General features: G+C 62.1%; 58 protein-coding genes, 1 tRNA gene and 1 pseudogene (1 of these 60 cut by a window edge). 24 read left to right on the forward strand and 36 right to left on the reverse strand.

The features are described from left to right. Positions 1–166: 166 nt before the first annotated feature. Positions 167–1,138, forward strand: a complete 972-nt coding sequence (locus tag AC1D1B_RS25810) for an AbiTii domain-containing protein (protein WP_477335636.1) — start codon at positions 167–169, stop codon at positions 1,136–1,138. Positions 1,139–1,496: 358 nt separating this feature from the next. Here AC1D1B_RS25810 and AC1D1B_RS25815 read toward each other — a convergent pair whose 3' ends face one another. After that, positions 1,497–1,697, reverse strand: a complete 201-nt coding sequence (locus tag AC1D1B_RS25815; RefSeq protein ID WP_477335638.1) for a hypothetical protein — start codon at positions 1,695–1,697, stop codon at positions 1,497–1,499. 18 nt (positions 1,698–1,715) lie between these two features. Here AC1D1B_RS25815 and AC1D1B_RS25820 point away from each other — a divergent pair. The 3 genes and pseudogenes from AC1D1B_RS25820 to AC1D1B_RS25830 all read left to right on the forward strand — a co-directional run. Next, a pseudogene (locus AC1D1B_RS25820) lies at positions 1,716–1,925 on the forward strand (hypothetical protein); the annotation flags it as partial. Beyond that, on the forward strand, positions 1,919–2,107 hold the full coding sequence (locus AC1D1B_RS25825) for a hypothetical protein (protein WP_477335640.1): 189 nt from the start codon (positions 1,919–1,921) through the stop codon (positions 2,105–2,107). The pseudogene AC1D1B_RS25820 and the gene AC1D1B_RS25825, both read left to right, overlap by 7 nt. A 308-nt stretch (positions 2,108–2,415) precedes the next feature. After that, complete coding sequence (locus AC1D1B_RS25830) at positions 2,416–3,294, forward strand: hypothetical protein (protein ID WP_477335642.1); 879 nt, start codon at positions 2,416–2,418, stop codon at positions 3,292–3,294. A gap of 34 nt (positions 3,295–3,328) precedes the next feature. Here AC1D1B_RS25830 and AC1D1B_RS25835 read toward each other — a convergent pair whose 3' ends face one another. Together AC1D1B_RS25835 and AC1D1B_RS25840 are read right to left on the reverse strand one after the other, a co-directional pair. Then, on the reverse strand, positions 3,329–3,877 hold the full coding sequence (locus AC1D1B_RS25835) for a hypothetical protein (RefSeq protein ID WP_477335644.1): 549 nt from the start codon (positions 3,875–3,877) through the stop codon (positions 3,329–3,331). Positions 3,878–4,114: 237 nt separating this feature from the next. Next, positions 4,115–4,204: transfer RNA gene (locus AC1D1B_RS25840), tRNA-Ser, on the reverse strand. Between the two features lie 1,124 nt (positions 4,205–5,328). Here AC1D1B_RS25840 and AC1D1B_RS25845 point away from each other — a divergent pair. The 9 genes from AC1D1B_RS25845 to AC1D1B_RS25885 all read left to right on the forward strand — a co-directional run bounded on the left by AC1D1B_RS25845 (position 5,329) and on the right by AC1D1B_RS25885 (position 14,021). Further along, positions 5,329–5,601: a hypothetical protein gene (locus AC1D1B_RS25845; RefSeq protein WP_477335646.1), complete on the forward strand. Its 273-nt coding sequence runs from the start codon at positions 5,329–5,331 to the stop codon at positions 5,599–5,601. Between the two features lie 20 nt (positions 5,602–5,621). Then, positions 5,622–6,044, forward strand: coding sequence for a hypothetical protein (locus AC1D1B_RS25850; protein ID WP_181056935.1), 423 nt, complete (start codon positions 5,622–5,624; stop codon positions 6,042–6,044). 446 nt (positions 6,045–6,490) lie between these two features. After that, entirely contained in the window at positions 6,491–7,705 is a 1,215-nt protein-coding gene (locus AC1D1B_RS25855) for a septal ring lytic transglycosylase RlpA family protein (RefSeq protein WP_477335648.1), read from the forward strand. Positions 7,706–7,803: 98 nt separating this feature from the next. Beyond that, the gene (locus tag AC1D1B_RS25860) at positions 7,804–8,970 is read left to right on the forward strand and encodes a D-alanyl-D-alanine carboxypeptidase family protein (protein WP_477335650.1); all 1,167 of its coding nucleotides are present in this window, start codon (positions 7,804–7,806) and stop codon (positions 8,968–8,970) included. A gap of 71 nt (positions 8,971–9,041) precedes the next feature. Next, the gene (gene tmk, locus AC1D1B_RS25865; protein WP_477335652.1) at positions 9,042–9,716 is read left to right on the forward strand and encodes a dTMP kinase; all 675 of its coding nucleotides are present in this window, start codon (positions 9,042–9,044) and stop codon (positions 9,714–9,716) included. Continuing rightward, complete coding sequence (locus AC1D1B_RS25870; protein ID WP_477335654.1) at positions 9,713–10,768, forward strand: DNA polymerase III subunit delta'; 1,056 nt, start codon at positions 9,713–9,715, stop codon at positions 10,766–10,768. Before tmk ends, AC1D1B_RS25870 begins: the two co-directional genes overlap by 4 nt. Positions 10,769–10,860: 92 nt before the next feature. Continuing rightward, positions 10,861–12,411 (forward strand): methionine--tRNA ligase, encoded by a 1,551-nt coding sequence (gene metG / locus AC1D1B_RS25875; protein WP_477335656.1) that lies wholly within the window; start codon positions 10,861–10,863, stop codon positions 12,409–12,411. After that, the gene (locus tag AC1D1B_RS25880) at positions 12,411–13,199 is read left to right on the forward strand and encodes a TatD family hydrolase (protein WP_477335657.1); all 789 of its coding nucleotides are present in this window, start codon (positions 12,411–12,413) and stop codon (positions 13,197–13,199) included. Before metG ends, AC1D1B_RS25880 begins: the two co-directional genes overlap by 1 nt. Positions 13,200–13,202: 3 nt before the next feature. Beyond that, entirely contained in the window at positions 13,203–14,021 is an 819-nt protein-coding gene (locus AC1D1B_RS25885) for an MBL fold metallo-hydrolase (protein ID WP_477335659.1), read from the forward strand. 13 nt (positions 14,022–14,034) lie between these two features. Here the strand turns inward: AC1D1B_RS25885 and AC1D1B_RS25890 are convergent, their stop codons facing one another. The 6 genes from AC1D1B_RS25890 to AC1D1B_RS25915 form a co-directional block, all read right to left on the reverse strand. Then, a complete protein-coding gene (locus AC1D1B_RS25890) occupies positions 14,035–14,796 on the reverse strand; it encodes a GNAT family N-acetyltransferase (protein WP_477335661.1) in 762 nt (253 codons plus the stop codon). A 153-nt stretch (positions 14,797–14,949) separates the two neighbouring features. Beyond that, the gene (locus tag AC1D1B_RS25895; protein WP_477335663.1) at positions 14,950–15,699 is read right to left on the reverse strand and encodes a DUF2066 domain-containing protein; all 750 of its coding nucleotides are present in this window, start codon (positions 15,697–15,699) and stop codon (positions 14,950–14,952) included. A gap of 131 nt (positions 15,700–15,830) precedes the next feature. Then, a complete protein-coding gene (locus tag AC1D1B_RS25900; RefSeq protein WP_477335665.1) occupies positions 15,831–16,703 on the reverse strand; it encodes an aldose 1-epimerase family protein in 873 nt (290 codons plus the stop codon). 182 nt (positions 16,704–16,885) lie between these two features. Then, entirely contained in the window at positions 16,886–17,602 is a 717-nt protein-coding gene (locus tag AC1D1B_RS25905) for a Bax inhibitor-1/YccA family protein (RefSeq protein WP_477335667.1), read from the reverse strand. 23 nt (positions 17,603–17,625) lie between these two features. Then, positions 17,626–18,402: an anti-sigma factor family protein gene (locus AC1D1B_RS25910; RefSeq protein WP_477335669.1), complete on the reverse strand. Its 777-nt coding sequence runs from the start codon at positions 18,400–18,402 to the stop codon at positions 17,626–17,628. Next, complete coding sequence (locus AC1D1B_RS25915; RefSeq protein WP_477335791.1) at positions 18,399–18,932, reverse strand: sigma-70 family RNA polymerase sigma factor; 534 nt, start codon at positions 18,930–18,932, stop codon at positions 18,399–18,401. The genes AC1D1B_RS25910 and AC1D1B_RS25915 overlap by 4 nt, the downstream gene beginning before the upstream one ends. 168 nt (positions 18,933–19,100) lie before the next feature. Between AC1D1B_RS25915 and AC1D1B_RS25920 the strand changes: the two genes are divergently transcribed. Next, complete coding sequence (locus tag AC1D1B_RS25920) at positions 19,101–19,538, forward strand: DUF3592 domain-containing protein (RefSeq protein ID WP_477335671.1); 438 nt, start codon at positions 19,101–19,103, stop codon at positions 19,536–19,538. A 110-nt stretch (positions 19,539–19,648) separates the two neighbouring features. Here AC1D1B_RS25920 and phnX read toward each other — a convergent pair whose 3' ends face one another. Then, on the reverse strand, positions 19,649–20,461 hold the full coding sequence (gene phnX / locus AC1D1B_RS25925) for a phosphonoacetaldehyde hydrolase (RefSeq protein WP_477335673.1): 813 nt from the start codon (positions 20,459–20,461) through the stop codon (positions 19,649–19,651). Positions 20,462–20,637: 176 nt separating this feature from the next. Between phnX and AC1D1B_RS25930 the strand changes: the two genes are divergently transcribed. Continuing rightward, positions 20,638–21,822 carry an amino acid aminotransferase gene (locus AC1D1B_RS25930; RefSeq protein WP_477335675.1) on the forward strand — a complete coding sequence of 395 codons (1,185 nt, stop codon included), beginning with the start codon at positions 20,638–20,640 and terminating at the stop codon, positions 21,820–21,822. 22 nt (positions 21,823–21,844) lie between these two features. On the opposite strand, the gene AC1D1B_RS25935 is transcribed toward AC1D1B_RS25930, so the two are convergent. After that, entirely contained in the window at positions 21,845–22,051 is a 207-nt protein-coding gene (locus AC1D1B_RS25935) for a hypothetical protein (protein WP_477335677.1), read from the reverse strand. Between the two features lie 168 nt (positions 22,052–22,219). Between AC1D1B_RS25935 and AC1D1B_RS25940 the strand changes: the two genes are divergently transcribed. Then, positions 22,220–23,494 (forward strand): winged helix-turn-helix domain-containing tetratricopeptide repeat protein, encoded by a 1,275-nt coding sequence (locus AC1D1B_RS25940; protein ID WP_477335679.1) that lies wholly within the window; start codon positions 22,220–22,222, stop codon positions 23,492–23,494. Positions 23,495–23,817: 323 nt separating this feature from the next. Further along, a complete protein-coding gene (gene mazG / locus AC1D1B_RS25945) occupies positions 23,818–24,642 on the forward strand; it encodes a nucleoside triphosphate pyrophosphohydrolase (RefSeq protein WP_477335681.1) in 825 nt (274 codons plus the stop codon). A gap of 6 nt (positions 24,643–24,648) precedes the next feature. On the opposite strand, the gene hflX is transcribed toward mazG, so the two are convergent. The 8 genes from hflX to dusB form a co-directional block, all read right to left on the reverse strand. Next, entirely contained in the window at positions 24,649–26,040 is a 1,392-nt protein-coding gene (gene hflX / locus AC1D1B_RS25950) for a GTPase HflX (RefSeq protein ID WP_477335683.1), read from the reverse strand. After that, positions 26,041–26,286, reverse strand: coding sequence for an RNA chaperone Hfq (gene hfq, locus AC1D1B_RS25955; RefSeq protein WP_006202172.1), 246 nt, complete (start codon positions 26,284–26,286; stop codon positions 26,041–26,043). A gap of 145 nt (positions 26,287–26,431) precedes the next feature. After that, entirely contained in the window at positions 26,432–27,292 is an 861-nt protein-coding gene (locus AC1D1B_RS25960) for a D-amino-acid transaminase (protein WP_477335685.1), read from the reverse strand. 102 nt (positions 27,293–27,394) lie between these two features. Then, positions 27,395–28,756: a nitrogen assimilation response regulator NtrX gene (ntrX, locus tag AC1D1B_RS25965; protein ID WP_181056899.1), complete on the reverse strand. Its 1,362-nt coding sequence runs from the start codon at positions 28,754–28,756 to the stop codon at positions 27,395–27,397. Further along, entirely contained in the window at positions 28,746–31,034 is a 2,289-nt protein-coding gene (locus AC1D1B_RS25970; protein WP_477335687.1) for a sensor histidine kinase NtrY-like, read from the reverse strand. The genes ntrX and AC1D1B_RS25970 overlap by 11 nt, the downstream gene beginning before the upstream one ends. Before the next feature lie 144 nt (positions 31,035–31,178). Further along, a complete protein-coding gene (ntrC, locus tag AC1D1B_RS25975; protein ID WP_181056897.1) occupies positions 31,179–32,636 on the reverse strand; it encodes a nitrogen regulation protein NR(I) in 1,458 nt (485 codons plus the stop codon). Next, positions 32,633–33,778 (reverse strand): two-component system sensor histidine kinase NtrB, encoded by a 1,146-nt coding sequence (locus tag AC1D1B_RS25980; RefSeq protein WP_477267076.1) that lies wholly within the window; start codon positions 33,776–33,778, stop codon positions 32,633–32,635. The genes ntrC and AC1D1B_RS25980 overlap by 4 nt, the downstream gene beginning before the upstream one ends. Continuing rightward, a complete protein-coding gene (dusB, locus tag AC1D1B_RS25985) occupies positions 33,775–34,803 on the reverse strand; it encodes a tRNA dihydrouridine synthase DusB (RefSeq protein WP_477267077.1) in 1,029 nt (342 codons plus the stop codon). Before dusB ends, AC1D1B_RS25980 begins: the two co-directional genes overlap by 4 nt. 139 nt (positions 34,804–34,942) lie before the next feature. Here dusB and AC1D1B_RS25990 point away from each other — a divergent pair, with 139 nt between their 5' ends. Together AC1D1B_RS25990 and AC1D1B_RS25995 are read left to right on the forward strand one after the other, a co-directional pair. Continuing rightward, entirely contained in the window at positions 34,943–36,166 is a 1,224-nt protein-coding gene (locus AC1D1B_RS25990) for a bifunctional 2-C-methyl-D-erythritol 4-phosphate cytidylyltransferase/2-C-methyl-D-erythritol 2,4-cyclodiphosphate synthase (protein WP_477267078.1), read from the forward strand. Beyond that, positions 36,163–36,672, forward strand: coding sequence for a CinA family protein (locus AC1D1B_RS25995; RefSeq protein ID WP_477267079.1), 510 nt, complete (start codon positions 36,163–36,165; stop codon positions 36,670–36,672). The genes AC1D1B_RS25990 and AC1D1B_RS25995 overlap by 4 nt, the downstream gene beginning before the upstream one ends. On the opposite strand, the gene AC1D1B_RS26000 is transcribed toward AC1D1B_RS25995, so the two are convergent. From AC1D1B_RS26000 to AC1D1B_RS26060, 13 genes are all read right to left on the reverse strand, one after another. After that, on the reverse strand, positions 36,648–37,109 hold the full coding sequence (locus AC1D1B_RS26000) for a type II toxin-antitoxin system RatA family toxin (RefSeq protein ID WP_477267080.1): 462 nt from the start codon (positions 37,107–37,109) through the stop codon (positions 36,648–36,650). The two genes, AC1D1B_RS25995 and AC1D1B_RS26000, sit on opposite strands and share 25 nt — an antisense overlap. Before the next feature lie 53 nt (positions 37,110–37,162). Then, positions 37,163–38,140 carry a lipoyl synthase gene (gene lipA, locus AC1D1B_RS26005; RefSeq protein ID WP_477267081.1) on the reverse strand — a complete coding sequence of 326 codons (978 nt, stop codon included), beginning with the start codon at positions 38,138–38,140 and terminating at the stop codon, positions 37,163–37,165. Positions 38,141–38,268: 128 nt separating this feature from the next. Then, positions 38,269–38,526 (reverse strand): GlsB/YeaQ/YmgE family stress response membrane protein, encoded by a 258-nt coding sequence (locus AC1D1B_RS26010; RefSeq protein ID WP_181056890.1) that lies wholly within the window; start codon positions 38,524–38,526, stop codon positions 38,269–38,271. A 102-nt stretch (positions 38,527–38,628) separates the two neighbouring features. Continuing rightward, positions 38,629–40,077 (reverse strand): dihydrolipoyl dehydrogenase, encoded by a 1,449-nt coding sequence (gene lpdA, locus AC1D1B_RS26015; protein WP_181056889.1) that lies wholly within the window; start codon positions 40,075–40,077, stop codon positions 38,629–38,631. 25 nt (positions 40,078–40,102) lie between these two features. Further along, positions 40,103–40,744, reverse strand: a complete 642-nt coding sequence (locus tag AC1D1B_RS26020; protein ID WP_477335689.1) for an SGNH/GDSL hydrolase family protein — start codon at positions 40,742–40,744, stop codon at positions 40,103–40,105. Next, entirely contained in the window at positions 40,741–41,166 is a 426-nt protein-coding gene (locus tag AC1D1B_RS26025; protein WP_477335691.1) for a hypothetical protein, read from the reverse strand. The genes AC1D1B_RS26020 and AC1D1B_RS26025 overlap by 4 nt, the downstream gene beginning before the upstream one ends. Before the next feature lie 14 nt (positions 41,167–41,180). Beyond that, positions 41,181–42,551, reverse strand: coding sequence for a pyruvate dehydrogenase complex dihydrolipoamide acetyltransferase (locus tag AC1D1B_RS26030; RefSeq protein WP_477335693.1), 1,371 nt, complete (start codon positions 42,549–42,551; stop codon positions 41,181–41,183). Positions 42,552–42,572: 21 nt separating this feature from the next. After that, positions 42,573–43,964, reverse strand: a complete 1,392-nt coding sequence (locus tag AC1D1B_RS26035) for a pyruvate dehydrogenase complex E1 component subunit beta (protein WP_477335695.1) — start codon at positions 43,962–43,964, stop codon at positions 42,573–42,575. A 15-nt stretch (positions 43,965–43,979) separates the two neighbouring features. Next, positions 43,980–45,026, reverse strand: a complete 1,047-nt coding sequence (gene pdhA, locus AC1D1B_RS26040) for a pyruvate dehydrogenase (acetyl-transferring) E1 component subunit alpha (RefSeq protein ID WP_477335697.1) — start codon at positions 45,024–45,026, stop codon at positions 43,980–43,982. A 195-nt stretch (positions 45,027–45,221) separates the two neighbouring features. Then, complete coding sequence (locus tag AC1D1B_RS26045; protein WP_352558862.1) at positions 45,222–45,545, reverse strand: FtsB family cell division protein; 324 nt, start codon at positions 45,543–45,545, stop codon at positions 45,222–45,224. 137 nt (positions 45,546–45,682) lie between these two features. Continuing rightward, complete coding sequence (eno, locus tag AC1D1B_RS26050) at positions 45,683–46,957, reverse strand: phosphopyruvate hydratase (protein WP_477267088.1); 1,275 nt, start codon at positions 46,955–46,957, stop codon at positions 45,683–45,685. A gap of 391 nt (positions 46,958–47,348) precedes the next feature. Beyond that, on the reverse strand, positions 47,349–47,714 hold the full coding sequence (locus AC1D1B_RS26055) for a PRC-barrel domain-containing protein (protein ID WP_477335699.1): 366 nt from the start codon (positions 47,712–47,714) through the stop codon (positions 47,349–47,351). A gap of 143 nt (positions 47,715–47,857) precedes the next feature. Next, positions 47,858–48,061 (reverse strand): dodecin family protein, encoded by a 204-nt coding sequence (locus AC1D1B_RS26060; protein WP_112395110.1) that lies wholly within the window; start codon positions 48,059–48,061, stop codon positions 47,858–47,860. Between the two features lie 144 nt (positions 48,062–48,205). Between AC1D1B_RS26060 and AC1D1B_RS26065 the strand changes: the two genes are divergently transcribed. Next, entirely contained in the window at positions 48,206–48,880 is a 675-nt protein-coding gene (locus tag AC1D1B_RS26065) for a hypothetical protein (RefSeq protein ID WP_477335701.1), read from the forward strand. Between the two features lie 52 nt (positions 48,881–48,932). Here the strand turns inward: AC1D1B_RS26065 and kdsA are convergent, their stop codons facing one another. Continuing rightward, positions 48,933–49,793: a 3-deoxy-8-phosphooctulonate synthase gene (gene kdsA / locus AC1D1B_RS26070; RefSeq protein ID WP_477335703.1), complete on the reverse strand. Its 861-nt coding sequence runs from the start codon at positions 49,791–49,793 to the stop codon at positions 48,933–48,935. Next, entirely contained in the window at positions 49,790–50,662 is an 873-nt protein-coding gene (locus tag AC1D1B_RS26075) for a VOC family protein (protein WP_477335705.1), read from the reverse strand. Before AC1D1B_RS26075 ends, kdsA begins: the two co-directional genes overlap by 4 nt. Before the next feature lie 282 nt (positions 50,663–50,944). On the opposite strand from AC1D1B_RS26075, the gene AC1D1B_RS26080 reads away from it, so the two are divergent. Genes AC1D1B_RS26080 through AC1D1B_RS26090 form a run of 3 tightly spaced genes read left to right on the forward strand, consistent with a single transcriptional unit; the run spans position 50,945 to position 54,214 of the window. Continuing rightward, positions 50,945–52,237 (forward strand): glycosyltransferase family 4 protein, encoded by a 1,293-nt coding sequence (locus AC1D1B_RS26080; RefSeq protein ID WP_477335707.1) that lies wholly within the window; start codon positions 50,945–50,947, stop codon positions 52,235–52,237. Beyond that, positions 52,234–53,211 (forward strand): hypothetical protein, encoded by a 978-nt coding sequence (locus tag AC1D1B_RS26085; protein ID WP_477335709.1) that lies wholly within the window; start codon positions 52,234–52,236, stop codon positions 53,209–53,211. The genes AC1D1B_RS26080 and AC1D1B_RS26085 overlap by 4 nt, the downstream gene beginning before the upstream one ends. Then, positions 53,204–54,214: a GNAT family N-acetyltransferase gene (locus AC1D1B_RS26090; RefSeq protein WP_477335711.1), complete on the forward strand. Its 1,011-nt coding sequence runs from the start codon at positions 53,204–53,206 to the stop codon at positions 54,212–54,214. Before AC1D1B_RS26085 ends, AC1D1B_RS26090 begins: the two co-directional genes overlap by 8 nt. Positions 54,215–54,260: 46 nt before the next feature. Here the strand turns inward: AC1D1B_RS26090 and AC1D1B_RS26095 are convergent, their stop codons facing one another. Both AC1D1B_RS26095 and AC1D1B_RS26100 read right to left on the reverse strand, forming a co-directional pair. Then, positions 54,261–54,551 (reverse strand): Dabb family protein, encoded by a 291-nt coding sequence (locus AC1D1B_RS26095; protein WP_477335713.1) that lies wholly within the window; start codon positions 54,549–54,551, stop codon positions 54,261–54,263. 115 nt (positions 54,552–54,666) lie between these two features. Continuing rightward, positions 54,667–54,801 carry a hypothetical protein gene (locus AC1D1B_RS26100; protein ID WP_268926460.1) on the reverse strand — a complete coding sequence of 45 codons (135 nt, stop codon included), beginning with the start codon at positions 54,799–54,801 and terminating at the stop codon, positions 54,667–54,669. A gap of 259 nt (positions 54,802–55,060) precedes the next feature. Between AC1D1B_RS26100 and AC1D1B_RS26105 the strand changes: the two genes are divergently transcribed. Then, a protein-coding gene (locus tag AC1D1B_RS26105; protein WP_477335715.1) for a class I SAM-dependent methyltransferase crosses the window boundary here: on the forward strand, positions 55,061–56,171 show its 5' portion. Its footprint extends 140 nt past the window's final position; only the first 1,111 of its 1,251 coding nucleotides appear in the window; it begins with the start codon at positions 55,061–55,063; its stop codon lies beyond the right edge, outside the window.

Genomic DNA, 56,171 nt, shown 5'->3' on the forward strand with positions numbered 1-56,171 from the left:
TTCAAAAAATCAATACGATAGGGAAATTTGTGGCGGAGGGAGTGGCCGCCGAATAGAAGACGCCAAGCATTTGCTTTGACATCATATTTTTCTCCAGGTGCGACAAAAGTACCCGGCTTTGTACCCGGTCGCAGTTTGACGCGCCCTAAAGCGATGTCGGGCGCGGTTGCGGCTACGTGATCGGCACCATATATCTTACGTTGGGCACTTCGGGGGATTTCCAATTAGCATTCTTCGCGAGATACAGGCTGCGGTGCTCAGCGACAACGCAGACCTCAGCACCATTCTGTTGAAACTGCGGTTTTTGGCGTCGCGGCTCGGGAGCGAGCCGCTTGCGGAATGGGTGAAATACGAGACAGAAGGTTACCCGCCTGATGTTGAAGTGCCTGAGTACAGAATTGTCGAAGTGAGCTACAAGGGTACCTTTTCAGGACCGTTTGGCAGCGGTATCCGCAATGCGCCGATACCGTCCCTCCTGATAGAAAAGCACGCCAGCAAGAACTGGACGCATTACAAGATGCGGGAAAGCATCGCGGCGGTTGAGGACTTAGCAAGCAGGGACACCGGCCAAATTGGGATCGATGCGTCTAATCTAATCCTTGTGCTTCAGGGTAAAGTGTATGAGGGCTACGCTCTCAATTCGATTACGGGAGAAATCTCGACCGTATCCATGAGAGAGATCAAACAGGCTGTTCGCAGCCGTATTCTGGAACTTACAATCGAGCTTGAAAAGCGTGTGCCGGCGGCGGCCGAATTGACACTGGCGAAACCGGCAGGTGAGCTGAGCAGCAGCGCGGCGGTGACTACCCAAATCGTCAATCAGACGGTCTACGGAAACGTCACCCATGTAACAGCGACAGACGGCGCCCAAGTGACACTGTCGATCGCGGCCGGCGACATGGGTTCGCTAACCGCCGCGCTGGTACAGGCCGGACTGCCACGGGGGGCGGCCAGGGAATTCTCTGAGATCGTCGCCGCCGAACCGCCCAAGAGTTTGGACAAGCCGCTTGGAAACAAGGCGCTGGCCTGGATCAAGAAGAACGGCCCGAAAGCGGCGAGTGGAGCATGGAAAATCGGCTCGGATATCTTAACAGACGTGCTCACGGAAGCCGCGATGAAGTTCGCTGGCTTGAAGTAGGCGACCGAAATATCTGAAACCGGGGGACACATGACAAATCAAGGCGGCAGCGCTATGCCCGCGCGGCTGATCGCAGTGGTTATTCTGAGTGTCTGCCACACTCATCAGGCTACTGCGGACGAGGTTAGACTTCTCGGGGCAGGCGCCAGGGCGACCTGTGGACAGTGGCTGGCTGATCGGCAGAGCGGCCAGGACTTGTCTATGGCTAATTGGGGCCTGGGGTTTCTCTCGGCGTCGGCCGCGTTCTCTCGGGAGCTCAACCCGCTTAACGCCGTGGATAGCCAAGCAGTGCTGTACTGGCTCGACAGTTACTGTCGGTCACAGCCGCTGCACAAATTTACGACGGCCTTGAAAGCGTTCATAGCGGTGCACCCAAATTAGCCTGAAGCAGGCATTCGTTCATGGCCTGCATAAGATCATCGTGGCTTTTTAGATCGGCGAGGATATCGCGGATCGAACGCATCTCCACATCGCCATCCTCGTCGCGGCCGAATGGGATTACCGTATCCATATCGATCGCGCCTGAGAATGATTTTAGCGCGCTGGCCTTCGCCGCCACCGGCGAGTTCTAACCGCCGATGATGTCGCCGGGGTGCTTCGTGTCAGCAAGGCATCGCTTGCCCGCTGGCGGGTGCTCGGAACCGGCCCCGGCTACGTCAAGAAACAGGGCCGAGTCCTGTACCGGGCCGAGACAATCGAAAAGTTCGTGACCTCCAAAGAGCGCACCAAAACGCGCGATGATGATCCGGGGTCAAGCGCCAGCGTTGTGAGGAGGGGACCATGCTGAAAAAACCACTCGAACCAGCCGGGCACAAAGAAACGGTCGGCTGGACCGTTGAGTCACGCATCAACAACGATTCCGTGACATGGAAGCGCGCTGATGGGTGCGGCGTAATTTTCAACGCACGTGGATTTTCGAGGGACTCTTACAAGAACCTTCCATGGGTTTCTAAGCCTTATGCGATGTGAACGCCCGAGGACGGTTCGGTCAACTCGGCCGGTGGTCGCCAGCGCACCTTAGCCACGTTTTCCGCCGCAGCCGCTGCGTTGCAGAAGCATCGACCGCCTTGACGGGCGCGGCTTTATCGCCGCACGCTGGCGCGAATGCCAAGCGTTGGGAGATTGCGCGCGCGGACGATACAGGAAGGTGGCAGCACAATGACCTGGATGATAGGCTTGGGGTGCATTCTCATGGCTTGGATTCACTTTGCCGTTGATCCTCTCGATTACCGCCCGGATCCCACTCTGCAAGGAATTGTCTGGCTGGGATTTGGCCTATGGTGCTTCGCGACCGCATGGCAGCAACGCAACTGGCGTCCACCATCGGACAAGGGCTGAGTTTTCAAACTGATCCGATTGAAATTCCTGGTACGCCCAAGGGGGAAACGAACTCCTGTTCCCGCCCCGTGAGAGTGACGATGATCGAATTCTATTTTGACGATAGCGGCACGCATGACAACGGAGCACCCGTGGTGGTGTGGGGTGGAATAGTCGGAAAGGCCGAGAACTTTGAGTATCTCGGCGCTAAATGGCGCGAATTCCTTGCGGAACCCAGTCCAGGACGGACGGCGATACAGACTTTCAGTTTGTCGAAATGCAAGGCGCGTAAGGGGGATTTTGAGCGCTATGACCCCTCGGCGGTAAGCGCAGCGAGAAAGCGATCTCGTCAGGTCATTATCGAATCTGGAGTGTCACCCGTAGCCTATGGTATTGAGAAAGAGGCCTGGCACTATTTGGCGGGGAGAAAGAGCGTCAACGACGCCGGAAGCTCGGCTCGCATCGCATTTGGTCTTTGCGCAAAGGCGGTTCTTAGGGACGCCGAGGGGCGCGGAGAGAAGGTCAAGATGATCTTTGACCTCGGCCAAAGTGCGAATGTTTACGGCATAGCCGCAGAGGCCGCTGAGCTATTTCCCGAGATAGGTAAGCTCGTAGAATTTTCTCCGATAGGGGTTGCGAGTTCGACCGGCCTTCAGGCCGCCGATACTATCGCCCATGAGTTCTACGATTATGCGAAAAGATGGATAGCGGACAGAGGCGCAAAGCCGGGGCCTGAGTTGGCGGAAATAATCGAAGGGGCTGAGGACGCGCGCATGTACATGATGGGAGAGCCAGAAATTTCCGCCATGCTCGACACAATCACTTGCGCTTCGCAATAACCTTCATTGCCTTTTTGAAGCCTCCCAGCCTTCGTCAGACTCCAAACGACTTGGCATCCTCAATTAGCTTGGTCATGTAATCAACGAAAAGCTTTCCGACTTTCAACGGAGTGGGGTCTGCCAACCTAGCCCCAAGGTGCTCTGACGGTGGATCAAAAACGTCTTTATATCTAGAGTCTTTCACTCTAACTAAGGCCAGAGATGGCTTGTCGTACATCTTTGTAGATATTAAATCCTCGTTTGAGGATGTAACTCGAACGTGACCTGAACTATCGGTTCCTACGCTTATTTGAACTCCGTCCAGCTTGAGGGGATCATATGGCTGCCGGACCGTAATTGTCGCCTGTCCAACTTCTAGCCGGACGGTGACGTCTTCGATAGCGTGCTCTTCTGAATTCCGAGCGTGGTGCATGTAAGACAATAGCGGGTCATCCTTTCTCGCTCTCTTGGCTCTACCAAACCAGCCTTCTGCCCTCCCGCTGGTTTTGCTCCCTTGTTCGAGTTTCGAGTATATGCCGTTCGCAGCTAGAAGGAGATCGGACCAAGCGCTTTCGGCTTCGCCAAGCGTATTGGCGGATTCCAAGCTTGCCAGCGCTGCACGGGCCTTTTCCAGACGCGCGATGCTGTGACGAATTGCGGAGGACTCAGACATATTTGACCTAAGCACCGCGATTGATTCGAGTCCAATTCCGCAAGGAGCGCAGCACCGTATTTGTTCGCCGGTGTCCGTTGTCGTCAAAGTGGAGCCGCCAGCAAAGGTGGGGATCAGGTAGGGATGGGAGCTATTAGGCCAATAAAAGCTAATAAAATTAAAAGCATGTGGCGGAGGGAGTGGGATTCGAACCCACGGTGGGCTTGCACCCACGCCGGTTTTCAAGACCGGTGCCTTAAACCGCTCGGCCATCCCTCCAACTAATTGCAATCATTGCGCTTTTGGTAATCGGCATAGGGCTGTGGAAAGCCTTTTGCTACGCGCTTTGCAACTATTTGCCTTTTCGGTTGTCGCTTATAGCCGCCTGCAACGCGACGTCAACTTGCTCTGCCGCGTCTGCCTGCATTCCTGGCATAACATGCGAATAGAGGTCTGGCGTTATGCCGATGTTCGAATCCCCAGGCGCTCGCTCGCAATCTTCGGACGAACGCCGGCTGAAAGCATTTGCGTGGCATGGGTATGCCGAAGTCATGGAAGCGGATGCGGGGCAGGGAGGTCTTGCCGAGAACGCGCAGCCGCTCATGCTGAGGGAGCGGGGCTGGCCGTCGACCTGAGCGACAACGAAGCTGTCCGCGTCCGGGCGAATGCCCAGGCGCAGCTGCTCCTCGGCCTGCCGCGCACAGTGCGCCTTCAGTTCGGCGAAACGAAGCCTAGCTCTGGTGAAGCCACAACTTGTGGCTCGACCAAACCCGCTGCCTTACGGTGGCGGGCTCTTTTTACTGGCACTATTCGCCGTCGTTGCGGACAAAATGTCGTTGACGTAACGCTAACTAGGCGCAATCATTTCGAATTGTGCAGGGTGAGGGCGTTTCAATGAAACTCGTTGTCTTTGGCGTAGCAATGGTATTGGCAGCCACCGGAGCGGCTGTTGCGAAAGAGAAGAAAAAGGTGGCCACCGCTCAGGCTGCAACCTCGTGTTCTGCAGCTCATATGAAGGCTGGCAGCAAGCGGACCCCGAAACCGGATTGTAAATCGACACGCACCGTTGCTGCGCGACCGTCAAGTGGGGGCGCAAACTTCCTGGATCATTATAATCCGCGCTTAGGGTATGACACCAGTCCGTGGTTTTCGAACTGGCAATAATTGACGGCGGCTTCGGCTACCGGGCCTTTCTTTATCCAGCGACGGCCAGACCAATGCCGACACCGATTGCCACCCCAATGGCCAAGCGAAGCCAATTCTATGTCGCTCGGGTCTGATGCAGCCGCATCAGATCGTCAAAAAACGCGGTCCATGGTCGTTCTCTCCTTCGCATGTGGATCAACGCCTCGCTGGCAAGGTCGAGCAGAACACGTGGAACGATCCGGAAGGCGAGCCTGACCTTGGCTGAACCGGCATTGCTACCGGCTGGCGCGAAGGCGGATCCGATCTCCTCGATCGAGCCGAACGGCGACGAACTGGACTTTAATGGCGACGAGGGAGGCCGGCACGAGGCGCGTATCCGTCGTGATTGGAAGTGGCAGTTTATCAAGCTCGATCGGTTCGTGCGGCTCAGGCTCGCTTCATGCAGTGCGCGCACGGTGGGTGACAAATGGCCAGCGCCAAGTACATGCATATATGCTAAAACACGAGCCGTCCCGCACATTCAAGCGTGACCGACATATGGGAGGACGCGATGAAAACCATGAATCGCAGGTCTGCAATTGCGCTCGGTGTTACGGCCGCTGTGGTAACGCCTCTCTTCACCCTGGTAGCGTCTGCGAAGACCAAGAAATATGGCCCGAAGGAAGGCAAGGAGATTGCCCCAGGCGTCAGAGTCGTGGAGGTCGGCACAGGAAACTCCGACATTCCTGCTTACAAGAGCATTTCAATCGTCGACGTGGTCTTTCAGCCCGGGGCACACGCTCCCGCAATGATGATGGACAACGACATGGTCTGCACGATCACCGCAGGTGCATTCACGATCAAGAAAGCGGACAAGGAATTCAAGCTCAAGGAAGGCGACGTATACACGTGCTCCAAGGGCAAGACCGATGAGGCGACCAATACAAGCAAGGTGGTCGGCATACATCGCATCGCCGTCTTGATACCTGCCTGACAACCATACTTCTCCCGGTCAGGGCAATCGAGTCCTGGCCGGGCTTTGCCGCGGGTGATCCCACCGCTCTGCCCCGAACATTGACAATGCGGCGAAACACCGACCAATCTGTGTTTCCTAAAATACGAGCAAACGGGGGGGGAAACGATGAAGAAGACCTACGAGAAGCCGATCCTGGTAAAGCGCCAGAAGCTGTCGCAAGTGACAGCGCAGGAAGTCCAGTCCGTCGAGCCGCAATGATAGGTCTGACGTCGACAAGCCTCGGTGCAGCCGCCGGCGCGATGCCACAATCTCGCCCGGTTCCGGACACAATCGATTAATACGCTGATAAGCAATTCCTGCGCACAAGGGGATGGGGATTGGCGCGTCGCAGGCATTGCTGCTCTGGCTCCGCCGAAAATCTAAAAGCGGTGCCTGTGTCGACACGGTAGGGGACATCAGAAAACATGCAGACCACGACGCATCGGCGTCTTCGTCACGCTCCTGCTTTGGTCTTGTGCGCTCTTTCGGCTGCGTTGCTGGCCGCGTGCGCGTCGCCACAGTCCGACTCGAAAGCGATGGTCTACAAGAAGCCTCGCTCGAAGGAATATTTTGCCGAGACCGAGTATGGCGTGAAGGCCAGCCCGCGCGTCCAATACATGCGGCGCGGCGGCGGCCGCGACCAGTTGGGCAAGCCCTACCAGGTGCGCGGCAAGTGGTATTATCCGAAGGAAGAAAAGCGCTACGCCAAGGTCGGTCTCGCCTCCTGGTACGGCGATGCCTTCCACGGCCGGCTGACCGCCAATGGCGAAGTCTATGACATGACGCATCTGACGGCGGCGCATCCGACCATGCCGCTGCCGAGCTACGCCCGCGTCACCAACCTCGAAACCGGCAGTTCGGTTATCGTGCGGGTGAACGACCGTGGCCCGTACCATGAAGGCCGCATCATCGACGTCTCGGAGCGTGCCGCGCAGATGCTCGACTACGCCAAGGTTGGGACCGCCAAGGTGAAGGTTGAATATGTCGGCCGCGCTCCGCTCGATGGCGACGACGATCAGTATCTGATGGCGTCCTACCATCCTGGCAACCGGATACCGGACCCGTCGGATGGCTTGCCGACCGGCGTTATGGTGGCGATGGCCGGCCCATCGCCTAGCCTATCTGTTGGCGCACCACCTGCCGCCGTGCCGTTTCCCGGCCAACTGACCAATTCCGGCACCGAAGCGCAGCCGGTGATGTCGATGCAGGCACCGGCTTCAAGCGATGTGACACTGCCCGAATTCGGGCCGATCGTGCCTCAGCGTCCGGAATCGCCCTTTGCCGTGGCCTCGCTGTCCTATGCGGATGAACGCGTGCAACGCGCCGACGTGTTTGCTGCCCTTGATGACCAGGGCATGTCGCCGACCGACATCCTGCAGTCGTGGAAGAAATCGAACCCGCAGGCAGCGCCCGCTGTCACGGATTATGTAGCCGCCGGGTCCTTCGACGATGCCGCCGAGGCAAAGCGGGTGGCTGCGGCTCTCGAGCCCTTCGGCAGGACCGAGATCCAGAGCACCGAACTCGACGGCAATGACTGGTACGCGGTCAATCTCTATCCGGATGGCCACGGCAATGTCGACGATCTGCTGCGCGCGGCATGGTCGCATGGCGCGCCGGACGCGCTGGCTGTGCGCAACTGATCAACAAGGCCGGCTTTGCCATTGCGCGGTTGATCCGCCGGGAAGAAGCCTGATAGCTTTGCAGCACGTTTCCTGCAGGCCAACGCGTCGAGCCTCTCATGCGATTTCGCCTTGTCCACCCTTTTGCCGGGCTTTTGGGTCTTGGCCTCGTGCTGGCAGCGCTGGCTCCGGCCAACGCGCAGCTTTTTGAGACCAAGGCCACGCAGGCTTTCATGATCGATGCCGAGACCGGCACGGTGCTGTTTTCCAAGGATGCCGACAAACCGATACCGCCGGCCTCGATGGCCAAGCTGATGACCATGGAAATGGTCTTCAACGCCATCAAGTCGAAGCGCATGACCCTCGACGACACTTTCGTGGTCTCGGAAAATGCCTGGCGCAAGGGCGGCGCCCCGTCAGGAACGTCGACCATGTTCGCCAAGCTCAAATCGGCGGTTCGGGTCGAGGACCTGATCCAGGGCGTCACCATTCAGGCCGCCAATGACGGCTGCATGGTGCTGGCCGAGGGCATGGCGGGCTCCGAAGAGAATTTCGCCGCGCAGATGAACGATCGCGCCCGCCAGATCGGGCTGGCGAAATCGACATTCGTCAATTCGACCGGCCTGCCGGCCGACGGTCAGCAGACGACAGTGCGCGAACTGGCGCAGCTTGGCCTGCATATGTGGCGCGAATACCCGGATCTCTACCTCTATTATGGCCGGGCCGATTTCACCTGGAACAAGATTTCGCAAAGGAACCGCAACCCGCTGCTGGCCATGGGGATCGGCGCCGATGGGCTGGCAGTCGGTGCAAGCGAGGCGGGTGGTTTCGGCATCGTCGGCTCGGTTAGCCATGATGGTACGCGGGTGATAGCGGCGATGAGCGGATTGGCGAACGATCGCGAGCGCGCCGAGGAGGCCCGAAAGCTGCTCGAATGGGGCGTCCGCTCTTTCGAGAAGACCGAGATTTTCGCCAACAATGAAGTGGTCGGCGAGGCGCAGGTGTTCGGCGGCGCCAAATCCGGCGTGGCGCTGAAGGCAAAGGCGCCGATCAACGTGCTGTTGCCGATTGCCAACCGCGACAAGCTGACCGCAAAGATTGTCTATCAGGGGCCGGTGTCGGCGCCCGTGGAGGAGGGCCAGCCTGTCGGCGCGCTGCGCATCTGGATCGGTGATACGCTGAGCCAGGAGACGCCGCTGTTCGCCGCCGAATCGGTCGGCGTCGGCACGCTGCCGCAACGCGCGCTGGATGCCGCCAAGGAACTGGCGGTAGGCTGGCTGCGTTAACTCCTGCGGCGTGGACCTTTTCTCAGGCGCGGACTATGACGTCAGCGCAAAGCAGGACAAAGGCCTTTCGATTGGCAAGCGGATTTTTCATTACCTTCGAAGGCGGCGAGGGCGCCGGCAAGTCGACGCAGATCGAGCGGCTGGCCAGGAAGATGCGCGCCAAGAAGTATGATGTCCTCGTCACCCGCGAACCTGGCGGATCACCCGGCGCCGAGGCAGTCAGGCATGTGCTCTTGTCCGGCGCCGCCGAGCCGTTCGGGCCGAAGATGGAGGCGCTGCTGTTCGCCGCCGCGCGTTCCGACCATGTCGAGCAGGTCATCCGGCCGGCGGTCGAGCGCGGCACCATCGTGCTGTGCGACCGTTTCCTCGATTCGTCCCGCGTCTACCAGGGCGTCACCGGCGGCCTCGATCCGGCCTTCATGGAAGCGCTGGAAGAGGTCGCCATCAACGGCATGATGCCTGATATGACGCTGATCCTCGACATCGACCCCGCCGAGGGCTTGCGGCGCGCCACCGCGCGGCGTGGTGCCGACGATGGTCCGGACCGCTTCGAAAAGGAGACGCTGGACATCCACCAGCGCCGCCGCGCCGCCTTCCTGGCGATTGCCGCCGCCGAGCCGGACCGCTGCATCGTCATCGATGCGTCGGCGCCTCCCGATACGGTGGAGGACGTCGTCACGGCGGCCGTGTTCGCAGCACTTGAGGCGAGGGCACCCGCGCGCAACAGACAGGCGGCGCCCGCATGATCTTCGAACGCATCGCCCCCGAGCAGCACGACACGCTGGACGGCGTGCCGGAGCCGTCCGAAACGCTGCGCCTAGTCGGCCATGAGCCGGCGGCCACGATGCTCGCTGCCGCCTATCGCTCGGGAAAACTGCCGCATGCGCTGATCTTTGCCGGGCCGGTCGGCATCGGCAAGGCGACGCTCGCCTTCCACCTGGCGCATCATCTGTTGAAGCATCCAGCCTTTAAGCAGGCGCCGGACGTGTTTGCCGTTCCTGATCCGGCCTCATCGCTGTTTCGGCAGATCGCCACCGGGGCGCATCCCGGCGTGCTGCATCTGACGCGGCCGCTGAACGACAAGACCAAGAGCTTCAAGACGGTCGTCACCGTCGATGAGATACGCAAGGTCAACCGCTTCCTGTCACTGACCTCGCATGACGGCAGCTACCGGGTGGTGATCGTCGATCCGGCCGACGACATGAACATCAACGCCGCCAATGCCTTGCTGAAGAACCTCGAGGAGCCGCCGACCCGCACGCTGTTCATCCTCATCGTCCATGCGCCGGGCAGCCTGTTGCCGACGATTCGCTCGCGCTGCCAGATGGTGCGGCTGGCGCCGCTCGATGCCGGCAGCCTGATGAGCGTTCTGGAAACTGTCGAGCCGCCACCACCGACCGATCCGGCGGCGCGCGCGGCACTGGCCGAGCGGGCAGGGGGCAGCGCCCGCAATGCGATCCTCTTGACGCAATATGGCGGGCTGGAGATTGCCGGCACGCTCGACGCGCTGGTGACGGCAGGCAAGAGCGACGTCGCCGGCGCCTATCGCCTTGCCGAGGCTGTCGCCGGCCGCGACCAGGCGATCCAGTTCGACATCTTCAACCGCCGCGCGCTGGATCTGCTCTCGGCGGGCGCCAGCGAAGCAGCACTGGCCGGCGACCTCAAGCGGGCGAAAACGCTATCGGACACTTGGCACGAAGCGCTGAACGCTATATCTGAGACCGATACCTACAATCTCGACAAGAAGCAGCACGCCTTGACCATGATCGACCGCCTGAATTCCGCAATGCGAATGTGACCGGATCCGGCTTCGGGTCGGGATGGCAATCGCCGTCTCGATGCGATATCCACCGCCTCACATCCAATTCGGACATTCATGACGGTTCATTCATGTCACGCGACACATTCTACATCACGACGCCGATTTTCTATCCGAACGGCAAGCCGCATATCGGCCACGCCTATACCGTAATTGCCACCGACGCGCTGGCCCGCTTCCAGCGCCTGGACGGCAAGGACGTGTTCTTCCTCACCGGCACCGACGAACACGGCCTCAAGATGCAGCAGACAGCTGAGAAGGAAGGCATCACGCCTCTGGCGCTGGCCGACCGCAATTCAGCGATCTTCCGTTCGATGACCGAGGCGATGGGCGGCTCGAATGATGACTACATCCGCACGACGGAACCACGCCACTACGCGTCCTGCCAGGCGATCTGGAAGGCGATGGCCGCCAATGGCGACATCTATCTCGACCGCTATAGCGGCTGGTATTCGGTCCGCCAGGAAGCCTATTTCGAAGAGAGCGAAACCACGCTCGGCGACGACGGTGTGCGGCGCGAGCCGCTTGGCTCGCCCGTCGAGTGGAACGAGGAGGAAAGTTATTTCTTCCGGCTTTCCGCCTACCAGGACAAATTGCTTGCGCTGTACGAAAACCAGCCTGATTTCATCGGTCCGGCCGAGCGCCGAAATGAGGTGATGAGCTTCGTCAGGTCCGGCCTCAAGGATATCTCGGTCTCGCGCACGACCTTCAATTGGGGCGTGCCGGTGCCCGGCGATGACAAGCATGTGATGTATGTCTGGGTCGATGCCTTGACCAACTACATCACCGCCGCTGGCTATCCCGACACCAAGGCCGAGCAATGGCGCTACTGGCCGGCCACGCACATCATCGGCAAGGACATCGTCCGCTTTCATGCGGTCTACTGGCCGGCTTTCCTGATGTCGGCGGGCATCGAGCTGCCAAAGCGCGTGTTCGCGCATGGCTTCCTGTTCAACCGCGGCGAGAAAATGTCGAAGTCGGTCGGCAATGTCGTCGACCCCTTCACCATGGTCGAGCATTACGGCCTCGACCAGGTGCGCTATTTCTTCCTGCGCGAGGTGCCGTTCGGCCAGGACGGCAGCTACAGCCATGAAGCGATCGTCAACCGCACCAACGCCGACCTTGCCAACGGCCTCGGCAATCTGGCGCAGCGCTCGCTGTCAATGATCGCCAAGAACTGCGGCGGCGTGGTGCCGCAGCGCGGCGACCTCCTGGATGCCGATGGCGCGATCCTCGACCAGGCGGTGGAAGCGCTTGGCACGGCGCGCAAAGCGATGGCGGAACAGGGCATCCATCTGGCTCTGGCGGCGATCTTCAGTGTGGTGGCGGAAGCCGACCGTTACTTCGCCTCGCAGGCACCCTGGGCGTTGAAGAAGACCGATCCGGCGCGCATGGAAACGGTGCTGTGGACGACCGCCGAGCTAGTACGGCGCGTGGCGTTGCTGTGCCAGCCCTACATTCCGGGGTCGGCCGGCAAGCTGCTGGATCTGCTGGCGGTGCCGGCGGACAATCGTGACTTTGCGCATGTCCACGCCGACTACGCACTTGTGCCCGGCACGGCATTGCCCGCGCCGGAGGGCGTGTTTCCGCGTTACGTCGAAAAGCCAGAGGCGAGCGCCTGATGCTCGTCGACAGCCATTGCCATCTGGACTTTCCGGATTTCGCCGAGGAGCGGGCGGCCATCGTCGCCCGCGCCAAGGCCGCCGGGATCGGTCGCATGGTGACCATCTCGACACGTGTGAAGCGGTTTCCGCAAGTACTTGAAATCGCAGAGAGTTTCGACGAAGTCTATTGCTCGGTCGGCACCCATCCACACAATGCCGGCGAAGAGCTCGATGTGACGGCGGAGGAGCTTGTGCGCCTGTCCGCGCATCCAAAGGTGGTGGCGATCGGCGAGGCCGGGCTCGACTACTACTATGACAAGGCGCCGCGCGACGCGCAGGCACAGGGCTTTCGCACCCACATCGCCGCCGCGCGCGAAACCGGCCTGCCGCTGGTCATCCATTCGCGCGATGCCGATGACGACATGGCAGCTATCCTCGAAGACGAAACAGGGAAGGGCGCCTTCCCCTTCATTCTGCACTGTTTTTCCTCGGGGCGCCGGCTGGCCGAGGTCGGTGTGGCGCTTGGCGGCTATGTGTCGTTCTCCGGCATACTGACCTTCAAGAACTCCGCCGAGTTGCGCGCTATCGCAGCCGATGTGCCGCATGACCGGCTGCTGGTCGAAACCGACGCGCCCTATCTGGCGCCAATGCCGTTCCGCGGCAAGCGCAACGAGCCGGCCTATGTCGCGCATACGGCCAAGGTGCTGGCCGAGACGATCGGCGTCAGCGAGGCCGAGATCGCGACGCTGACGACGGCGAATTTCTTCCGGCTGTTCGGCAAGATGCCGCGGCCCTCCGAGCTCTGACGCATGAGCGACCGGCTGCGCCTCACCATTCTCGGCTGCGGCTCGTCGCCCGGCACGCCGCGCATCACCGGCGACTGGGGCAATTGCGACCCGGCCAATCCCAGGAACCGGCGCACACGCTCCGCGGCACTGGTCGAGCGGATTGCGTCGAATGGCTCCAGGACCACGGTCGTCATCGACACCGGGCCTGACTTCCGCGAGCAGATGCTGATGGCGGCGGTACGGCGCATCGACGCTGTCGTCTATACCCATCCGCACGCCGACCACATCCACGGCATCGACGATCTGCGCGGCTATGTGCTCGAGCAACGCCATCTGATCGACGTTCACGCCGACCAGCCGACGATGCTTAGGCTGCGCGAGGCCTTCGGTTACTGCTTCGAGACGCCGCTGGGCAGCTCTTATCCGCCCATCGTCAGGCCGCACATCATCGATCACGCCAGGCCGGTAACGATCGAAGGCGAGGGCGGTGCCCTCACCCTTGAGCCGCTGCCGCAGATCCATGGCGACATCATTTCGCTCGGTTTCCGCATCGATCGACTGGCCTATTGCCCTGATATCAGCGACTTCCCCGACGCCACCGCCGAGCGGCTGCGCGGCCTGGAGATGCTGGTCATCGATGCCTTGCAGCACAACACCCATCCCAGCCATTTGTCGCTCGGCCAGGCGCTCGGCTGGATTGAAAAACTGGTGCCGAAACAGGCCGTTCTGACGCATATGCATGTGCCGCTCGACTATGCCACGGTCAAGGCCGAGGTGCCGGCCAACGTCACCCCGGCCTATGATGGCATGGTGATCGAAATTCCTTATGAATCAGCGTGATACGAACAGCTCCTTATGAGGACGTTTGGCTCTTTGGCCCGAATATCAGCAGCGTCCCAATTCGCTCATAGCCCATGCGGGGATAAAGCAGCGCCCCGGCATGCGTCGCCATCAACGCCGAACACCGCGACCCACGCGCCCGGTCGTCCTGCAGCATTTTGGACATCAGCGCCTGGCCGATGCCGCGACGCCGGTGCGAAGGCTCGACATACATTGCCGAGCACCATGTGGCGCCGACGGCGTCTATGCTGCGCACACGCCCGACGATAGCGTCGCCATCGAGCGCCACATATTGGCGGAACGGCGCGCCGTCGCCGAGCAGATCGGCCGCGATTGGCCGCCTGCGGATGATCTTCGCCAGCTGCGCCGCTCGTTCGACTGTCTGCACGCGCTCAATCAAGACAGCGGCTCGCGGATCCGGGATCTGGCGCAATGGCTGGACGAAAAAACCTTCCGTCCGCAGCAGCCGGTAGCCGAGAGCCTTGTAGGCGGTTCGCACCGGCTGATCCGGTTCGTCGGTCGCAATCACCACGGAGATGGCGAAGCCCGGCCGCGCATGCTGCCGCACGATCGCATCGGCTTCCTCGGCATCGACGTCATGGACGACCCATTCTTCGCCACGGTAGTCGCGCGCGTTCTTGCGCGGCGCATCGCGCATCAGCCACAAGGGTCCGACGCGGCCGGCCTGATATGGAAAGGTGCGGCTCTTGTCCGTGCTGTAGCCGTGCACGAACACTTCGATCGCCGCTTCGATCTCACGCTTTGCTGTTGTCATTCATGCAGCGTAGCGTTGGCCATCAGTTCAAGGCAACGCACATCAGTCGTGCCAAGCCTATGAAAATCAGCAGCAATTCCCGACTGCAGCCCAATGCGTCAGTTCCATAATCTATCTTATGCGACTTTTATGGGTGGGTGCCGCATAGCCGGCTTACGGCTGTCCATTGCCCGACAGGATCTGCAACGTTCCCCGCACGGCATTGCGGAACGCGTCGTCGAAGCTGACGCCGCGCACCTGCCAGCGGTATTCCTTGCCCTTAAAGCCGAGCCGCCAGTCGCCGACCCAGCCCAGCGCTTCCTGGCGCCATGCCAAAGTGCCGGCAAGCAGGGCATCGCCGCCCAGCCTATCGGCTACATCGGCGAGCACGACATCAGCCGGCCGGGGCAGCTCCAGCGGCAAACCGGTCCGGTGTGCGGCAGCCACCAGCGCGCCGCGCATATCCGCCGCAAGCTCGCCGCCGCCATCGCGCACCAGCGTGAAGCCATCGCCTTTCATCGGCTTTATGTCGAGCAACGCGACGATTGCGGGCCGTGGCAACGCCCATGGCTTATGTCCCAGTGACGCCAGCAAGGCGTCGATCTTGTCCGGATCGAAATCGGCGGTGATGTATTGCGGCCGGTCATGGGTGCCCTGCTCGTCATGCGGCGGACGGTTGTTGAGCAGGTCGCGGTAGCCGACACCAGTGACATAGTCGGCCGCGTGCCGGCTCATTTCCGCGACACGCGGATCGCCGATCAGTCGCGGGTCACCGGAGACCTTGACCAGCACCTCTTCAAGGCACGGCGCCAGGCCCCAGGCCCGGTTCTCCTCGCCGGTGCCGCTGGTCACCGACTGCGCGCGGTAGAGGCTGGCCCGGTCGATATCAGCGGCAGCGACGGGAAAGGTAATCAGCGCAGCCAACACAGCTGCCACAAACCCGAATTTCAAGCATCCAGGCATCAGCCGCTCCTCCCGAAGGGTCCGGAAAAATCCGTTGGATACATATTCCCGGTCATTTCAGGAATTTCAAGCGGCTGGAGGCCCGGCACCAGTCAGGTGGATGCCAGCTTTACCTGATAGCTTAGCACGCGCTTTTCCCCGGGCGCGATCAGCATTACGCCCGGCTTGTCGGCGAACTCGCCGTCGAAATCGACGGGGCTGGCAAGGCCGTGCCAGGGTTCGATGCACAGGAACGGCGCGCCGCCGGGTTTCGACCAGACACCCAATTCCTTGAAACCCTGCCAAGACATCTCGATCGCCGGACCGTGCGCGGCGGCATAACGCACGCTGGTGCTGGCCGGCCGGTCGAGGATCACAGCGTCTGCGTCGAACAATCCTTCGGAGAGCGCCAGCGTTTTGCCTTCGATGGGCGTCGGCTGCGGCGCAGCCAGCACCAGGCCGTCCTTCAGCCGGCGGATCGGCGCCGGCTCATCAGCGGCAAAGGTCAGGCGGTAGTCGGTCTTGGCGAGGCCTTGCAGCAACGGCCAATTGAATGCTGGGTGCGCCCCGACCGAGGCCGGTAGCGTCTCGTCGCCGGTGTTGGTGACGTCGAAGGACACGCCGAGTTGCTGGCGCTCCAGCGTGTAGGTGACAGCCAGGCGAAACGCGAAGGGATAGCGCGTGCGGGTGTCGGCATCGTCGGTCAGCACCAGCGTGCAGGATCGGGCGGTCGTCTGCGCCCACGCAAACGGCTTGTCGCGGGCAAAGCCGTGCTGCGTCAGCGGATAGACCTGGCCGCGATGGCGCAACTGGTCGCCCTTCAGCCGGCCGACGATCGGAAACAGCACCGGCGAATGACGTCGCCATTCCGGTCCGGCCTGCCACAAAAACTCCAGACCCTCGGCGTTGCGCAGAGAGACCAGTTCAGCCCCCTGCCCGACAATGGTCGCCGAGATGCCGTCGCCGTGAAGCGTCACTTGTTCCATGCGTCCTCGCGAAAAACTGCGTGCGAGCGGCAGGTTAGCAAAGGCTCGCGTGGACTCAAAGGGCGGCAGGGACACTGCGCGCCTCACTGAGCTGCGAGGGATGACCCCATGGCAAAACAACAGTGGCCGGAGATTTCTCTCCGGCCACTGCGAGATCGAGATTGTTGCCTGCTACGGTTCGACTATTCACGTTCGCCGGTGAAATTCAGCAACAGCTGGAAGATGTTGACGAAATTCAGGTAGAGCGACAGCGCGCCGAAGACGGCGAGCTTCTGCTGCGATTCCGCGTCGAAATTCTCCGCATACTGTTCCTTGATCGTCTGCGTATCCCAGGCGGTCAAGCCGACAAACACGGCGATGCCGATCACCGAGATGGCGAATTGCAGCGCGGTCGAGCCGAGGAAGATATTGACGACGCTGGCGATCACCACGCCGATCAGGCCCATGATCAGGAAGGACGAGAACTGGGTCAGGTCGCGCTTGGTCGTGTAGCCATAGAGGCTGGTGGCGCCGAACATGGTGGCGGCGATGAAGAAGGTGCGCGCGATGCTGGTGCCGGTGAAAACCAGGAACACCGAAGCCAGCGACAGGCCCATCACCGCGCAAAAGGCCCAGAACGTCGTCTGGGCGCTCGCCGCCGACATCGTCTGCATCTTGAACGAAAACAACAGAACGAAGGCAAGCGGCGCCAGCATCACCACCCACTTCAACGGGGTGGAAAAGATCGGCACGTAGAGAGCCGGCGTCGAGGCGACCACGAAGGCGATGACGCCGGTGACGACGAGGCCGACACCCATATAGTTGTAGACGCGCAGCATGTGGCTGCGCAGGCCCTCGTCATAGACGGCGCCAGCGCGAGCGCCGGTGCCCATTTGGTATCCCAAATCAGGGGTGTTCATGCGGGTTCTCCTTATGTGAGGTCTCAATAAAGCGTTCTGGCGAGCGTCTCGGCGGCACGATCGAGATCGTGGACGTCGCTGCGCGCAACAACCGCGTAAGCGACCTCGCCGATCTGGAAATAGGCCGAGGAAATATCGCCCGAGGGCGCGATGGCAGGCTTGACCACGTCGAACGTTCCCGGCCGGATCGCAAACAGCGAGACCAGCCCCATATCCTTCGTCTCCAGCGCCACCTCGACGCTCGGCCCGAAGCGCGACGGATAGATCTGCACGTCGCGGACCTTCCAGTCCTTGGGTAGCGATGGCATGACGATTGCCGTCGCGGCGCGGATTTCGTCGCCATTGTAGTTGGGCGCCTCCAGCTGCGAGGGCATGGCTTCGCGCATGAGCGTCGTCCGATGCGCTCGGATCGCTTCTTCGACATAGGCGGGCGGCGGCGGCGAAGCCACCACCTTGGTCACCAGCAGCGGCCCGAACAGGCCATTCGCCAGCCAGCCGGCAGCGACAAAGACGGCGACCGCGGCCGCCCGCTGCAGCACGGCGAAGACGCGGCGACTGGCCAGCCCCCTGCCCAGCCGGCGCGCGACTTCCGTCGTCGCCGGCCGCGCCATTCCTGTGGAAGCAGCCAACGCCAGGCGCAGCTCGTCGCGCGTCCTCAAGTCGGACATCACCCTCGCCGCTGTCTCCGGACGTGCAGACAGAAACGCTTCGACCTCGATGCGGCGCGCGACATCCAGCTGGTCGTCGACATAGGCGTCGAGATCGGTATCGGTCACCGGGTCCCGCAACAGATCGGTCATGACGGGTCTCCCACGATCCTCAGATGGTTTTTAGCCGGCGAAGGGGCAGCACTTTCCATCGAGCGCAGCGCGGCGCGCGCCCGGCCGATGCGCGACATCAGCGTGCCCAGCGGCACCCCGCTGGCGTCGGCGGCCTCCTGATAGGAAAGGCCCTCGATGGCGACCAGATGCAGCGCCGAGCGCTGTTCTTCCGGCAGGCTGAAAAAGGCCTCGCGCACCTGCGCCAGGCGCACGGAATGTTCCTGTGGCGCCGGCGTGCTGGCATCAGTGAGATAGCCGGCCTGTTCGACGCGCGCCGCCTCCGATCGGCGCGAGCGCATTTTGTCGATGAAGGCGTTGTGGACGATCGACAGCAGCCATGCCCGCAGATTGCCGCCGGAACGGAATGTGCCGCGCCGCTCATAGGCGCGCACTAGCGCATCGTGCACCAAATCCTCGGCGTCAGTGCTGTCGCGCGTCAGCGATCGTGCATAGCGCCGCAGCGAACCCAGCTGTCCAACTATATCGAAGCGTGGCATCGACCGTTTCATGCCCTGTTTACGGAGCATGTGGGGATTTTAATCCCTCGCACACCAGAACTTTCCGCGTCGTGGGCGTCATGCCGTCAGGAATGCGCTGCGCAACCGCCCATCTCCCGCGCGGCAGATGTTTGCTTTATGCTGATGGCTTAGCCTTCCCGTCTTTCCAGGGAGCAAAAGATGGTCGGTGGGGATCGGGTGACGGGTGCCGCGGCGCTGCCGATCGTCGGCAGGGTCTTCATGATCCTTGGCATTGTCGGACTGATCGTTTCCGGCGTGCTGGCCATGGTCGAGATGTACGGCCCTCGCACCGCTTCGGCGACAGGCAGGATTGTCGCCGCCGAATACAATCCCCGTATCGAGTTCTCGACAGCCGACGGCACCGTCATCCGCTTCAACAATGCCGTCCACAGCTCGTTCTGGGGCGATGGCGACAGCGTCCCTGTCGCCTACGATCCAACCAATCCGCAGAATGCCTCGGTCGACCGCTTCGCCGGCCGCTGGTTCCTTGCCGGGCTGGCCGGCATGCTCGGCGGTTTCTTCCTGCTGATCGGCATCGTGCTCACCGTGCTTGGACGGGTGCTTATGCGGCGGGTCAACTCGAATTCAGGGCCATAGCCGCCTTGCTGTCGGAGGGCGCACCGCGCCCGTCGCACAGCATCGAGGCGGAGCCGCGGGAAAAGGTATTCGCATCAAGCCGCGGACGACACATTGATCGCTTGGCGCCCTCAGGGCCGTTCGCCGCGCCGAAGCCTGCCCTCGATCACCGCAATGACCGGCAGCAGATCGGCAACGCCATTGACGACATAGTGCGCACCGGCAGCGCTGAGCTTGGCCGCCGCCTCGGCGCGCTTGGTGCGGAACAGTTCGGGCGCCATTGCCTGCGTTTCCGCCAGAGTGTGGCCGAAGACATTGCCGGTGACCGACACGCCGACCGTCCAGGCGCCGGCATTGATGCCTTCTGAAATGCCGACCTCGGTGTCGTCGACCTTGACGCTGAGCCATGGCGGATAGACGCCGAGTTCGGTCAGCGCCTTCCACAGCATGAACGGCGTCGGCCTGCCGTCCGGCGTATCGCCGGTGCAGACCAGGCAATCCGGTGCAAAACCGTGCGCTGCCGCCCCAGGCAGGATCTCGGCCATGATGTCGCGTGTGTAGCCGGTGGTCGAGCCGATCTTGAGGCCGTGCGCGCGCAGCGTGGCGACCACGTCGGCAACGCCGGGAATGACATCGGAAAAGCGAGCCGCCACCGCCCGGTTCTTCGGCACGAAGACGTCATAGACGGCGTCGATGTCGGTGTCGGTCGGTGCGTGCCCGTGCTGCCTGGCCCAGGCGGTCGAGATCCTCGGCAGCGCCATCAGCGCGGCAATGTGCGGGCGCTTGGCCATGCCCATCGGCCCACGCGCCTCCTCGATGCTGATGACAATGCCGAATTCCTGGAAAGCTTCGACGAAGACGCCCATCGGCGCCAACGAGCCATGATCGACGACGGTGCCGGCCCAGTCGAAAACGACGGCGCGAAGCAGATGCTGGGGGGTCATCAGGCGATCTTTCTGGCGTCTGCGATGCCTATTCAAACTACGCCGATGTGACAGGAGCGTGTAGGCAAGCCTCCTGCAGGCCAAGGGGAGACAGAGGGCGCGGGCTGGTGCAAATGAAAGCACTGGCGAAACGCGGCCGCTTTGCGTATCACTCCGCCGCCATTGGAGCCGTATTGATGTTCGAGACCCTGCAACCTGCCCCGGCTGACAAGATCATTGCCTTGATCGGCCTCTACCGTGCCGATCCGCGCCCCGGCAAGATCGACCTCGGCGTCGGCGTCTACAAGGACCGCGACGGCAAGACACCGGTCATGCGCGCCTTGCGCGAGGCCGAGAAGCGGCTGCTGCAGGGCCAGGACACCAAGACCTATCTCGGCCTCCTCGGCGACACCGCCTTCAACACGGCGATGGTCAAGCTGGCCTTCGGCCCGGCGGCAGACATGACGCGTATCCGCGCGGCGCAAGCGCCCGGCGGTTCCGGCGCGCTGCGGCTGGTGGCCGAGCTTTTGAAGCGGACCCGCCCCGACGCGACCGTCTGGTTGTCGGATCCGACATGGCCGAACCATCCGCCGGTCATGCGCGGCGCCGGCCTTAAGGTGCGCGACTATCCTTATTTCGATGCCGCTTCCGGCGCGGTGCGTTTCGACGACATGCTGGCGGCGCTGGGTACCGCCGAAGCCGGTGACATCGTGCTGCTGCATGGCTGCTGCCATAACCCGACCGGCGCCAATCTCGATACGGCGCAGTGGGCCAGGATTACCGATCTCGTTGTCGAGCGCGGGCTGTTGCCCTTTGTCGACATTGCCTATCAGGGCTTTGGCGAAGGCCTCGATGCCGACGCCGCCGGCTTGCGCCTGCTGGCGGCGAAGGTTCCCGAAATGGTCGTTGCCTCGAGCTGCTCGAAGAACTTTGCCGTCTATCGTGACCGCGTCGGCGCGGCGATGATCCTGGCCAAGGACGGCGCCCAGGCCGATGTGGCAATGAGCCAGATGCTGGCGGCGGCACGCGCCATGTATTCGATGCCGCCAGACCATGGCGCGGCTGCCGTGCGCATGGTGCTGGAAGACGATGGCCTTCGCGCCGACTGGGAGGCGGAACTCGAGGAGATGCGGCTGCGCATGCTGAGGCTGCGCGTCCAGTTCGCCGACGCGTTGCGCCGGCAATCCAACTCCGACCGCTTCGACTTCATCGCCAGCCATCGCGGCATGTTTTCAAGGCTTGGCCTGTCCGAGGCGCAGGTCGAGCGGCTGCGGGCCGAATACGGCGTCTACATGGTCGGCGACAGCCGCATCAACGTCGCCGGCCTGCCCGAAGACGGCATGGATGACCTCGCCAAGGCTGTTGTCTCGGTGCTCGACTGAGCAATTCCAGGAAAAGCGCAGCTCACCAGTTGGGGTCCCGACCTTCGAGATCATCATCCGGAATGACCTGCGGCTGGCGACGGCGACTGGTGTAGGGGGCCGCGTAGGCCATGGCCATCGCTTCGGCCACCAAGCTGAATATGGCGGCAAGCGATGCGCCGATTTCCGGCCACGCAAAGCTGAACCGCGACGGGTTAAGGCGGCGGATGAGGATGTGCACGTCAGTCATGGTGTCCTCCTGTGACGGAGAGAGTGACACCGGTTGCCGTTCAGGTCCTTGGCCCGGACCTGAAGAGTCCTGAACAGCCCTGAAGTTCGCCTTCAAGGTGATCTTGGATTATCCTGCCCGCGAGGGGTGGGTTCTTGGCCAATGGATTTGGAGTTTGGGAACTATCGTTTGAAACGCGCCGAACGGCGGCTGCTGGCGCCTAACGGGCCGGTGGAGCTTTCGGGGCGGTCCTTCGAAATCCTCTCGATGTTGCTGGAGAGGCCGGACGACGTGATCAGCAAGACCGAACTCTTCGATGCGGTCTGGCCCGGCCTGGTGGTGGAGGAGAACACGCTGCAGGTCCACATTTCGGCGCTGCGAAAACTGTTGCCCGCCGAAATGATCGTAACCGTGCATGGCCGCGGCTATAAATATGCGGGCCCCAAGCCCTTCGTGGCCACGGCAGATGCCACGGCGCCGACCAGGCCGTCCATTGCCGTTCTACCCTTTGACAATATGAGCGGCGACCCGGAGCAGGACTATTTCAGCGACGGGATAACGGAAGACATCATCGCCGAGCTTGGCAAGTTCCGGGAGTTCCTGGTCATCGCGCGGAACTCCTCCTTCCAGTTCCGCGGCAAGGCCAATGACGTGGCCGACGTCGCGAAGAAACTTGGCATCCAGTACGTCGTCGACGGCAGCGTGCGAAAGATTGGCAACCGGGTCCGCATCACGGTGCAGCTGACAGACGCCGTCTCGTTGGCTCATATCTGGGGCGAGCACTACGACCGCCAGCTCGACGACATTTTCGCCATCCAGGACGAAATCACCCAGATGATTACAGCCCGCCTGGCCCGGCAGACCAGAACCGCGATTACGTCGCGCGCCAGGGCCCGGCCGACGGACAACATGTCGGCCTATGAGTTCTACTTACGAGCCCTGCAACTGGCGGCCGTCTATGACGCCGCGCACGAAGCTGAACCGTTTCTGCGCCAGGCGGTAAAGCTTGATCCGCGGTTTGCTGCTGCCCACGCCATGCTCGGCGTTGTCGAGACCCTCAAGTTCTTCTGGATCTACTACAATTCAGATTATCTGCATTCCGCACTGGAGATGGCAAAAACAGCGTTGCAGCTCGACCCCGACGAGGCCTACGGCCATCTCGCGACCGGCTTTGCTCTCTTGTACTTGCGCCAATTCAGGCAGGCTGAAATCAGTCTTGACCGGGCGGTTGCCCTCAATCCGAACGATCCGTTCATTCTTAGTTTCCGTGCGCTTTTCCTGAACTACACGGACAGGTCGGATGAGGCGCTTGTTGAGATAAACGAAGCCCAACGCCGCGACCCATACGCCGTGGGATGGTATGAAGACTTTCGCGGCATCATACTGACCACAACTGGACGATATCGCGAGGCAACGGCCTGCTATGCGAAAATGGCTGATGTGCCGCGGTGGTTGTTCGTCTAATCGTCTGCCATTCCGAACTCGGTGAAATCAAGCAGGCGCAAGACGTCCTGGCAAAGGTCAAGGCACATTATCCCGGACTACGCCTTGACGCGATTGTTGATGCGGAATTGGACTTCTATGAGGATCCCGCCGTGTGCAGCCGTTATCGCGCGATCCTGCAGCGCGTTGATAACGAAGGATAGACTTCACCACGGCCCGGCGGCGAAAAGTCCTGGTCAACCGACCTTCGCAGAGTGGCTGGGTCTGCCGCCACCTGTGGACAATCTCCCCTCGCCGGCCGACGGCATTGGCCGGCCGGCCGCATGCACGATAGCATCCCGGCCATGAAACCTTCGCAGGACATTTCCCGGCTGATCGAGATCATGGCAGCACTCAGGGCGCCGAAGACCGGCTGTCCCTGGGACATCGAGCAGGATTTCTCGACTATCGCTCCCTATACAATCGAGGAGGCCTATGAGGTGGCGGACGCCATTGCGCGCGGCGATCTCGACGATCTGCGCGACGAGCTCGGCGATCTCCTGCTGCAGGTCGTCTACCACGCGCAGATGGCGCAGGAGGCGGGCGACTTCGCCTTCGGCGATGTGGTTGAGGCCATCACCACCAAGATGATCCGCCGCCATCCGCATGTCTTCGGCGACGAGGAGGCGCGCAGTGCAGGCATGGCCAAGGGCATGTGGGAAAAGATCAAGGCGCAGGAGAGGGCTGAGAAGCGAAGCGCCCGCCTCGCCCGCGACCTCGACCCTGAAGACAATGGAAAGGGGTTTCTGGACAGCGTACCGGTCGCCCTGCCCGCCTTGACGCGAGCGTTGAAGCTGCAAGAAAAGGCTGCCCGAGTCGGCTTCGACTGGAGCGAGGCCGCCCCCATACTCGACAAGATCGAGGAAGAGATCGGCGAATTGCGCGAGGCGCTGGCCAAGGGCGAAACGGCCGAGATCAAGGACGAGTTCGGCGACATGCTGTTTGCCGTCGTCAATCTGGGCCGTCACCTCAAGCTCGATTCGGAAGCGGCCCTCAGCGGTACCAATGAAAAGTTCCGCTCGCGCTTCCACTATGTCGAGCGCGCGCTAGAGGCATCGGGAGGCACGCTGGAAAAAGCCACTCTGGACGAAATGGAAGCGCTCTGGCAGCAGGCCAAGGGCGCGAAATAAACGGGCTTACTGCCTGTTTTTGCGCTGCAATCGGCTTTCGATCTCTTGCCGGGCTGTGTGCGTGGCCTTGAGCGCGATGGTCGCGCTGCCATCCTCATTGTCTAACCGCGAAACGATGTCGCCATTGCGGTAGAGCCAGTCGACGAGACCAAACTGCGCCGGCTCGATCGTCACCGTCAGTTCCTCGAGTTCGCCCGACATCCTGGTTTCGATCAGCGCCTTCAGCGCATCGATGCCTTCGCCGGTGATGGCCGAGATGGCGATCGGCGGCGCCTTGTTGGCGTCGACGCCATCGGCAAGCAGGCGCTCCCGGTTGCCGTCGTCGAGCAGGTCGACCTTGTTCCAGACTTCGATGACCCGCTTGGCGTCGCCGGCATCGACGCCGAGATCGGCGAGGATGCGTTCGACGTCCTCGGCCTGAGCGGCGGTGTCCGGATCCGAAATATCGCGCAGATGGATGACCAGGTCCGCCTCGACCACCTCTTCCAGCGTGGCGCGGAAGGCGGCGACCAGATGCGTCGGCAGGTCCGAAATGAAGCCGACCGTGTCCGACAGGATGATCGGCGCGCCGTGCGGCAGGCGCACCCGGCGCAGCGTCGGGTCGAGCGTGGCAAACAGCATGTCTTCTGCCAGCACGTCGGCTCCGGTCAGCCGGTTGAACAGCGTCGACTTGCCGGCATTGGTGTAGCCGACGATCGCCACCACCGGGAACGGCACCTTCTTGCGCTTGGCGCGATGCAGGTCGCGCGTGCGGCGTACCGTCTCCAGCTCGTGTTTGAGCTTGATGATCTTTTCCTGCAGCTGCCGCCGGTCGGATTCGATCTGGGTTTCGCCCGGGCCGCCGAGGAAGCCGGCGCCGCCGCGCTGACGTTCAAGGTGGGTCCAGCTCCGCACCAGGCGGCCCTTCTGGTAGTTGAGATGGGCAAGCTCGACCTGCAGCGTCCCTTCCTTGGTCCGGGCGCGCTCGCCGAAAATCTCCAGGATCAGCCCGGTGCGGTCGAGCACCTTGGCGTTGAATTCCTTCTCGAGATTGCGCTGCTGCACCGGCGTCAGCGGATGGTCGACGATGACCACCTCCGCGTGCCCTTCTTTGACGATCTCGGCGAACTCCGCAACCTTGCCGCTGCCGAGCAAGGTTGCCGGGCGTGGATCGTTGACGGTCACCACCGCCGTGTGGATCAGATCGAGGTCGATGGCGCGGGCAAGGCCGACCGCTTCGTCGTGGCGCGCATCGGCCGAACGCGTCAGGCGCGGACGATTTGTTTCGTCATCGTTGCGCTGATGCCGGGTAAGCACCGGCACAATGACAACCGCCCGGGTCGGACCTTGGGCTTCCGTCCCGGGGTGATGCGCTGGTTTCCCGCGGACACTGCGGTCCGCGTCTTTCTCACGTGCCAATCAGGCGCCCTGGCTTTCCTCGCCATCGAACATCTGAACCGGCTGGCTCGGCATGATCGTGGAAATGGCATGCTTGTAGACGAGCTGGGAGTGGCCGTCACGGCGTAGCAGGACACAGAAATTGTCGAAGGAAGTGACCACGCCGGTCAGCTTGACGCCGTTGATGAGAAAGATGGTGAGTGGATTTTTGCTCTTGCGAACAGAATTCAGGAACAGGTCCTGAAGGTTTTGCGATCGTTCCGCCATTGTTCTTGTCTTTCGCCGATCCCCTTCGGTTTGCAGGCCAATGCGCCAAATTAGCGGGCACATGTCAAGCTTGCAAACACCCCCTTGCCGTCAGTAACGACAAGCAGAACGAGATATATTGATGTGCAGTCCGTCTGTGCGGTTATCAGGCTGGACTTTTTTCCGCAACGTCAAAAAATGCCTGCCGCAAGGAAAGTGTTACCGAACCCGGATGGCCATTGGCGACCGCGGCGCCGTCAATTGCCACCACCGGCATGGCGATTGTCGTTGCCGAACTGATGAAAGCTTCGCGCGCCGCCTTTGCCTCGGTGACCGAAAAACCGCGCTCCTCGATCTTCAAACCGAGCTTGGCCGCCACCTCGAACATGGTGGTGCGGGTGATGCCGCGCAGGATGCCGTGCTCGGCCGGCCGGGTCACCAGAACGCCGTCCCGGGTGACGATCCAGGCATTCGACGAACCGCCTTCCTTGACGTTGCCGTCGGTGTCGACGAACCAGGCTTCCTGGGCGCCGGCTTCCTTGGCCTTCTGCTTGGCCAGCACATTGGGCAGCAGGCCGGTGCTCTTGATATCGACCCGGTCCCAGCGGTTTTCCGGCACGGTGATGACCTTGATCCCGGTCTCGGCCCGCTTGGCGGCCGCCGCCGGATCGGCTTTCCTCGCCGTAATGACCAGCGACGACAGCGTATCTTCCGGGAAAACGAAGTCGCGGCTGGCAACCCCGCGCGTCACCTGGACATAGACCAGGCCGTTGACGACGTAGTTCCGGCGCACGACCTCACGCAGCAGAAGCGGCAGCACGCCCTTGGTGACCGGCCAGTCGATCGAGAGTTCGGTGAGCGAACGGTTCAGCCGGGCAAGATGGCGCGGCATGTCGACGATATAGCCTTGCGCCACCTCGCAGACCTCATAGACGCCGTCGGCGAACTGATAGCCTCGATCCTCGATATGCACAGCAGCGTCGGCATGGGCGACATAGCGCCCGTTCACATAGGCAATGCGCGGCATGGGTGATCCCTCAGAAAAGTCCCGCTATTCCTAGGCGATTCCGCCGCTGCCGTAACCGGCAATTGCATGGGCCGCGGCCCGCTGGACCAACAACAATGGGGATCAGACCCCCAGCGACTTCAGCTTGCGGTGCAGCGCGGAGCGCTCCATGCCGATGAACTCGGCCGTCTTCGAGATGTTGCCGCCGAAACGGTTGATCTGGGCGATCAGATAGTCCTTCTCGAACTGTTCGCGGGCCTCGCGCAGCGGCAGCGCCATAATGTGCTGGTCCGACTGGTTGGGCGTGCGCGGCATGACATCGCCGATCTCGGACGGCAAAAGGTCGGCGGTAATCGGCGCATCGACATCGTCGCCGCGCGCCAGGATCATCAGCCGTTCGACATTGTTGCGCAGCTGGCGGACATTGCCCGGCCAGTTGTGCGCCTGCAGCACGGCCAGCGCATCGTCGCCGATGCGGCGCGGCTTGATGCCAGCCTGACGCGCAATCTGCTTCATGAAATTGTCGACGAGATAGGGGATGTCCTCGCGCCGCTCGGCCAGGCCCGGCACCATGACCGGAACCACTGCGAGGCGGTGATAGAGATCCTCGCGAAAACGGCCGTCGGCGATCATCGCTTCGAGGTTCTGCGAGGTCGAGGAAATGATGCGGACGTCGACCTTGACCCGCTTGGTGCCGCCGACCCGCTCGAACTGCTGCTCGACCAGCACGCGCAGGATCTTGTTTTGCGTCTCGCGCGGCATGTCGGCGACTTCGTCGATGTAGAGAATGCCGCGATGCGCCTCCTCCAGCGCTCCGACCTTGCGCTCGGTGCCGTTCGATTCGGTGCCGAACAGCTCGATTTCCATGCGCTCGGGCGTGATGTTGGCCGCACTCAGCGTCACAAACGGCGCGCCCTTGCGCGTCGAGAGCGTGTGGATGGCGCGGGCGGCGAGCTCCTTGCCAGATCCGGACGGGCCTATGATCATGACGCGGCTGTTGGTCGGCGCCACGCGCTCAATGGTCTGGCGCAGCTGGCTCATCGCCGACGACATGCCGATCAGGTCGAAGGTCTCGCCGCTGCGCTGCTTGAGGTCGGAGACCTCGCGCCGCAATTTCGAGGTTTCGAGCGCACGTTCGGCAATCAGGATCAGCCGGTCGGCCTTGAACGGCTTCTCGATGAAATCATAGGCGCCACGGCGGATGGCCGACACTGCCGTCTCGATATTGCCGTGGCCGGAGATCATCACCACCGGCAAGCTCGGATGCATCGTCTTGATCTCGTCGAGCAGCGCCAGCCCGTCCAGGCGCGAGCCCTGCAGCCAGATGTCGAGGAAAATCAGCCGTGGCGCACGATCAGCAATTGCCGCCAGCGCGCTGTCGGCATCGAACGCCGTGCGGGTTTCATGCCCCTCGTCGCTCAATATGCCCGCGACGAGTTCACGGATGTCTTCCTCGTCATCGACGATGAGAATATCAGACGCCATTACCGACCTTTTCAGTTTCTCTTTCGCGTTCCGTTTCACCTTGACCGCGTGGCGGCGCGGCTGCGGCAGCTGGTGGCAGGATGATCGAGATCATCGCGCCTCTCCCACCATGGAAATCCGGCGGCGCATCGTGCAGTTCGAGGCGCCCACCATGGTCTTCCACGATCTTCTTGACGATGGCGAGACCGAGCCCGGTCCCCTTCTCGCGTGTCGTCATATAGGGCTCAAGCAGCCTTTGGCGATTCTCGCGCGGCAGGCCTTTGCCATTGTCGATAACGTCGATTCGTATGGCGCCATCTTGGCGCCCGGCTTGAATCCGAATTGTGCCGTCCGAACGGTCCTTTGAATCAAGTCCGTCAATGGCCTCGGCGGCGTTCTTGATGACATTGCCAAAGGCTTGCGCCATCAGCCGGCTGTCGAAGGTACCCTTGAGCGGCTCGCTGCCGAAAACACGCTCGAAGGCAATGTCGGCACGGCTGACTTCGACCAGGAAGGAGGCCTCGCGCAGCGACTCGCGCAAGTCGATGGCCTTCATCTCGGGCTTCGGCATGCGAGCGAAAGCGGAAAATTCGTCGACCATGCGGCCGATGTCCTCGACCTGGCGGATGATGGTGTCGGTGCACTGGTCGAAAATCTCGCGGTCCTCGGTGATGACCTTGCCGAAACGGCGCTTGATGCGCTCGGCTGAGAGCTGGATCGGCGTCAGCGGGTTCTTGATCTCATGCGCGATGCGCCGCGCCACATCCGCCCAGGCCGAAGAGCGCTGCGCCTGAACAAGATCGGTGATATCATCGACCGTCACCACGTAGGACTTTTCGTCCTCGCCGTCGTCGCCGGCCTCGATGGTGATCTGCACGTTGAAGGTGCGCTCGGCCCCAGTGCGGTAGAAGGTGACCTGCTCGCGATAGACCGGCTTGCCCGATTTGCGGCCGATCTCGAAGACACGGCCGACATGCGGCAGCACGGCCGACAGGTTCTGCCCGAGCGCCGCCGTGGCCGATATGGCCAGCATCGTCTCAGCCGATTTGTTGACGATGGAGACGATGCCATAGGGATCGACGCCGATGACGCCGGCAGTGACGCCGGCCAGCACCGCTTCCGAGAAACGCCGCCGCTCGTCGATCAAATCCTTGGCCGACAGGATTTCGTTGCGCTGCGATTTCAACTCAAGCAGCATCTTGTTGAACGTATCGCCAAGTGAGGCGACGTCACCGTCGGAAGGCCGCACCGGCACGGCGACATCGAGATTGCCGGTGGCAACCTCGTCAGCCGCGCCGATGAGCTGGCGAATGGGCCGCACCAGACGGTCGGCCACCGCTATGCCGGTCCAGATGGCTGACAGGATGATGATCAGCGTCAGCGACAGATACGGAAGCGCAAACGCCACCTGCGAGGTCCGCCTGTTATCTTCCAGGCCGCGATACTCGGCGGTGTTGGACTGCACGATCTGCCGCGCCTTGATCACCTCGGGATCGACGAGGCGAATGGTGTAGAGATAGAGGCCTTCGATCTCGCGCAGTTTGACGATGGCGCCCATGATGTTGCGCGTCTTCGGCTCGATCAGCACCGGCTTGCCGTCGGCCGCACTTGCCACGGCCCCCTCCGGCGGCTCCGGCATGGCGAAATTCGTATTGGTCTTGGCGCTCATGACGAAAGAGCCATCCGGCTTGATCAGCGCCGCATGCGCCAGGGTCCTGCCCACGGCCTCCTTGTTCATCAGGTCGAGAAAGCCGGTTCGATCGAGGCCGTAAAGCGTGCGCGAGGCGTCGAGGTCGTAGGCCATCGACAGCGTCGTGCCCTGAAGATTGCGAGCATTTTCCTGCACATAGGCGTCAGCGATCGACAGCGACGAATTGACGATCGTCTTGGTGCGGATCTCGAACCAGCGGTCGAGGCCAATATCGAGCGTGATCGAGGCGATGATGGCCACCATGATGGCGGGGATGGCGGCGACCAGCGCAAACATCGCCACGATGCGCACATGCAGCCGCGACGCCGCCTTGCCGTGCCGGCGCGCCATGACGATGCGGCGCACCTCGCGGCCGACCAGGGCGATCAGCGCCAGCACGAACACGGCGTTGACCGCAATCAGCGTCAGCGTCGTGGTTGCGTCCGGTGTGATCGGCGTCGCGCCGACCAGGATCGCAAATGAGATTGCGGCTGTAACCAGCGCACCGGCGATTGCGACAACGCCGGGCAGCGCAAGCAGCCGGCGTCCATCCCTTCCGCCGGGCCTGCTGAAAAGCGGTTCGTTTGATGTCAGAGCTTGCGAAGCCATGTCGCCGTCTAAGAGCCAGTGATTGCGTCGGATGTATGCAACGCATTGTGGCGATTATGCAACAAGTATGGCCGCGACGGAAATCTTTCGCCCACCGATCCCCTGAAAAGGGGATGACCGCACGTCACGTCGGATGGCTCGCGCTCACGACCGCGACGATTTGTAGACGTTGACGCCGAGTTCGCGAATCTTCTTGCGCAGCGTGTTGCGGTTCAAGCCCAGCAATTCGGCCGCCTTGATCTGGTTGCCGCGCGTTGCCGTCATGGAAGCCAGCACCAGCGGATATTCGACCTCGGACAGGATGCGCTGATAGAGGCCGGCCGGCGGCAATTCGCCGGCGAAAGAGGCAAAATAGCGCTGCAGGAAGTGCTCCACCGCCTGGCCGATGGAGAGATCGTCCGGGATCAGATTGCCGCCGCCGGGAACGACCGGCCTTTCGCCTGTCTTCAGCTCGGCTTCGATGATCTCGGCGGATATTTCGTCCTGCGAATAGAGCGCGGCAAGCCGGCGCACCAGGTTTTCCAGTTCGCGCACATTGCCCGGCCAGGGATAGCGCTTCATCAATTCGATGCCGCCGGTCGAAATGCGCTTGGTCTGCAGGCCCTCGCTGGCGCCGATCTTGAAGAAATGCCGCACCAGATCGGGAATGTCTTCCGACCTCTCACGCAAGCCCGGCAGCCGCAGCGGCACGACATTCAGGCGATAGAACAGATCCTCGCGGAAAAGCCCCTGGTTGATCAGCGTGCGCAGATCCTTGTTGGTGGCGGCGACGATGCGCACATCCGTCTTGATCGGCGTGCGCCCGCCAACCGTGGTGTATTCGCCCTGCTGCAGCACGCGCAGCAGCCTTGTCTGCGCCTCCATCGGCATGTCGCCGATCTCGTCGAGGAACAGCGTGCCGCCCTCGGCCTGCTCGAAACGGCCGGTGGAACGGTTCTGCGCGCCGGTGAAGGCGCCCTTCTCATGACCGAACAGTTCCGATTCAATCAAATCGCGCGGGATCGCCGCCATGTTGATGGCGACGAACGGACCGCCGCGGCGGCGGCCATATTCGTGCAGCGCGCGGGCCACCAGTTCCTTGCCGGTCCCGGATTCGCCCGAGATCATCACCGTCAGATCGGTCTGCATCATGCGCGCCAGCATGCGGTAGATGTCCTGCATGGCGGCCGAGCGGCCGACCAGCGGCATGGCGTCAGGCTGCTCTTCCGGCCGGGTGTCGATTTTCGGCCGCCTCGGCTCGGACAGCGCGCGGTTGACGATGCTGAGCAGTTCAGTCAGGTCGAACGGCTTCGGCAGATACTCGTAAGCGCCTGTTTCGGAAGCACGAATCGCGGTCATGAAGGTGTTCTGCGCGCTCATCACGATGACCGGCAGTTCGGGCCGCGCCTTCTTGATGCGCGGCAGCATGTCGAAGGCATTTTCGTCCGGCATCACCACGTCGGTGATCACCAGATCGCCCTCACCCGCCGCCACCCAGCGCCACAGCGTCGAGGCGTTGGAGGTTACGCGCACCTCATGGCCGACGCGCGACAGCGCCTGGTTGAGCACGGTGCGGATAGCCGCATCGTCGTCGGCGACGAGAATATTACCGCGAACCGTCATTTGCGGTCTCCTTCGCCTTCATCATCGGCGATGCCGATCGGTGTCTCTTTCCAGGCCGGCATCAGGATGCGGAAGGTGGTGCCGCGCGGCGTCGAATCGCATTCGATGATGCCGCCATGCTCGCCGACGATTTTCGCCACCAGCGCCAGGCCGAGCCCCGAGCCGTTCGGCTTGGTGGTGATGAACGGGTCGAACAGGATCGGCAAGATGTCTTCCGAAACACCCGACCCATTGTCACGCACGCAGAATTCCAGCGGCAGCGAGACACGGTCCTGCGTTCCCGGAACGGAGACCCGGATGCCCGGCCGGAACGCGGTCGACAGAATGATCTCACCTTGCGGATCGCCGCCGATGGCCTCGGCGGCGTTCTTGACCAGGTTCAGAAACACCTGGATCAGCTGGTCGCGGTTGGCGAAAACTGGAGGCAATGATGGATCATAGTCCTCCAATATCCTGATTCTTTTGGCAAAACCGTTCTTGGCGATCGCCTTTACATGGTCCAGCACGACATGGATGTTGACGGGATAGCGATCGATCGGCCGCTCGTCGGAAAACACCTCCATGCGGTCGACCAGGGAGACGATGCGATCGGTCTCGTCGGTGATCAGGCGGGTCAGCGCGCGATCCTCGTCGGAAGCCGACAATTCGAGAAGCTGTGCCGCGCCGCGTATGCCGGACAGCGGGTTCTTGATCTCGTGCGCCAGCATGGCGGCAAGGCCGGTGACCGAACGCGCGGCACCGCGATGCGTCATCTGCCGGTCGATCTTGTCGGCCATCGAGCGTTCCTGGAACATCACCACGACCGAGCCCGGAAATTCCGGCACCGGGGCGACATAGAGATCGACGACTTTTTCGATGCCGAGACGCGGCGACGACACGTCGACACGGTACTCGTTGACCGGTGCGCGGCGCTCGCGCACCTGGTCGACCAGCTGTAACAGCGGGCTGCCGAACGGGATCAGCTTGGAAAGCGTGTTGCGGGCAAGCATGTTGGCGCTGGAGCGGAAGAAGTCTTCCGCATCGGCATTGGCGTAGGTGATGAAGCCTTCGGGGTCGACCATGATCACCGGACGGCGGATCGTGTTCAGCACGATACTGGCGGCATCCGCCATGTCGGTGCTCGGTGCGACGGAGGCGTTCATGCAGCGCTCCGCATGGGCGTGGTCTCGCCTTCACAGGAAAACACCTCACGCAGCGCGGCGATGACGTGAGCGGGATCGAACGAGGTGAGGATGGCTTTGCGCCGTTCGTTGGAGACGTCGGCTGCATGGCGGTCGAGATACCAGCCGAGATGCTTGCGCGCCTGGCGCAGGCCGCTCTCGACGCCATAGAGCGCCAGCATGTCTTCGTAGTGGGCGGCTATGTAGTCGGCCATGGCTTTCGGGCTGTCCGGCACGCCGGAGGGCGCCTCGCCCGCAGCCGCCACGGCGATGCGGCCCGCCGTCCACGGCGCGCCGTAATGCGCCCGGCCGATCATCACCGCATCGGCGCCAGACTGTTCGAGGATTTCTGCGGCAGCCTCAGGTGAGCCGACATCGCCATTGGCAACGACCGGGATCGAAACAGCATCCTTGATGCGGGCGATCGCGCCCCAGTCGGCCTTGCCTTGATAAAACTGGCAGCGCGTGCGGCCATGCACGGTTACCATTTTGACGCCGGCCTCTTCCGCGCGCCGCGCCAGAGCCGGGGCGTTGAGGGCGTTCTCGTCCCAGCCCAGCCGCATCTTGACTGTGACCGGCACCTGGACTGCACCGACCACCGCCTCGATCAGCGACAGCGCGTGGTCGAGATCGCGCATCAGCGCCGAGCCGGCATAGCCCCCGGTCACCTTCTTGGCCGGGCAGCCCATATTGATGTCGATGATGTCGGCGCCCTCGCCGGCGGCGATGCGCGCACCCTCGGCCATATGCGAGGCCTCGCGGCCGGCAAGCTGGACCATGTGGACGGGCAACCCGGAATGACGGATGCGCAGGTCGCAGCCGGCCCTGCCCTTGGCAAGCTCGCCGCTCGCCACCATTTCCGACACGACCAGGCCTGCGCCGTGCGCATAGGCGCGTTGCCGGAACGGCTCGTCCGTTATCCCAGACATCGGCGCGAGGAAGACGCGATTGCGTATCTTCACGCCGCCGACATCGAGCGGCAAAGCCAATTTTGTCACTTCAGGCATGCACAAAAACCAAGCATATCGGATTGCTGCACATTCTCTAGCCATAAGAAAGGCATTGTGCAACGCGCAATGACGTCACAATGCGGCGCATTTGGGAAAATGCTGGCCTTAGCCATGAGCCGCGACTAAGCCTCTCGGCATGACAGAAGCAAGCGAAAAACTGGTCGGGCCAACGACCGACAAGGTCGGCGTGGTCATCGTCGCCGCCGGCCGCGGCGCGCGCGCCGGACAGGCCGACGGGCCGAAACAATATCAGCGCATCGGCGGCCGCGCCGTCATCGCCCGCACGCTGGAGACGTTCCTGGCACACCCTGAGATTGGCCCCGTCGTCGTCGCCATCCACGCCGATGACCGTGCGCTTTTCGACAAGGCAGCCGGCGCCAATGCCGAACGGGTCACCACCGTAGTCGGCGGCGAGTCGCGCCAAGCTTCGGTCCGGCTGGGACTGCTCGAACTAAGGGACCAAGCGCCGGGCCGTGTCCTCGTGCACGATGCGGTGCGGCCATTTGTCGACGCGGCCCTGATCGACCGCACCATCGCGGCCATTGGCGAGCGCCAGGGCGCGCTGCCGGCGCTCCCCGTCGCCGACACGCTGAAGCGCGAATCGGCCAGCGGAATGATCGAGGAGACGGTGCCGAGGGCCGGCCTTCATTCCGCGCAGACACCGCAAGGCTTTCCGTTCTGGCCGCTGCTCGCCGCACACGAAAAGGCCCATCACCTCGGCAAGACGGATTTCACCGACGATGCCGCAATCGCCGAATGGGCGCACATTCCGGTCAAAATCGTCCAGGGGTCGCCGGACAATGTCAAACTCACCTGGGCAAAGGATATTGCGATGGCGGATCAGCGGCTTACCGGCGAGCGTTTTCCCGACATCCGCACCGGCAATGGCTATGACGTGCATGCCTTCGAGCCCGGCGATCATGTCACCTTGTGCGGCGTCGCCATTCCGCATGGCAAAAAGCTGTCGGGACATTCGGATGCCGATGTCGGCCTGCATGCCCTGACCGACGCGCTGCTTGCCACCTGCGGCGCCGGCGACATCGGCACGCATTTCCCGCCCTCCGATCCACAATGGAAGGGCGCGGCTTCAAAGATCTTCGTCGAACATGCGGCAAAGCTGGTGCGCGAACGCGGCGGGCGCATCGCCAATGCCGACATCACGCTGATCTGCGAGGCACCGCGCGTCGGCCCGCATCGCGAGGCTATGACTAAGGCCTTGTCGGCAATGCTGGGCATTTCCGGCGATCGCATCTCGATCAAGGCGACCACCAACGAAAAACTCGGCTTTGTCGGCCGCGAGGAAGGCATCGCCGCCATCGCCACCGCCAGCGTCGTCTTTCCCGGGGACGTCCCGGCATGAGCAACACCGACCTCGCTAACGCTCTGCTCCAGGCCTGCCAGCAGCGCGGCATTATGCTGGCGACCGCCGAAAGCTGCACCGGCGGCATGATCATTGCCGCACTCACCGACATTGCCGGCTCGTCCGCCGTCGTCGATCGCGGCCTCATCACCTATTCCAACGAAGCCAAGATGGAGATGCTCGGCGTCTCGGCCGCCACGCTCGATGCGCATGGCGCCGTCTCGCGCGAAACGGTTCTGGAGATGGCTGCCGGCGCATTGGCCCGCTCGCGCGCCGGCCTGGCGCTTGCCGTCACCGGCATTGCCGGTCCGGGCGGCGGTTCGTCGGAAAAGCCGGTCGGCCTGGTCTGGTTCGGGGTGGCGCTGCGGGGTGGGCCTGTGGCCGCCGAGCTCAATCTGTTTGCCGACAATGGCCGCGACTTCATCCGCAGCGAAACGGTCAAGCATGCGCTTGAGATCGGCCTACGGGCGCTCGGCGACACTCACGAAATGGGCGTCGTTCCGTAGATCACATCGGCGCGCTTTTCGAAGGCTTCGGAAAACATGCGGAAGGCGCGGTCGAACATGGTGCCCATCAGTGCGCCGAGAATGCGGCTCTTGAACTCATAGTCGATGAAGAAGCGGACGCTGCAGCCACCGCCATCGGCCGCCTCGAATCGCCAGATGTTGCTCAGATATTTGAACGGCCCATCGATGTATTTGACGTCGATTGTGTTCTCGTCCGGCTTCAACAGCACCTGCGTCGTAAAAGTCTCGCGGATCGCCTTGTAGCCGATGCTCATATCAGCGACGAGAATGGTGCGGCCATCGCGCTCCTTGCGCGAGCGCACCGTCAGCGCCTCGCAAAGCGGAAGGAATTGCGGATAGGTCTCGATATCGGCGACCAGCGCAAACATCTGCTCCGGCGTGTGGGCAACGCGGCGGGTGGCTTCGAATTTCGGCATTAATGCATGTCGCTCAAAAGTGGCCCCGGTTTTGAGACAACGACATGCATCACTTAAAGCAGGGCGTTGGCTGCTTTTTTGAGCTGCGCCTCGCGCGCCGCCCGCAGCCTGGCGAAATCGTCGCCGGCGTGATGCGAGGAGCGCGTCAGCGGGCTCGACGCCACCAGCAGGAAACCCTTGGTCTTGCCGATCGTGGCGAAGGAGTTGAACTCCTCCGGCGTGACGAAGCGGATCACCGGATGGTGCTTCTTCGACGGCTGCAGATACTGGCCGATGGTCATGAAGTCGACATTGGCCGAACGCAGATCGTCCATCAGTTGCAGGATCTCGTTCCGCTCCTCGCCGAGGCCGACCATGATGCCAGACTTGGTGAAGATCGACGGATCAAGCTCCTTGACCCGCTGCAAAAGCCGGATCGAGTGGAAATAGCGCGCGCCCGGACGCACCGTCAGATAGTTCGACGGCACGGTTTCGAGATTGTGGTTGAAGACGTCGGGCTTCGCAGCCACCACGATCTCCAGCGCGCCTTCTTTGCGCAGGAAATCGGGCGTCAGGATTTCGATCGTGGTCAAGGGCGTCGCCGCCCGGATGGCGCGGATGACGTCGGCGAAATGCTGCGCGCCGCCATCGGCAAGATCGTCGCGGTCGACCGAGGTGATGACGACATGGGTCAGCCCCATCTGCTTGACGGCGTGCGCAACGCGCGCCGGCTCATCGGCATCGAGTGCTGTCGGGATGCCGGTGGCGACATTGCAAAAGGCACAGGCGCGTGTGCAGATCTCGCCCATGATCATGAAAGTGGCGTGCTTCTTTTCCCAGCATTCGCCGATATTGGGGCAGCCGGCCTCTTCGCACACCGTGACTAGCTTGTGCGACTTCACGATCTCGCGCGTTTCGGCATAGCCCTTGGACACCGGCGCCTTGACGCGGATCCAGTCTGGCTTGCGCAGCACCTCCTGGTCGGGCTTGTGCGCCTTTTCGGGGTGCCGCAGGCGCGGCGCATTGGCGATCGTGTCGAGGACAGTGACCATCTCAAACCTGACTTTGTTGGCGTCCGCCCGTCGGCGTTCGCCTTTAAAACGTCATCTAAGACTTTTCGGGGCAAAGAAAAAGGCCGCGGCAGCGCATGCCGCCACAGCCTTTTTCGCATAGCGGGGCTCTAGCGGCGAATGAGCCGCCCGGCGAAGATGAGCAGACAGGCGCCGATGAAGCCGGTGATCAGGTAGGCGAGCCAGCCGACGCCGAAGGGCTCGATGTTGAGGGCTCTGAGAATTGCGTTCAGCACCACCGCGCCGACAATGCCCATAATGATGTTCATCAAGATGCCGGTGTTGCTCTTCATGACCATCTCGGCCAGCCATCCGGCCAAGCCGCCGATGATGATGGCTGCAATCCAGCCCACGCCATTCACGTCCATATGCCAACTCCTCCAGTGTCAGGTGAAAATGCACCCGGAAACGAACTGCCTTGCCGTAAGGTTCCTCCGGCGCATGCGTCTGAGTCTCGCGGCAGCAATTTATCATGCGTTGAGCGCGCGCCCATAGGCGTCGAGCACGCTTTCCTTCATCATCTCCGACAGCGTCGGATGCGGGAAGATGGTGTGCATCAGCTCTTCTTCTGTCGTCTCCAGGTTCATCGCCACGACAAAGCCCTGGATCAGTTCGGTCACTTCGGCGCCGACCATATGCGCGCCAAGCAGCTGTCCGGTCTTCTTGTCGAAGATGGTCTTGATGAACCCCTGGTCCTCGCCAAGCGCGATCGCCTTGCCGTTGGCGCCGAACTGGAAGCGGCCAACGCGGATGTCCTTGCCCTCGGCTTTCGCCTTGGCTTCGGTCAGCCCGACCGAAGCGACCTGAGGGTTGCAGTAGGTGCAGCCCGGAATCTTCAGCTTGTCGGTCGCATGCACGCCGGGGAAGTTGGCAATCTTTTCGATGCACACCACGCCCTCATGCTCGGCCTTGTGGGCGAGCATCGGCGGCCCCGCGACATCGCCAATTGCGTAGATGCCGGGCACATTGGTCTTGCCGTAGCCGTCGACGACGACGCAGCCACGATCCGTCTTCACGCCGAGCGTCTCGAGGCCGAGATTCTCGATGTTGCCCTGCACGCCGACGGCCGAGATCATGCGATCGGCAGTGATCTTCTCGACCTTGCCGTCCTTCATCTCGACATGCGCGGTGACGGAATTCGCACCCTTCTCGACCTTGGTCACCTTGGCCTCGAGGATGATCTTCATGCCTTGCTTCTCGAACTGCTTCTGAGCGAATTTCGAGACCTCGGCGTCCTCGACCGGCATCACCGCCGGCAACAGCTCGACCACGGTCACCTCCGCGCCCATGGTGCGATAGAAGGAGGCGAATTCGATGCCGATGGCGCCGGAGCCCATCACCAGCAGCGACTTCGGCATCTCCTTCGGCACCATGGCCTCGAAATAGGTCCAGATCAGCTTGCCGTCCGGTTCGATGCCGGGCAGAGCGCGCGGCCGGGCGCCGGTGGCGAGAATGATATGCTTGGCGGTGTAGGTGCCCTCGCCCTTGACGCCTTTCGGCACCGGCGGCTGCGGTTCCATCGGCTTCTTGGCCGTCTTGGAGACGACGATCTCGCCGGGCTTCGACAGCTTGGCCTCGCCCCAGATGACGTCGACCTTGTTCTTCTTCATCAGGAAGGCAACGCCACCATTCAGCCTCAACGAGACTTTGCGCGAGCGGTCGACGACGGCCGCCGTATCGGCGCTGACCTTGCCGCCTTCGAGCTTCAGCCCATAGTCCTTCAGATGATCCGAATAATGCATGATCTCGGCCGAGCGCAGCAGCGCCTTGGTCGGGATGCAGCCCCAGTTGAGGCAGATGCCGCCGAGATGCTCACGCTCGACGATCGCGGTCTTGAAGCCGAGCTGGGCGGACCGCACCGCCGTGACATAGCCGCCGGGGCCGGAGCCGATGATGATGACGTCGTAGGATTCTGCCACGGGGTTTCTCCCTGATTGTCTTTGTCTAGAGTTCCAGCATCACGCGCACCAGCGGCGCCAATGCCTTACCTATGTTGCGCGTGTTTTCCGCATCGAGATGGACACCGTCGAGCGGCGTGGTCTCGGCCACCGTGCCGGCATCGAAAAAGCCGCAGCCTGCTTCGTCGGCAAGGATCGAATATTGCGGCGCCAGCCGCTTCGAGGCCTCGTCGCCGCCGGCAAACATTTCCTTGAATTCGGCATTGTCCGTGCGGCTGACCGCGGGCGGCGCCACGATCAGGATCTGCGGTGCGGCCCAGTCGAACGGGTAATCGTGGCCGCGCACGATGTCGATCAGCCGCTGCACGCCTTGCTTGGCCGCGACCGGGTTGCCATGGATCCACGGCTTCATGTCATTGGCGCCGAGCATGATGACGATCAGGTCGATTGGCGCATGGGTGGTCAGGATTGTCGGCAAAAACCTGGCGCCATTGCGGTCGGCGCCGGCCAGATGATCGTCGAAGGCTGTGGTGCGGCCGTTCAGGCCTTCGGCAATGACCTCGATGCCGTCGTCGTCCAGCGCCGCCTTGAGCACGCTCGGCCAGCGGTCTGCCAGAGCGTGGCGCCCGAGGCTCGCCGCGTCATAGCCCCAGGTCAGGGAATCGCCATAGCAGAGAATTGTCTTCACGCGCTTGCCTCGCCTCTGCCAAAATCCGCCTGCCCGCGCATGACCCGCCAGCGTACGAACAGCCAATGCACCGCAATCGTAACCAGGCTCGGCAGAACCAAACCCGCGATGATTGGCAGGTTCCCTCCCCAATCGCGTCCCTCGGGTGGTTGGGAAAAAGTCCAGCCGATCAAGCCGAAACCGATCAGCACGAACAACACGAATGTACCGATCCCCACCCAATTGATGGCCTTGAGGGGATTGGGGACAAACTGTGCAATGAAAAACAGTATCGTCACAACAGTGGTGACCAACCCGCACGCGATGAACACGAGAATGTATTCCTCGTGCGCATCTGTGTTTATCGCCAGCCCCACTGCAACGATGGCGCCAAAAAGCAAAGACAGGAAGAAGGCCATGAAGGAGGTGAAGAATGTCCGCACCGCCTTTTCCTTCCCTAGACCAGCATGCCCATCGGGTTTTCGATCATGCGCTTGAAAGCGACCAGAAGTTCGGCGCCGAGCGCACCGTCGACAGCACGGTGATCGGTCGACAGCGTCACCGACATGACGTTGGCGATCTTGATCTCGCCGTTCTTGACCACGGGTCGCTGCTCGCCCGCACCCACCGCCAGAATCGTCGCATGCGGCGGGTTGATGACGGCGGCAAAGTCCTTGATGCCGAACATGCCGAGATTGGACACTGCGGTGGTGCCGCCCTGATATTCCTCCGGCTTCAGCTTGCGGCTGCGCGCGCGGCTCGCCAGATCCTTCATCTCGTTGGAGATGGTGGACAGCGTCTTTTCGTCGGCATGGCGGATGATCGGCGTGATCAGGCCGCCGGGGATCGACACGGCAACGCCGACATCGGCATGCTTGTGCTTGACCATGGCGGTGTCGGTCCACGACGCGTTCGCATCCGGCACCGCCATCAGCGCCAGCGCCATCGCCTTGATCACCATGTCATTGACCGACAGCTTGTAGACGGGAGCCTCGCCCTTGTCGGTCTTTTTCGTCGGAGCGGCGGCATTCAACTGCGTGCGCAGTGCAAGCAGCGCGTCGAGCTCGCAATCGAGCGTCAGGTAGAAGTGCGGGATGGTGGTCTTGGCCTCGACAAGCCGCCGCGCAATGGTCTTGCGCATATTGTCGTGCGGGACGAGCTCGTAGGAGCCTTCGGCAAACAGCTTCAGCACCTGCTCGTCGGACATTGCCTTGGGTGCCGCAGCCGGCGCAGGCGCCGGAGCGCCGGCAGGTGCGGCCTTCGCGGCAGGAGCCGCCTTGGCGCCACCACCGGCAATCGCCGCCTCGACATCGGCCTTGACGACGCGGCCATGCGGGCCGGTGCCGGTCACGGCGGACACATCGACGCCGGCATCCTTGGCGATGCGACGAGCCAGCGGCGAGGCAAAGGTGCGCTCGCCCGCGGCGTGGCCGTTAGCAACTGGAGCGGCTTCCACCTTGGCCGGCGCTGGCGCTGCGGCAGCGGCTTCTGCCTTCGGCGCTTCAGCCTTGGGAGCCTCAGCTTTCGGGGCCTCGGCCTTGGGCGCGGCATCGCCACCGCCCTTTGCCGCGGCACCGGCATCCTCGCCTTCGCCGGCCAGAATGGCGATCAGCGCATTGACCTTGACGCCTTCGGTGCCGGCCGGAACCACCAGCTTGGCAACCGTGCCTTCATCGACCGCTTCGACTTCCATCGTCGCCTTGTCGGTCTCGATCTCGGCGATCACGTCGCCCGGCGAAACCTTGTCGCCCTCTTTCACGAGCCACTTGGAAAGATTGCCCTCTTCCATCGTGGGCGAGAGTGCCGGCATGGTGATGTTGATTGGCATCTGTTTGTCCTCCCGCCGGGCTCAGCGATACGTGACGGCTTTGACCGCCTCGATGACTTCCCCGACATTGGGCAGGGCCAGCTTTTCGAGGTTGGCCGCATAGGGCATCGGAACGTCCTTGCCGGCAATGGTGATGACCGGCGCGTCGAGGAAGTCGAAGGCGCGCTGCGACACCTGGTTGGCGATGTGGTCGCCGACCGAGCTCTGCGGGAAACCTTCTTCGACCACGATCAGGCGGTTGGTTTTCTTCACCGAGGCAATGACTGTGTCGAGGTCGAGCGGGCGGATGGTCCTGAGATCGATGATCTCGGCATCGATGCCCATGCCGCGCAACTCGGCCTCCGCCTTGATGGCGTAGGTCATGCCGATGCCGAAGGAGACGATGGTGACGTCCTTGCCCTGCTTGTGGATGCGCGCCTTGCCGATCGGCAGCACGAAATCATCGAGCTTCGGCACGTCGAAGGACTGGCCGTAGAGGATTTCGTTTTCAAGGAAGATGACCGGGTTCGGATCGCGGATCGCGGCCTTGAGCAGGCCCTTGGCGTCGGCGGCCGTGTACGGCATCACCACCTTCAGGCCGGGGATATGGCTGTACCAGGCTGCGTAGCACTGCGAATGCTGGGCACCGACGCGGGCAGCCGCCCCGTTCGGCCCACGGAACACGATCGGCGCGCCCATCTGGCCGCCCGACATATAGAGCGTCTTGGCGGCGGAGTTGATGATCTGGTCGATCGCCTGCATGGCGAAGTTGAAGGTCATGAACTCGACGATCGGCCTTAAGCCTGCCATCGCAGCGCCGACGCCGACGCCGGCAAAGCCGTGCTCGGTGATCGGCGTGTCGACGACGCGGCGCGGCCCGAATTCCTGCAGCAGGCCTTGCGTGATCTTGTACGCGCCTTGGTATTCCGCGACTTCCTCGCCCATGACGAAGACATCGCCGTCGCGGCGCATCTCCTCGGCCATGGCATCGCGCAAGGCTTCGCGCACCGTGGTCGAAACCATCTCGGTGCCGGCCGGAACGTCGGGATCGGCGGCAACTTCTGTTTTCGGCGCGGCAGCAACAGGAGCCGGCTTGGCGGCCGGAGCGGCCTCTTCGGCCGGGGCTTCAGCCTTTGCCGGCGCTTCGGCCTTGGCGGGTGCGGCAGCCTTGCCGGCATCGGCGGCACTTTCGCCGTCCTGCAGCAAAATGGCGATCACCGCGTTGACCTTGACGCCTTCGGTGCCGGCGGGAACCACGATCTTGCCGATCGTGCCTTCGTCGACGGCTTCGACTTCCATCGTCGCCTTGTCGGTCTCGATCTCGGCGATGACGTCACCGGCGACGACCTTGTCGCCCTCGTTCTTCAACCACTTGGAAAGATTGCCCTCTTCCATGGTCGGCGAGAGAGCGGGCATGAGAATTTCGATCGGCATGTCCTTGCCCTCCCGTTACAATACGATGTCGGTCCAGAGCTCGGACGGATCCGGCTCGGCGTCGTGCTGGGCGAATTCGGCGGCGTCGGCGACGATGTCGCGGACCTCCTTGTCGATATTCTTGAGCTCGTCCTCGCTTGCCCACTTCTTGGCCGTCAGCCGCGCCTTGACCTGTTCGATCGGGTCGTGGTCGGAGCGCATCTTCTGCACTTCTTCCTTGGAACGGTATTTCGCCGGATCGGACATCGAGTGACCGCGATAGCGATAGGTCTGCATTTCCAGGATAATCGGCCCATTGCCGGCACGGCACCATTCGGTCGCCTGGTCGCCGGCGGATTTGACCGCACGCACATCCATGCCGTCGACTTGGATGCCCGGAATCTTGAACGAGGCGCCACGATGCGAAAAATTGGTTTCGGCCGACGAGCGCGACACCGAAGTGCCCATGGCGTAGCGGTTGTTTTCGATGATGTAGATCACCGGCAGCTTCCACAGCGAGGCCATGTTGAAGCTTTCATAGACCTGGCCCTGATTGGCCGCGCCGTCGCCGAAATAGGTCAGCGACACATTGTTGTTGTCGCGGTAGCGGTTGGCGAAGGCCAAGCCGGTGCCGAGCGACACCTGCGCGCCGACAATGCCGTGGCCGCCGTAAAAATGCTTCTCCTTGGAGAACATGTGCATGGAGCCGCCCTTGCCCCTCGACAGGCCGCCGCGGCGTCCGGTCAGCTCGGCCATGACGCCGCGCGGCGAAAGCTCCATCGCCAGCATGTGACCATGGTCGCGATAGGCGGTGATCATCTGGTCGCCCTGGATCAGCGCCATCTTCATGCCGGTGACGACCGCTTCCTGGCCGATATAGAGATGGCAGAAGCCGCCGATGAAGCCCATGCCGTAAAGCTGGCCGGCCTTTTCCTCGAAGCGGCGGATGAGCAGCATGTGCCGGTAGGCGGCAAGCTCCTCGTCCTTGGTGAAGTCGGCCGGCTTGGGGGCGGAAAGCCCCGTTGATTTGGCGGATGTAGATTTGACGGATTTGGCAGGCGCTTTTTTGGCGGCGGTGGCCATGCATCACTCCCTGTTGGCGTCTCTTTGCGGACACTAAAGCAGATCAAGTCTGCTCTGGGGAGGATCAGCTCCTCCCCACCGATTTAAAGGAAGCTAACATGCAAGACCGCGTTTCGCCATGCAGAAAAATGCATGGCTGGCATGCGTCTAAACATTTAGAATCATTGGGGATAACAGCGATTAACTGAAATTCAGTTATTTCGAATTCGCCGGCAGCATGATGGTGATTTCATCAGCCTGGGACAGATTGAGCGCTCTGCGCGCCTGCTCGTCAAGCATATCCTTTTCAAGCGTGCCCTCATGCATGAGCTGGACACGACGCTCCAGATCGACCCGGCGCGCCTTGATCGCATCATACTTGGCCTGCAGTTCGACGGTCTGTGCTTCGAGCTGGTATTTGGAATAGATGCCGAATTCGCCATGATAGGCATGGAAGCCGAAATAGGCGAGGAACGCCACGCAAAGCGACGGGATGATCAGCCGGCCGGTGTTTCTCTGCTTGTGCTGGCGTGTCCACATGGTCGCAATCCTCTGACCGTCCTATCTCGCCCGATTGTGCTTAATGGACGGTTACGGACAGACGGATTTGGCAACAACGGCCATGAAAAAGGGCGGGAAAAATCCCGCCCTCGTCATGTCAGCCAATGCTGCAGAATTTACGCTTTGACCACCGACTTGCCGGCGTAGCGCGCCTGCTTGCCCAGCTCTTCCTCGATGCGGATAAGCTGGTTGTACTTGGCCATGCGGTCGGAGCGCGACAGCGAGCCGGTCTTGATCTGCCCGCAATTGGTGGCGACGGCGAGATCGGCGATGGTCGAATCCTCTGTTTCACCCGAACGGTGCGACATCACAGCGGTGTAGCCCGCCTTGTGCGCGGTCTCGACGGCGTCGAGCGTCTCGGTCAGCGAGCCGATCTGGTTGACCTTGACCAGGATCGAATTGGCGACGCCCATGCGGATACCGTCGCGCAGCCGCGCCGTGTTGGTGACGAACAGGTCGTCGCCGACCAGCTGCGTCTTCTTGCCGATCAAATCGGTCAAATACTTCCAGCCTTCCCAGTCGTCCTCGGCCAGGCCGTCCTCGATGGAGATGATCGGATAGTCGGCGGCAAGCTTGGCCAGGTATTTGGCCTGCGCCTTGGGATCGCGGGTCTTCTTCTCGCCTTCATAGACGTAGTTACCGTCCTTGAAGAATTCGGTCGCCGCGCAATCGAGGCCGAGCGCGATCTCTTCGCCCGGCTTGAAGCCGGCCTTTTCGATCGATTCCATGATGAAATCGAGAGCCACCGGCGCGCTCTTCAGGTTCGGGGCAAAACCGCCTTCGTCACCGACATTGGTGTTGTGGCCGGCATCCTTGAGCTTCTTGCGCAGCGTGTGGAAGATTTCCGAACCCCAGCGCACGCCTTCGCGCAAAGTCGGCGCACCGACCGGCAGGATCATGAATTCCTGGAAGTCGATCGGGTTGTCGGCATGCGCGCCGCCATTGATGATGTTCATCATCGGCACCGGCAGGAGATGCGCCTTGGTGCCGCCGACATAGCGGTAGAGCGGCAGGCCGGCGGCTTCCGCCGCTGCCTTGGCAACAGCCAGCGACACGCCGAGGATGGCGTTGGCGCCGAGCCGGCTCTTGTTGGGCGTGCCGTCGAGCTCGATCATGGTCTGGTCGATATGGATCTGGTTTTCGGCTTCCATGCCGCCGATCGCCTCGAACAGCTCGCCATTGACGGCTTCGACGGCCCTCAACACACCCTTGCCGAGATAGCGGGCGCCGCCATCGCGCAGTTCGACGGCTTCATGGGCGCCGGTCGAGGCGCCGGACGGCACGGCAGCGCGGCCCATCGAGCCGTCTTCGAGAACGACGTCGACCTCAACGGTCGGATTTCCACGGCTGTCCAGGATTTCACGCCCGATAATGTCGATGATGGCGGTCATTGCGATGTCCCCGATTGATCGATGAAGCGTCGCGCCCCTCTTAGCCAAAGTGCCGCAAAAGGCAATCGGGGCGCTTGCAAATAGTGCCGCGTCAGCGATTCACGAAGCGCAAATTTCTGTCATCATAATTCATGCGCGGCATCGTGATTTCTGGTCTATGATCATGCTGCGCGGGGCGAAACTGGAGGAGTTTCGCCATGTCACAGTTAAGCGGTATCGTGAGTTTGTTCCTGATCGCGGCGGCGTTCCTGACGTCATGCGACAACCAGCAGCCGCCAAAGGCTGCGACTGAGTTGTCGACCCTCTACGTCGCAGAGTAGGAACCATCCCTTGAATTGAAAAGGCCCCCGGTTTCGGGGGCCTTTTCGCATCCGGCCGTTAGTTCAGCGGCTCAGTGCCAGTAGGGCGTGACCTTGTAGTAGTCATAGGAAGCGTCACGCGCGGTCTCGCCATCGGCGCCGGCCAGCTCATTGATCGAGTAGGCGGGTGCCGCCTTCAGCTGATCCTTGGAGAACGGCACGACATAGCCGCCCCTGTTCTCGTCGTAGTCGAGACTCGCCCACGGAATGGCGTGATACTTCTCGCCGATGCCGAGAAAACCGCCAAAGCCGATCACCGCGAACATGATGCCGTTCGACGTCTTGTCGAGCATGATGTCCTCGATGCTGCCGATGCTCTTGCCTTCGGTGTTGTAGACCGACGTGCCGATGACGCGCGAAGCGGCGATGGCTTCGGTGTGGCCTGTCTGGGTGGTCATGTCTGATGCTCCTCATTGTCGTTGATCGTACTTTGACAATGAGGGGCGCGGGCTAAAGTTCCCGACTTTTTCAGAGCATGATCCCGAAAAGTAGGAACCGGTTCTCGGAAAAGATCATGCTCCAACAAGGAGTTGCCAGGCGCTCACTCCGCGAGGATGAAAGTCACCTTCATGTTGACGCGATAGGCCGCGATCTTGCCGTCCTCGACGACGATCTTCTGGTCCTGGATCCAGGCGCCTTCGACGTTCTTCAGGGTTTTGGATGCGCGCCCAATTCCCTTTTCGATGGCGTCCTGAAAGCTCTTTTTCGACGACGACGTGATTTCGGTGACGCGGGCAACAGACATGGCTTCCTCCTGCCAAGACGCTCATTTGCGAGGAGGAGCCTACAGCCGGCTTATGCCTTCCACAAGCGTCGGCGCCTACGAGGCATTGTCACGCCACCGCCCGGCATGGCATTGAAAGAACGTCCGGTCTTTGGTGAGGCGGCAATGGCTCGAAGGCGCAGTCGGCAGCCAGCAGCGGCACAGCCGCCGGAACCCGTGGTCGACGCCAATGCGGCCAATGCGTCCAGCGGCTATTTCTTTGCCGGCGCCATGCTGCTGATCGCGGTCCTGATCCCCTGGTATTTCGAACTGCCGCTCAATTTCAATGTCACCGACCGCGAATTCAGTCCGCTCGTCTTCGTCCCCGTCGTGTTCGCGGTCATTGGCCTCTATTCGCTGCCGAAGGCGATCCGCGACACGCTGCGCGTGCGCAAATTCGGCGCAACGACGCTAGAGGCTGGTCCGGCAAAACCCGGCGGACGCTTCCAAGGTCTGCTGCGGTCGAGCCGCGATCTGGCCCCTTCGGGCGACTACATCGTCAAATTGCGATGCATCCGCACTTACCGCGTCGGCGGACCGGCAGTGAATCCAAGCGCCGGGGACAAATCGACCTACAAGGAAGAACTCAAATACGAGGAAAAGCTCGTTGTCCCGCGTGGTTCGGTGCAGTCGAGCATGGGCATTCCTTTCGCCTTCGCAATTCCGGCCGATGCGCTGCCATCGAACGGACCGCCGGTTTACGAGCGCCAGCACGGCAACGTGCGCTGGATACTGACCGTCACGGCGCCGATGACGGGCGTCGACTACTACGCGGTCTTCGCGATCGACATGAGGCGATAAGGCCAGAACAACTGATGTCCGGGCGCTAGCATATCGCACCCGTCAGGATGCTTCAGCGACCCTTGGCGATGCGGTCGAACGCCATCAGCTTTTCAAGCAAGGCCGGCATGTCCTTCAGCGGCAGCATGTTCGGGCCGTCGGAGGAGGTCGAATTGTCCGGATCCTGGTGGGTCTCGATGAAGACACCGGCCACACCGACGGCAACGGCGGCGCGGGCCAGCGTCTCGACAAAGCGGCGCTCGCCGCCGGAAGAACCGCCCTGCCCGCCCGGCTGCTGCACCGAATGGGTGGCATCGAAAATCACCGGCGCGCCGATCTCGGCCATCACGGGCAGAGCGCGCATGTCCGACACCAGCGTGTTGTAGCCGAAGGAAGCGCCGCGTTCGGTGGTGAGCACGTTGAGGTTGCCGGAGCCGGTGATCTTGGCGACGACGTTCTTCATGTCCCAGGGCGCGAGAAACTGCCCCTTCTTGACGTTGATAACCTTGCCGGTCTTGGCGGCCGCAACCAGCATGTCGGTCTGGCGCGACAGGAAAGCGGGTATCTGCAGCACATCGACATGCGGCGCGACGATCGCGCACTGCTCCTCGGTGTGGACGTCGGTCAGAATGGGAAGCGAAAATTCCTTGCGCAACTCGTCGAAGACGGGAAGTGCCGCATCCATCCCGGCGCCGCGCGTTGCCGACAGCGAGGTGCGGTTGGCCTTGTCGTAGCTGGTCTTGTAGACGAGGCCGATGCCGAGCTTGCCGGTCAATTCCTTCAGCGCGCCGGCCATGTCAAAGGCATGCTGGCGCGATTCGAACTGGCACGGGCCGGCGATCAGCGCCAAGGGCCCGCTGTTGTCGAAGACGACGTTGCCGACGGTTACCGCCGAATTGGGCGCCATCGAATTGGGCGCTTGGGGCTTGCTCATGGGATCTCCCGGAAGATGAAAGCCGCGCCCTGCCCGGATGCCGGCCGCACGACAATATCATTGCCCGCTATATCGTATTGGATGGCATTATCTGCAAGCAGGCTGGCGGTGGCGTCGGCACTACGGACCGAAAAGACGATCGCAGCGAAGCGAAGCTCTGTCGGCAAGCCGGCCGAAATGCCGAAGCGCGCGGCAAAGGCCGCGGGTTCAAGCACGGCTATGACAGCATTCGGCAGGTTGAAGACCGCGCCACTCTCCTGCTTCATGCCTGCCACCGTCGAGATCAGGCCGCGCTGTTCGGACGGCGCGTCGCTGACCGCCACGATTTCGGCAATGCCGGTCACGCCATTGGCGTGGGCCTGCAGCGCCGTGCGGTCGATTTTTGGGGCATTGATCCGCTCGCAGGCGAACAGAAAGGCGTCCGTCGCCTCGTCGCCGGACGCGAAAGCCAGTTTGAACGAGGCCATGTCGCTCTTTCCGGCCGCGTCCGTGAAGGCGCGCGAAAAGCTCAGCACGTCTCCTGCCGACAGGCCGGCCGAGGCATAGCGCGCATGATCGGCATCGGCATTGCCGGTACCCAGCACTATAGCGGAAAATCCCTCATCGCCGACGCTGGCGCGATAGAGCCGGTCGCGTGCGACGAAGACATTGCCATCGGCAATCGCGTTCGCCGCTGCTTGCTTGTCGCCGACCGCGAGCGGTTCGAGATAGGTGCCGTCGGCGAAGAAGACACAGCAATTTTCGGTGCCGAAGGGATGAATGCCAGTCGGCGCGACGATGAAACCAAGCGATGTCAGCCGCGCCCGCGCCACCGCGAGGCTCGCCGTCGGTAGCACGAGATGGTCGAGCGGATGGGTTGAGCTGGTCATGCCGGCGCGGTGTGCATCATTCCGGAAATCGGTTCAAGCATTTCCGCCCGCAGCACCCGGATCGCGGCGGCGTCCGCCCATGAAGGAGCATGCCATTCCGATGCCGTTTCCTGCAATTTTCCTCAATCAACAGTCAATTTGATGCCGCGGCATCCCCCGCGCGGGAGATGTCAGCGGTCTCGCTTTGGGTGAAATGGCGCGGAAGTGCGATTCGGTTTTCGAATGGCAACCGTTGCCCCGTTTGAACTTCTGGCCCGTTTGAACTTCTGGATTGAGCGATAGATGACGGGCAGCACGTTCAGGATATTGCGGATCACGCCGCATTTCTATCGCCCCGGCGTCTGGCCGGTGGCCTTCGACCCGGTCGGCGGGCTGCAGAACCAGACTTGGACCATCGCGCAAGGCATGGACAGTGCGGGCATCTCCCAGACTGTGCTCACCACCTACATTCCGGGCAGCCCACGGCAAGTGCAGCTGTCGCCCAGGATGCGCGTCGAATGTGCCGGCTGGTGGCTGCCTGAACGGATGGCAGGCCCCCTACTCTGCTTCACCTGGTTCCTGGCGGCGCTGCCGGAGTTTTTTCGCGCCGGCGGCCGCTATGACGTCGTCCACATCCACTTCAACCATTCCATGTCTTGCAGAGCCATGGCGCTCCTCGTCAGCTGGTTGAACATCCCACTTGTCGTGTCGATGAACACGCCGCTGTGGTCGGGTTTTCAAGAAGCGTTGCGGCTCAAGGGCAAGCCCTATGACGTCACCCGTTGGCTGGAGCAGAAGGCGCTGCACGCCGCCGCCCGCGTCATTGCGCTCACCGAACGCTATGGCCGCGAGATTGCCGCGGAGATGGGTCTCGATCGCAGCAAGGTGGCGGTGATTGCCGATGCAGTTGACGCAGCAGCCTTTCAAAACCCGATCGCCCCCGAAGTGCTGCAGGCGTTTCGAGTCGAACATGCCATTCCCGCCGACCGGCCGGTCGTCAGCTTCATCGGCCGCATCAGTGCCGAAAAAGGCTGGCAGGATTTGCCGGCCTTTGTCGAGCGACTGTCGGAACAGGGGGCTTTCCTGTTGATCTGCGGCGACGGCCCAGACCGGCGCAAGCTGGAAGCCGCACTAGCCGCGATCGTGCGGCCCGGCTGTTGGGCCATCACCGGCTTCCTGTCGCCGGCTGAAGTGAAGAAGGCTTTCAGGATTTCCGATGTCATGATCCTGCCGTCGCGGCGCGAGGTGCTGGGCAGCGTCCTGCTCGAGGCGATGGCCGCCGGCGTTCCTGCCGTCGCCTATGCCGTAGGCGGCGTCGCTGACGTCGCCGGCTCGCCGCCGGCTTTGGCGCTGGTATCGGAAGGCCGGTGCGCGGAGCTTGTCGAGCGAACGCTGGAACTCATCGCCGACAAAGCGGCGCGCCAGGTCTTCGTCGAGCGCGGTCTCCGGCGGGTCGGCGATTTTTCGATCGGTTCAGCGGTCGCGCTCAACCTCGATCTCTATGCTTCGATACTCACTAGCGCCGCGAATGGATCACACTACCCGGCCGAGGGGATGGTGTTGCGGGGAGACGGCGGCACGCCGGATACGGCTTGATCAACTTCGTCACCACGCGCAGTCACGCCTACACCGTGCGCCATCTGGTGCATCAGTTGGGCAATGCGCGCCGCTGGAGCTACGAACGGCTGTTCCGGCAAAAGGAGGTGAGCTCCGGCACCTGGATATTCACCGACCACGAACGTCTCTCCAACTTCGAGATCGCGCTCGCCGCAAAGCTTGCCAACAAGCTCGAGCAAGGCGGCGCTCAAGTACTCAATCATCCGGCTCGTGTGCACGGCCGCTATGAGTTGCTGACCACTCTCAACAAGGCGGGGATCAATGGCTTCTCGGCCTGGCGCTGCGAAAGCCTGCCGCGGCCGAATTCATTTCCGGTCTTTATCCGCAACGAGTTCGACCATCTCTCCGGCGATCTCGAACTCATCCCCGATCAGGAGGCGCTTGACGCAACGCTCAATCGGATGAAGCAGAACGGGATTCCACTGATCGGAAAACTGGTCATCGAATATACCGGCCAGGAGGTCAGCCCCGGTGTCTGGCAGCGTTTTGCCACCTATCGCGCCGGCTACCGCATGATTGCCCATCACAATGTCGTCGACTTCAGCTGGGTGGCCAAGGATGTTGAGGACGAACAGCGTGTGCTCGAGCATCCGATGTTCGACAGTTTCGTCGAGAATGAGCGCCGTTTCGTCACCGACAACCTCTACGATGACGTCCTGCGGCAGGCCTTCGATCTTGCCGGCATCGACTATGGCCGCGCCGACTTCTCCTTGGTGGACGGGCGTCCGCAGATTTTCGAGATCAACACCAACCCGTACCATGCCTCGCATCGCACGCTGTATCGCGAGACTTATCCGGCGAGAATCGAGACGCAGCGGCTTGCCGAGGACAGGCTGTATGGGGCGCTGCGCGCCATCAACATGCCGAGTCGCGACCGCATTGTGCTCGACGACCCGGCCCTTCAGCGGCAGCAGATGTTCAAGCGGCTCTTCACGGGGCTGAAGCGTGCTTGACCTTGCCCCGCGCAGTTTGACAGCCTGCCGGTCAATCAGGTTCGAGGCGACCGACCGTTTCGATTTCGGTTCGGTGGAATACCGCCGGCTGTTCAGCGAGGCGCGGGCCTCGGCCTTCCAGCATCCTGACTGGCTTGCCGCTTTCTACCGCCACGTCGCGCCGGTGCATGGTGCAACGCCGCTTGTGGTGACCGGCCGGGATGGCGGTGGCGACCTTCGCCTGCTCGTTCCGCTTGTCCGGCTTGCCGCGCAAGATGGGTCGAGCAGAATCGAATACGCCTTTCTGGAGGTGACTGACTACGCTTGCCCGATCATCGCCGATGGCACCGAACTCGAGGCGGAAGCGACGCATCAGTTCTTGGATGCCCTTGGCCCGCATGAAGGGCTGGCGATCGGACCGGTTCATCTGGACCATGTGCATCAATGGCGATCGCTGCTGGGAGCCGAACCCGTGACGCTCGACTTCGGCGCTCATGCCGTGCGTTACGGCTATCCCTACGCCGATTGGCGGCGTTCCAATCTCGGAACCCGTCAGGCGACGACGCTCGACCGCAAGGCACGCCGGCTGTCCGATCCAGGCGGGTTGCGGCTGGAGCTCGTGCAGCCCCACGATGTTCGTGCTGCCATGGTTGCGGCACGCAATTTCCGCGCCGGGCGCTTTCCCAACGATCCGTTGCAGGCGGCGCATGGCTTCGAATTCTACGTCGACGTCGCCACCAAAGGGGCACGCTCCGGACTGGCGCGAACTTACCGCCTCGCCACTGAAGACGGTTGCATCGCGCTTGTCTTCGGATTGGTCGACGGCGGATGCTTTCGTTACATTCTGCTCGCCTGCAACTACCCCATCCATGGCCGCCGTTCTCCCGGCCGCGTCGCACTCGACCGTGTCATGGCGGCGTGGGCGGCGGACGGTGGCACCTCATTCGATTTCACCATCGGCGACGAGCCCTTCAAGGCCGGCTTCGGCTGCTCGCGTAGCCCTATGTATGAATTCCGCCTTTGAAGAAACTGGCGAGTGAAAAACTGGCGAGGTTTTCTTTGCGACCCGATCAGGCCACCGCCACGACATCGGCCGAATACCGCAATTCGCGCAATGGTTTGACCCGGCTGGTTGTCTCGGCATAGAGCGGATGTGCCTTATAGGCGGCCAAGGCCGCATCGTCTTCGAACTCGGCATAGACGACCACGTCGATCGCGTCCGACAGCGGATCGACCTTGGTGTTGAGCGTCACCTCGAAGAGGCTTGAATGCGGGATCTTGCCCAAGGTGAGCAAACCCGTGCGCACGGCCTCGACATCGTCCTTGCGCCGGGCGCTGAAGAAAACGATATGCCGGATCACGCCTGCCTCCAAATTCGATTTGCCGGCATGTTTTGTGTGAGCGGAACCGTCGCGTCAACCGGCACGATGTCGCGCCCGGCAACGCCGGAAGGCGACTTCGCAGAGGCGCAAAAAGCTAGCCCCCGCCGGTGACGTAGCGCACGATACGCGACATTTCCCTGACCGAGGTGTCGAGATAGCGGCCACTGTTGTAGAGGCCGTCCCAGATCAGGAAAAAGGCGATGGCCATGATGACGACGACGTAACGCATGGCTGAAACTAACGCATGTGGCTGTTCGTAACCATAGAGATTTCGGCAAAGGCCTATGCTCTCCGGAATTCTGGTCTCGAGCCCGTCGCCTTGGTCCAGCCGCGCACACAGCTTGCCTCTTGAAGTTCTGGTCGATGCGGTGGAAGATTGTGGCGAAAATTCACGCAGGTAGCGGCATTCGCGCCTGACGAATGAAATGTGGAGGATGTGGGGGCCGGCAGATCTTGCGCCGTCCCCGCGGAAGTCCGGGGGATGTGAGATGGCTGTTAGGGAACACAAGGGCATCGGCGACGCCATCAGGCTGGACGAGTTCAACTTCGCCGAGATCGTCAAGGGCTTGCCGGCCAAGGCGCGCATGGTGCTGTCGGCGGCGATGAAACTGCCGCGCGGCTCGCTCAAGGTAAGAATGCCGGATGGCCGCGCTGTTCTTGTCGGTGGCAATGCGCCCGGCCCCGACGCCGAACTGGTGCTGAAGAACTGGCGCCTGCCCGGCCGCGCCTTTTCCGGCGGCACCATCGGCGTTGCCGAATCCTACATGGATGGCGACTGGGAAAGCCCCGACGTGACCAGCTTTCTCGAACTGTTCGTCGTCAACTCGGCCATCGGCGAACGCGTCGCCGGCGGGGCCAGCTGGCTCATCAATACCGTCCAGCGCATCCGCCACTGGTTCAACGAAAACACCCGCACCGGCTCGAAGCGCAACATTTCGGCGCATTACGACCTCGGCAATGCTTTCTACAAGCAATGGCTCGATCCCAGCATGACCTATTCGTCGGCGCTCTATGCCACCGGCGCCAACGATCTGGAAAGCGCGCAGGCCGCCAAATATCGCGCCTTGGCCAAGGATACCGGCATCGGCAAAAAGGACCATGTGCTGGAGATCGGCTGCGGCTGGGGCGGCTTTGCCGAATTTGCCGCGCGTGAGATCGGCTGCCGCGTCACCGGCCTGACCATCAGCCGCGAACAGCACGATTTCGCCAAGGCGCGCATCCAGAAGGCGGGACTGTCTGACAAGGTCGACATCAAGCTGCAGGATTACCGCGACGAAACAGGCACTTACGACCGTATCGCGTCGATCGAGATGTTCGAGGCGGTCGGTGAAAAATACTGGCCGGTGTTTTTCGGCAAGATGAAGTCCTGCCTGAGGCCTGGCGGCACCGCCGGCCTGCAGATCATCACCATCAACGAAGCCGCCTACGATACCTATCGCGCGCGACCGGATTTCATCCAGCGCTACGTCTTCCCGGGTGGCATGCTGCCGACGCCCTCGATCCTGAAGACGCTCGGCAGCGACCACGGCCTTGCCCATCTGCGCGAGCGCGTCTTCCCGGACGACTATGCCCGCACGCTTGCCGAATGGCGCAACCGCT

This window comes from Mesorhizobium sp. P2_C5_2 (assembly GCF_056404535.1).

Bases quoted from the DNA above. Each gene is read 5' to 3' on its own strand.
- AC1D1B_RS25825 (WP_477335640.1), top strand. From the start codon at position 1,919: ATGCTGAAAAAACCACTCGAACCAGCCGGGCACAAAGAAACGGTCGGC.
- AC1D1B_RS25830 (WP_477335642.1), top strand. From the start codon at position 2,416: ATGGTGCTTCGCGACCGCATGGCAGCAACGCAACTGGCGTCCACCATC.
- AC1D1B_RS25850 (WP_181056935.1), top strand. From the start codon at position 5,622: ATGAAAACCATGAATCGCAGGTCTGCAATTGCGCTCGGTGTTACGGCC.
- AC1D1B_RS25855 (WP_477335648.1), top strand. From the start codon at position 6,491: ATGCAGACCACGACGCATCGGCGTCTTCGTCACGCTCCTGCTTTGGTC.
- AC1D1B_RS25860 (WP_477335650.1), top strand. From the start codon at position 7,804: ATGCGATTTCGCCTTGTCCACCCTTTTGCCGGGCTTTTGGGTCTTGGC.
- AC1D1B_RS25870 (WP_477335654.1), top strand. From the start codon at position 9,713: ATGATCTTCGAACGCATCGCCCCCGAGCAGCACGACACGCTGGACGGC.
- metG (WP_477335656.1), top strand. From the start codon at position 10,861: ATGTCACGCGACACATTCTACATCACGACGCCGATTTTCTATCCGAAC.
- AC1D1B_RS25880 (WP_477335657.1), top strand. From the start codon at position 12,411: ATGCTCGTCGACAGCCATTGCCATCTGGACTTTCCGGATTTCGCCGAG.
- AC1D1B_RS25885 (WP_477335659.1), top strand. From the start codon at position 13,203: ATGAGCGACCGGCTGCGCCTCACCATTCTCGGCTGCGGCTCGTCGCCC.
- AC1D1B_RS25890 (WP_477335661.1), bottom strand. From the start codon at position 14,796: ATGACAACAGCAAAGCGTGAGATCGAAGCGGCGATCGAAGTGTTCGTG.
- AC1D1B_RS25900 (WP_477335665.1), bottom strand. From the start codon at position 16,703: ATGGAACAAGTGACGCTTCACGGCGACGGCATCTCGGCGACCATTGTC.
- AC1D1B_RS25905 (WP_477335667.1), bottom strand. From the start codon at position 17,602: ATGAACACCCCTGATTTGGGATACCAAATGGGCACCGGCGCTCGCGCT.
- AC1D1B_RS25910 (WP_477335669.1), bottom strand. From the start codon at position 18,402: ATGACCGATCTGTTGCGGGACCCGGTGACCGATACCGATCTCGACGCC.
- AC1D1B_RS25915 (WP_477335791.1), bottom strand. From the start codon at position 18,932: ATGAAACGGTCGATGCCACGCTTCGATATAGTTGGACAGCTGGGTTCG.
- AC1D1B_RS25920 (WP_477335671.1), top strand. From the start codon at position 19,101: ATGGTCGGTGGGGATCGGGTGACGGGTGCCGCGGCGCTGCCGATCGTC.
- phnX (WP_477335673.1), bottom strand. From the start codon at position 20,461: ATGACCCCCCAGCATCTGCTTCGCGCCGTCGTTTTCGACTGGGCCGGC.
- AC1D1B_RS25930 (WP_477335675.1), top strand. From the start codon at position 20,638: ATGTTCGAGACCCTGCAACCTGCCCCGGCTGACAAGATCATTGCCTTG.
- AC1D1B_RS25935 (WP_477335677.1), bottom strand. From the start codon at position 22,051: ATGACTGACGTGCACATCCTCATCCGCCGCCTTAACCCGTCGCGGTTC.
- mazG (WP_477335681.1), top strand. From the start codon at position 23,818: ATGAAACCTTCGCAGGACATTTCCCGGCTGATCGAGATCATGGCAGCA.
- hfq (WP_006202172.1), bottom strand. From the start codon at position 26,286: ATGGCGGAACGATCGCAAAACCTTCAGGACCTGTTCCTGAATTCTGTT.
- AC1D1B_RS25960 (WP_477335685.1), bottom strand. From the start codon at position 27,292: ATGCCGCGCATTGCCTATGTGAACGGGCGCTATGTCGCCCATGCCGAC.
- ntrX (WP_181056899.1), bottom strand. From the start codon at position 28,756: ATGGCGTCTGATATTCTCATCGTCGATGACGAGGAAGACATCCGTGAA.
- AC1D1B_RS25970 (WP_477335687.1), bottom strand. From the start codon at position 31,034: ATGGCTTCGCAAGCTCTGACATCAAACGAACCGCTTTTCAGCAGGCCC.
- ntrC (WP_181056897.1), bottom strand. From the start codon at position 32,636: ATGACGGTTCGCGGTAATATTCTCGTCGCCGACGACGATGCGGCTATC.
- AC1D1B_RS25980 (WP_477267076.1), bottom strand. From the start codon at position 33,778: ATGAACGCCTCCGTCGCACCGAGCACCGACATGGCGGATGCCGCCAGT.
- dusB (WP_477267077.1), bottom strand. From the start codon at position 34,803: ATGCCTGAAGTGACAAAATTGGCTTTGCCGCTCGATGTCGGCGGCGTG.
- AC1D1B_RS25990 (WP_477267078.1), top strand. From the start codon at position 34,943: ATGACAGAAGCAAGCGAAAAACTGGTCGGGCCAACGACCGACAAGGTC.
- AC1D1B_RS25995 (WP_477267079.1), top strand. From the start codon at position 36,163: ATGAGCAACACCGACCTCGCTAACGCTCTGCTCCAGGCCTGCCAGCAG.
- AC1D1B_RS26000 (WP_477267080.1), bottom strand. From the start codon at position 37,109: ATGCCGAAATTCGAAGCCACCCGCCGCGTTGCCCACACGCCGGAGCAG.
- lipA (WP_477267081.1), bottom strand. From the start codon at position 38,140: ATGGTCACTGTCCTCGACACGATCGCCAATGCGCCGCGCCTGCGGCAC.
- AC1D1B_RS26010 (WP_181056890.1), bottom strand. From the start codon at position 38,526: ATGGACGTGAATGGCGTGGGCTGGATTGCAGCCATCATCATCGGCGGC.
- AC1D1B_RS26030 (WP_477335693.1), bottom strand. From the start codon at position 42,551: ATGCCAATCAACATCACCATGCCGGCACTCTCGCCCACGATGGAAGAG.
- AC1D1B_RS26035 (WP_477335695.1), bottom strand. From the start codon at position 43,964: ATGCCGATCGAAATTCTCATGCCCGCTCTCTCGCCGACCATGGAAGAG.
- pdhA (WP_477335697.1), bottom strand. From the start codon at position 45,026: ATGGCCACCGCCGCCAAAAAAGCGCCTGCCAAATCCGTCAAATCTACA.
- AC1D1B_RS26045 (WP_352558862.1), bottom strand. From the start codon at position 45,545: ATGTGGACACGCCAGCACAAGCAGAGAAACACCGGCCGGCTGATCATC.
- eno (WP_477267088.1), bottom strand. From the start codon at position 46,957: ATGACCGCCATCATCGACATTATCGGGCGTGAAATCCTGGACAGCCGT.
- AC1D1B_RS26055 (WP_477335699.1), bottom strand. From the start codon at position 47,714: ATGACCACCCAGACAGGCCACACCGAAGCCATCGCCGCTTCGCGCGTC.
- AC1D1B_RS26060 (WP_112395110.1), bottom strand. From the start codon at position 48,061: ATGTCTGTTGCCCGCGTCACCGAAATCACGTCGTCGTCGAAAAAGAGC.
- AC1D1B_RS26065 (WP_477335701.1), top strand. From the start codon at position 48,206: ATGGCTCGAAGGCGCAGTCGGCAGCCAGCAGCGGCACAGCCGCCGGAA.
- kdsA (WP_477335703.1), bottom strand. From the start codon at position 49,793: ATGAGCAAGCCCCAAGCGCCCAATTCGATGGCGCCCAATTCGGCGGTA.
- AC1D1B_RS26075 (WP_477335705.1), bottom strand. From the start codon at position 50,662: ATGACCAGCTCAACCCATCCGCTCGACCATCTCGTGCTACCGACGGCG.
- AC1D1B_RS26080 (WP_477335707.1), top strand. From the start codon at position 50,945: ATGACGGGCAGCACGTTCAGGATATTGCGGATCACGCCGCATTTCTAT.
- AC1D1B_RS26100 (WP_268926460.1), bottom strand. From the start codon at position 54,801: ATGCGTTACGTCGTCGTCATCATGGCCATCGCCTTTTTCCTGATCTGG.